General features: G+C 39.3%; 47 protein-coding genes, 1 pseudogene and 1 riboswitch (2 of these 49 only partly in view). Of the genes and pseudogenes, 26 read left to right on the top strand and 22 right to left on the bottom strand.

Going from position 1 to position 57,671, the window contains the following annotated elements; all coding sequences use genetic code 11:
• A protein-coding gene (locus tag BS333_RS06835) for an ABC-F family ATPase (protein ID WP_021708412.1) crosses the window boundary here: on the bottom strand, window positions 1-1,231 show its 5' portion. Its footprint begins 356 nt before the window's first position; the window shows 1,231 of its 1,587 coding nt (coding positions 1-1,231); its start codon is at window positions 1,229-1,231; its stop codon lies beyond the left edge, outside the window.
• Between the two features lie 273 nt (window positions 1,232-1,504).
• Between BS333_RS06835 and BS333_RS06830 the strand changes: the two genes are divergently transcribed.
• The 5 genes and pseudogenes from BS333_RS06830 (at window position 1,505) to BS333_RS06810 (ending at window position 6,454) form a co-directional block, all read left to right on the top strand.
• The gene (locus BS333_RS06830) at window positions 1,505-3,850 is read left to right on the top strand and encodes an ATP-binding protein (protein WP_021708413.1); all 2,346 of its coding nucleotides are present in this window, start codon (window positions 1,505-1,507) and stop codon (window positions 3,848-3,850) included.
• A gap of 2 nt (window positions 3,851-3,852) precedes the next feature.
• The gene (locus BS333_RS06825) at window positions 3,853-4,731 is read left to right on the top strand and encodes a mechanosensitive ion channel family protein (RefSeq protein WP_021708414.1); all 879 of its coding nucleotides are present in this window, start codon (window positions 3,853-3,855) and stop codon (window positions 4,729-4,731) included.
• Window positions 4,732-4,901: 170 nt separating this feature from the next.
• Window positions 4,902-5,501, top strand: a complete 600-nt coding sequence (mobA, locus tag BS333_RS06820) for a molybdenum cofactor guanylyltransferase MobA (protein WP_050567977.1) — start codon at window positions 4,902-4,904, stop codon at window positions 5,499-5,501.
• Window positions 5,482-6,009 (top strand): annotated as a pseudogene (mobB, locus tag BS333_RS06815) (molybdopterin-guanine dinucleotide biosynthesis protein B); the annotation flags it as partial. The gene mobA and the pseudogene mobB, both read left to right, overlap by 20 nt.
• A 178-nt stretch (window positions 6,010-6,187) precedes the next feature.
• Window positions 6,188-6,454, top strand: coding sequence for a DUF2960 domain-containing protein (locus BS333_RS06810; RefSeq protein ID WP_021708417.1), 267 nt, complete (start codon window positions 6,188-6,190; stop codon window positions 6,452-6,454).
• Between the two features lie 178 nt (window positions 6,455-6,632).
• Here the strand turns inward: BS333_RS06810 and BS333_RS06805 are convergent, their stop codons facing one another.
• From BS333_RS06805 to BS333_RS06795, 3 genes are all read right to left on the bottom strand, one after another.
• Complete coding sequence (locus tag BS333_RS06805) at window positions 6,633-6,962, bottom strand: zinc ribbon domain-containing protein YjdM (RefSeq protein ID WP_021708418.1); 330 nt, start codon at window positions 6,960-6,962, stop codon at window positions 6,633-6,635.
• Window positions 6,963-7,271: 309 nt separating this feature from the next.
• On the bottom strand, window positions 7,272-8,186 hold the full coding sequence (gene nagK, locus BS333_RS06800; protein ID WP_021708419.1) for an N-acetylglucosamine kinase: 915 nt from the start codon (window positions 8,184-8,186) through the stop codon (window positions 7,272-7,274).
• 161 nt (window positions 8,187-8,347) lie between these two features.
• Entirely contained in the window at window positions 8,348-9,103 is a 756-nt protein-coding gene (locus tag BS333_RS06795) for a tRNA-uridine aminocarboxypropyltransferase (RefSeq protein ID WP_021708420.1), read from the bottom strand.
• 187 nt (window positions 9,104-9,290) lie between these two features.
• Here BS333_RS06795 and BS333_RS06790 point away from each other — a divergent pair, with 187 nt between their 5' ends.
• On the top strand, window positions 9,291-10,094 hold the full coding sequence (locus tag BS333_RS06790; protein WP_021708421.1) for a sterol desaturase family protein: 804 nt from the start codon (window positions 9,291-9,293) through the stop codon (window positions 10,092-10,094).
• A 214-nt stretch (window positions 10,095-10,308) separates the two neighbouring features.
• Window positions 10,309-10,806 carry a C40 family peptidase gene (locus tag BS333_RS06785; RefSeq protein WP_021708422.1) on the top strand — a complete coding sequence of 166 codons (498 nt, stop codon included), beginning with the start codon at window positions 10,309-10,311 and terminating at the stop codon, window positions 10,804-10,806.
• 121 nt (window positions 10,807-10,927) lie between these two features.
• Here the strand turns inward: BS333_RS06785 and BS333_RS06780 are convergent, their stop codons facing one another.
• The 3 genes from BS333_RS06780 to BS333_RS06770 form a co-directional block, all read right to left on the bottom strand.
• Entirely contained in the window at window positions 10,928-11,272 is a 345-nt protein-coding gene (locus tag BS333_RS06780) for a DUF3802 family protein (protein ID WP_021708423.1), read from the bottom strand.
• A 240-nt stretch (window positions 11,273-11,512) separates the two neighbouring features.
• Entirely contained in the window at window positions 11,513-12,475 is a 963-nt protein-coding gene (locus BS333_RS06775) for a diguanylate cyclase (RefSeq protein ID WP_021708424.1), read from the bottom strand.
• The gene (locus tag BS333_RS06770) at window positions 12,475-13,443 is read right to left on the bottom strand and encodes a response regulator (RefSeq protein WP_021708425.1); all 969 of its coding nucleotides are present in this window, start codon (window positions 13,441-13,443) and stop codon (window positions 12,475-12,477) included. The genes BS333_RS06775 and BS333_RS06770 overlap by 1 nt, the downstream gene beginning before the upstream one ends.
• 268 nt (window positions 13,444-13,711) lie before the next feature.
• Here BS333_RS06770 and BS333_RS06765 point away from each other — a divergent pair, with 268 nt between their 5' ends.
• The 3 genes from BS333_RS06765 to BS333_RS06755 all read left to right on the top strand — a co-directional run bounded on the left by BS333_RS06765 (window position 13,712) and on the right by BS333_RS06755 (window position 16,891).
• Entirely contained in the window at window positions 13,712-14,578 is an 867-nt protein-coding gene (locus BS333_RS06765) for a fructosamine kinase family protein (RefSeq protein WP_021708426.1), read from the top strand.
• Window positions 14,579-14,600: 22 nt separating this feature from the next.
• Window positions 14,601-14,795, top strand: coding sequence for a CPXCG motif-containing cysteine-rich protein (locus BS333_RS06760; RefSeq protein ID WP_021708427.1), 195 nt, complete (start codon window positions 14,601-14,603; stop codon window positions 14,793-14,795).
• Window positions 14,796-15,139: 344 nt separating this feature from the next.
• The gene (locus tag BS333_RS06755; RefSeq protein WP_021708428.1) at window positions 15,140-16,891 is read left to right on the top strand and encodes a DUF5011 domain-containing protein; all 1,752 of its coding nucleotides are present in this window, start codon (window positions 15,140-15,142) and stop codon (window positions 16,889-16,891) included.
• Between the two features lie 103 nt (window positions 16,892-16,994).
• On the opposite strand, the gene gnd is transcribed toward BS333_RS06755, so the two are convergent.
• The 3 genes from gnd to zwf are packed head-to-tail and all read right to left on the bottom strand — an operon-like array spanning window position 16,995 to window position 20,698.
• Window positions 16,995-18,443: a decarboxylating NADP(+)-dependent phosphogluconate dehydrogenase gene (gnd, locus tag BS333_RS06750; protein WP_021708429.1), complete on the bottom strand. Its 1,449-nt coding sequence runs from the start codon at window positions 18,441-18,443 to the stop codon at window positions 16,995-16,997.
• Between the two features lie 39 nt (window positions 18,444-18,482).
• On the bottom strand, window positions 18,483-19,199 hold the full coding sequence (gene pgl, locus BS333_RS06745; protein ID WP_021708430.1) for a 6-phosphogluconolactonase: 717 nt from the start codon (window positions 19,197-19,199) through the stop codon (window positions 18,483-18,485).
• Window positions 19,196-20,698 (bottom strand): glucose-6-phosphate dehydrogenase, encoded by a 1,503-nt coding sequence (zwf, locus tag BS333_RS06740; RefSeq protein ID WP_021708431.1) that lies wholly within the window; start codon window positions 20,696-20,698, stop codon window positions 19,196-19,198. The genes pgl and zwf overlap by 4 nt, the downstream gene beginning before the upstream one ends.
• Before the next feature lie 693 nt (window positions 20,699-21,391).
• On the opposite strand from zwf, the gene BS333_RS06735 reads away from it, so the two are divergent.
• The 5 genes from BS333_RS06735 to BS333_RS06715 all read left to right on the top strand — a co-directional run bounded on the left by BS333_RS06735 (window position 21,392) and on the right by BS333_RS06715 (window position 26,535).
• Entirely contained in the window at window positions 21,392-21,619 is a 228-nt protein-coding gene (locus BS333_RS06735; protein ID WP_021708432.1) for a hypothetical protein, read from the top strand.
• 161 nt (window positions 21,620-21,780) lie between these two features.
• A complete protein-coding gene (locus BS333_RS06730) occupies window positions 21,781-23,190 on the top strand; it encodes a TolC family protein (RefSeq protein ID WP_033003296.1) in 1,410 nt (469 codons plus the stop codon).
• A 4-nt stretch (window positions 23,191-23,194) separates the two neighbouring features.
• Window positions 23,195-24,175, top strand: a complete 981-nt coding sequence (locus tag BS333_RS06725; protein WP_021708434.1) for an HlyD family secretion protein — start codon at window positions 23,195-23,197, stop codon at window positions 24,173-24,175.
• 18 nt (window positions 24,176-24,193) lie between these two features.
• Window positions 24,194-25,381, top strand: coding sequence for an ABC transporter permease (locus BS333_RS06720; RefSeq protein ID WP_021708435.1), 1,188 nt, complete (start codon window positions 24,194-24,196; stop codon window positions 25,379-25,381).
• On the top strand, window positions 25,378-26,535 hold the full coding sequence (locus BS333_RS06715) for an ABC transporter permease (RefSeq protein ID WP_021708436.1): 1,158 nt from the start codon (window positions 25,378-25,380) through the stop codon (window positions 26,533-26,535). The genes BS333_RS06720 and BS333_RS06715 overlap by 4 nt, the downstream gene beginning before the upstream one ends.
• A 138-nt stretch (window positions 26,536-26,673) precedes the next feature.
• Here BS333_RS06715 and BS333_RS06710 read toward each other — a convergent pair whose 3' ends face one another.
• Both BS333_RS06710 and BS333_RS06705 read right to left on the bottom strand, forming a co-directional pair.
• A complete protein-coding gene (locus BS333_RS06710; protein WP_021708437.1) occupies window positions 26,674-28,137 on the bottom strand; it encodes a serine protease in 1,464 nt (487 codons plus the stop codon).
• A 75-nt stretch (window positions 28,138-28,212) separates the two neighbouring features.
• Entirely contained in the window at window positions 28,213-29,823 is a 1,611-nt protein-coding gene (locus tag BS333_RS06705) for a S8 family peptidase (protein ID WP_021708438.1), read from the bottom strand.
• A 770-nt stretch (window positions 29,824-30,593) separates the two neighbouring features.
• Here BS333_RS06705 and BS333_RS06700 point away from each other — a divergent pair.
• The 4 genes from BS333_RS06700 (at window position 30,594) to adiA (ending at window position 38,696) form a co-directional block, all read left to right on the top strand.
• Window positions 30,594-32,483, top strand: a complete 1,890-nt coding sequence (locus BS333_RS06700; RefSeq protein WP_101903866.1) for a methyl-accepting chemotaxis protein — start codon at window positions 30,594-30,596, stop codon at window positions 32,481-32,483.
• 325 nt (window positions 32,484-32,808) lie between these two features.
• The gene (locus BS333_RS06695) at window positions 32,809-34,746 is read left to right on the top strand and encodes an LTA synthase family protein (protein WP_021708440.1); all 1,938 of its coding nucleotides are present in this window, start codon (window positions 32,809-32,811) and stop codon (window positions 34,744-34,746) included.
• 250 nt (window positions 34,747-34,996) lie between these two features.
• On the top strand, window positions 34,997-36,382 hold the full coding sequence (gene potE, locus BS333_RS06690; protein ID WP_021708441.1) for a putrescine-ornithine antiporter: 1,386 nt from the start codon (window positions 34,997-34,999) through the stop codon (window positions 36,380-36,382).
• Window positions 36,375-38,696 carry an arginine decarboxylase gene (gene adiA, locus BS333_RS06685; protein WP_021708442.1) on the top strand — a complete coding sequence of 774 codons (2,322 nt, stop codon included), beginning with the start codon at window positions 36,375-36,377 and terminating at the stop codon, window positions 38,694-38,696. Before potE ends, adiA begins: the two co-directional genes overlap by 8 nt.
• Window positions 38,697-38,877: 181 nt before the next feature.
• Here adiA and BS333_RS06680 read toward each other — a convergent pair whose 3' ends face one another.
• Together BS333_RS06680 and BS333_RS06675 are read right to left on the bottom strand one after the other, a co-directional pair.
• Window positions 38,878-39,615: a hypothetical protein gene (locus BS333_RS06680; protein ID WP_021708443.1), complete on the bottom strand. Its 738-nt coding sequence runs from the start codon at window positions 39,613-39,615 to the stop codon at window positions 38,878-38,880.
• A 22-nt stretch (window positions 39,616-39,637) separates the two neighbouring features.
• Window positions 39,638-39,796 carry a hypothetical protein gene (locus BS333_RS06675; protein WP_021708444.1) on the bottom strand — a complete coding sequence of 53 codons (159 nt, stop codon included), beginning with the start codon at window positions 39,794-39,796 and terminating at the stop codon, window positions 39,638-39,640.
• A gap of 347 nt (window positions 39,797-40,143) precedes the next feature.
• Window positions 40,144-40,244: riboswitch (glycine riboswitch) on the top strand.
• 124 nt (window positions 40,245-40,368) lie between these two features.
• On the opposite strand from BS333_RS06675, the gene BS333_RS06670 reads away from it, so the two are divergent.
• The 3 genes from BS333_RS06670 (at window position 40,369) to BS333_RS06660 (ending at window position 43,255) form a co-directional block, all read left to right on the top strand.
• The gene (locus BS333_RS06670) at window positions 40,369-41,745 is read left to right on the top strand and encodes an alanine/glycine:cation symporter family protein (RefSeq protein WP_021708446.1); all 1,377 of its coding nucleotides are present in this window, start codon (window positions 40,369-40,371) and stop codon (window positions 41,743-41,745) included.
• A gap of 287 nt (window positions 41,746-42,032) precedes the next feature.
• Complete coding sequence (locus BS333_RS06665) at window positions 42,033-42,797, top strand: winged helix-turn-helix domain-containing protein (protein WP_021708447.1); 765 nt, start codon at window positions 42,033-42,035, stop codon at window positions 42,795-42,797.
• A complete protein-coding gene (locus BS333_RS06660; RefSeq protein WP_021708448.1) occupies window positions 42,794-43,255 on the top strand; it encodes a hypothetical protein in 462 nt (153 codons plus the stop codon). The genes BS333_RS06665 and BS333_RS06660 overlap by 4 nt, the downstream gene beginning before the upstream one ends.
• 17 nt (window positions 43,256-43,272) lie before the next feature.
• Here BS333_RS06660 and BS333_RS06655 read toward each other — a convergent pair whose 3' ends face one another.
• Complete coding sequence (locus BS333_RS06655; RefSeq protein ID WP_021708449.1) at window positions 43,273-43,839, bottom strand: hypothetical protein; 567 nt, start codon at window positions 43,837-43,839, stop codon at window positions 43,273-43,275.
• Window positions 43,840-44,104: 265 nt separating this feature from the next.
• On the opposite strand from BS333_RS06655, the gene BS333_RS06650 reads away from it, so the two are divergent.
• Both BS333_RS06650 and metA read left to right on the top strand, forming a co-directional pair.
• Window positions 44,105-45,586, top strand: a complete 1,482-nt coding sequence (locus BS333_RS06650; RefSeq protein WP_021708450.1) for a carboxypeptidase M32 — start codon at window positions 44,105-44,107, stop codon at window positions 45,584-45,586.
• Between the two features lie 239 nt (window positions 45,587-45,825).
• Window positions 45,826-46,764 carry a homoserine O-acetyltransferase MetA gene (metA, locus tag BS333_RS06645; protein ID WP_021708451.1) on the top strand — a complete coding sequence of 313 codons (939 nt, stop codon included), beginning with the start codon at window positions 45,826-45,828 and terminating at the stop codon, window positions 46,762-46,764.
• Window positions 46,765-46,894: 130 nt separating this feature from the next.
• Here the strand turns inward: metA and BS333_RS06640 are convergent, their stop codons facing one another.
• From BS333_RS06640 to BS333_RS06610, 7 genes are read right to left on the bottom strand one after another with little or no spacing between them, the layout of a single operon-like run.
• On the bottom strand, window positions 46,895-47,425 hold the full coding sequence (locus tag BS333_RS06640; RefSeq protein WP_021708452.1) for a hypothetical protein: 531 nt from the start codon (window positions 47,423-47,425) through the stop codon (window positions 46,895-46,897).
• Between the two features lie 10 nt (window positions 47,426-47,435).
• Window positions 47,436-47,981, bottom strand: coding sequence for a hypothetical protein (locus BS333_RS06635; protein WP_021708453.1), 546 nt, complete (start codon window positions 47,979-47,981; stop codon window positions 47,436-47,438).
• A gap of 32 nt (window positions 47,982-48,013) precedes the next feature.
• Entirely contained in the window at window positions 48,014-50,404 is a 2,391-nt protein-coding gene (locus BS333_RS06630) for a hypothetical protein (protein ID WP_021708454.1), read from the bottom strand.
• A 17-nt stretch (window positions 50,405-50,421) separates the two neighbouring features.
• The gene (locus BS333_RS06625; RefSeq protein ID WP_021708455.1) at window positions 50,422-51,003 is read right to left on the bottom strand and encodes a hypothetical protein; all 582 of its coding nucleotides are present in this window, start codon (window positions 51,001-51,003) and stop codon (window positions 50,422-50,424) included.
• Between the two features lie 56 nt (window positions 51,004-51,059).
• Window positions 51,060-53,090 carry a hypothetical protein gene (locus BS333_RS06620; protein ID WP_021708456.1) on the bottom strand — a complete coding sequence of 677 codons (2,031 nt, stop codon included), beginning with the start codon at window positions 53,088-53,090 and terminating at the stop codon, window positions 51,060-51,062.
• A 24-nt stretch (window positions 53,091-53,114) separates the two neighbouring features.
• Window positions 53,115-54,017, bottom strand: coding sequence for a hypothetical protein (locus BS333_RS06615; protein WP_021708457.1), 903 nt, complete (start codon window positions 54,015-54,017; stop codon window positions 53,115-53,117).
• Window positions 54,014-55,825: a hypothetical protein gene (locus BS333_RS06610; protein WP_021708458.1), complete on the bottom strand. Its 1,812-nt coding sequence runs from the start codon at window positions 55,823-55,825 to the stop codon at window positions 54,014-54,016. Before BS333_RS06610 ends, BS333_RS06615 begins: the two co-directional genes overlap by 4 nt.
• A 483-nt stretch (window positions 55,826-56,308) precedes the next feature.
• Between BS333_RS06610 and pilW the strand changes: the two genes are divergently transcribed.
• Both pilW and BS333_RS06600 read left to right on the top strand, forming a co-directional pair.
• Complete coding sequence (pilW, locus tag BS333_RS06605) at window positions 56,309-57,058, top strand: type IV pilus biogenesis/stability protein PilW (RefSeq protein WP_021708459.1); 750 nt, start codon at window positions 56,309-56,311, stop codon at window positions 57,056-57,058.
• Between the two features lie 255 nt (window positions 57,059-57,313).
• Window positions 57,314-57,671, top strand: partial view of a S41 family peptidase gene (locus BS333_RS06600; protein ID WP_158297032.1) — the 5' end (the start) only. It continues 1,079 nt past the right edge of the window; the window shows 358 of its 1,437 coding nt (coding positions 1-358); the start codon lies at window positions 57,314-57,316; the stop codon falls past the right edge of the window.

Here is a 57,671-nt window from a genome sequence, read left to right as displayed (position 1 = left end):
CTTCTTGTCTCCATTGCCCCATCCATTCTGTAAGGTTAAGGTCTTGTGAAAAGTCATGCGCATGATCTTGAGCATAGTAGCCGATGTTAGCATTTTCCGACCACTTAAATTCACCGTTACGAGGCTCTAGTTCACCAGCCAAAGTATTTAAGAATGTTGTTTTACCGACACCGTTTTCACCGATGATGGCAACACGTTCACCAACTTCAAAAATCGCACTAAAATCACTGAATAAATCGTCCTCAAAGCCTTGAGTCAGATTTTCAACCACCAATGCATTACGGAAAAGCTCTTTCGATTGCTCGAAGCGAATAAATGGGCTTTGACGGCTTGAGGCTTTGACTTCATCCAGTTTGATCTTATCAATTTGTTTTGCACGCGAGGTAGCTTGTTTCGCTTTAGATGCGTTCGCTGAGAAACGAGCAACGAACGTTTGTAATTCAGCGATTTGTGCTTTCTTCTTCGCATTATCATTGAGTAAACGCTCACGAGCTTGAGATGCAGCGGTCATATACTCGTCGTAGTTACCTGGATACACACGTAACTCACCATAATCTAAGTCAGCCATATGAGTACATACTGAGTTTAAGAAGTGGCGATCGTGCGAAATAATGATCATTGTACAGTTACGCGCGTTAAGCGTTTCTTCCAACCAATGAATCGTATCCATGTCCAAGTTGTTGGTTGGTTCATCAAGTAGCATGATATCTGGGTCAGCAAATAGTACCTGTGCAAGAAGGACACGCAGTTTCCAGCCCGGTGCCACTTCACTCATCAAACCAAAGTGTTGCTCCAGCGGGATACCGACAGCAAGTAATAGTTCACCTGCTTTCGCTTCTGCCATGTAGCCATCCATTTCTGCGAATTGCACTTCAAGATCGGCAACCTTCATGCCATCTTCTTCGCTCATTTCAGCAAGAGAGTAAATACGGTCGCGTTCCTGCTTTACTTGCCAAAGCTCTTTATGACCCATGATAACCGTATCGATAACGGTATATTCTTCATAAGCGAATTGATCCTGATTAAGTTTGGCAACACGCTCGTTCGGGTCGTAGCTCACGTTACCACCGCTTGGATCAAGCTCACCACTGAGTATTTTCATAAAGGTGGATTTACCACAACCGTTCGCTCCAATTAAGCCGTAGCGATTGCCCTCTCCGAACTTGACTGAGATGTTTTCAAATAGCGGCTTTGCGCCAAATTGTTGAGTAATATTCGCTGTGGAAATCAAAACCTTTACCTTAGCAATGTTGAGTTTATTGAGAAAATTCGCGTCACGTTACTGCTTAAGGCTTCACACTTCAAGCTTTGTTTTTATGAATTTGTACCCAGCGACGAGTATCGTACAGAATTAGAACACTTTTATTCTGAAAAATGAGCGTATTAGTAAAACTTTGAGTTCTTAGCTTAGTCCAAAGTTCATTTCAAGGTGACATGACGAAATTAGCATATCATCATAAAGCAACTACACTCTCGATAAGCGTTTAAGTTTAAAGAGGATTTTATGCCGTTCGCAACACACGCTTTGTTTTGGGTGCTATTAATGTTTATCCCTCCCACTCAAGCTATGGAGGACTATGAGTTTCAATACAAACCACAGCCCCTTCCTATTGCTCAGGATATTGCACAAAAAGTCACTGACTTACCCGAACTTGCCTTTATATCACCGCAAGATCAACAAACGGTGAATCATTTACTTCGCATTGTTATCGAACAGCTGCAAAAACAAACTGAAGCATTTAGCAAACAGCTATCTCATTATCACAATGTCAATAATGAGCAAGACTGGCAAACCATACAGTTAAGATATTTGACCATAAACAGCTTAAGTAGAAGCAAAGAAAAGCTGCTTACTTTCGCAACTGCACAAACAAGAGAACGATTAACAGGGTTTGGGCCATTGGGAGTAACGCAATTTAAACAGGAGTGGTACCAGACTCGATTGAATTTCGAATATCTGATTTTATTTCAAATTCGCTCTTTTAAGCTTCTTGGTCAACAGATGGTCATTTCCCCTATTCCAGTCATCTGGTCAAGCGTGAAAGTATTGTTCATCTTTGCGATTTTATTTTGGTGGCTAAGCAACAGTAAGCGCATGACGGATTTATTTCGTCAAAGGCATCTTAACGAAGTCATTAGCCCTCCAGTTTGGGTTCGACTAGTTTGGTATATCTGTCGAGCGAATAAGGCCATAGCTTGGCTAATCGCATTAATATTGAGCATACGAGTTTTGTCTCAATTACCTAGCTTACAACATTTATCTATTTTCGAGATTTTTACCTGGTGGATACTAGGTGGGGCCATAATCATTAATATCATCCTTGAGTTTACGGCGAGAAACGTTCGTGGCGCTGGCCCTAAAACGTTAAAATTATGCCTTATCACTATACGTCGATATATATGGAGTATCATTATTGCGGGTGTGATACTACAGATATCAATGCAAACACTTGGAAAAGGCACTATTTATTCATGGATTTCCAGTGTGGTGTTTGTCTGGTTTGTGCTCATCACTCTGGCCGTATTGCGCCTTTGGCGTGAGACGGTGTTTCAAGCTGCAGATAAAGTTGTAGAGCAACCTGCTCTTGTTTCTTGGGCACAAGCGCATAAAAAGCGGTTTTTCATCAGTTTATTTTGTACTGCAATCACTGCAGTTTGGCTTTTATTTACTCAACTCAAATATCGTCTAATTACCCTACTCTCTAAATACACTTTATTCAGTCAAGCCCTCGCTTACTTATTCAGAATAGAAGTTTCAAAGCAAACCAATACCAAAGGAAATGATGCAACACTTGTTCGTATTCGTGGAGAGAGAACTTTTGATTATATCCAACCGGGTCATCCGAACAGCACTTTGGTTAGCTATGCTGCAGATGAGATAAAACAAATCTCTAAGTACGTTTTAACCGATGGACCCGCGGTTTGTGTCGTAACTGGCGAACGTGGTATCGGTACCACCACTTTCCTGCACACACTGTTAGGTAAAGTAAAGAATGCAGAACCGATATATTTAAATTGCACTCATGGTGGTTACAACGATTTTATTACCGACCTTGCAGCTGCACTCGGCCTTGCGGAAAATGTGACTGAACAACAAATCTTATCTTTTTTACGCGAAAGCGACACCGTCTACTTAATCGCCGTTGATAATGCTCAGCGGCTGGTTAAACCCACAGTAGGTGGTCTAGAAAGTTTGATAAAACTGACAAATCTTTTACGACGTTCAAAACTAAATCATCGGGTGATTATTGCGATTGAAAAATCCAGTTGGCGTTTTGTTGATAGAGCTCGTGGGGAGCGTTTATTGTTCGATTGGATCTCCGTGATGCCTAAGTGGAATGAAAAGCAGCTTGCTGACCTATTCGACTCCCGCATTAATCAAGAGCAAACGCATCAACTGAGTTTTGTTGGTTTAGTGGTCCCCAAACAATGGGCTCAGGAAGACATCACCGAAGAAGAACGTGCCAAGCAAGGCTTTTATCGAATTTTATGGCATTACTCAGATGGTAACCCCACTGTTGCCCTGCGTTTCTTTCGACTGTCTTTACGGCAAGACAAAGAGACCCAAGAGGTGGTCGTTCGCCTTTTTCATGCGCCAGAATCTCAAGAACTGGAAAAAATGCCCAAGCCGATGTTGGCAGTTTTACGCTCAATTGTGCAATTGGAAGTAGCTTCTCCTGAAGAGTTATCAGAATGCACTCAATTAAGTGTTGCTGAAGTCATTGGCACACTTCGCTATTTTCAAAGTCGAGGCTTTATTGAATGGAATAAAGACAAAGCCAGAGTGTCCGACCATTGGTTCCGTCACATAACCAATGTCCTCGACCGTCAACATTTATTGGTGAAATAACGATGAAAACGCTGCTTTATCTTATATTTATGTTGCTAGCTTATAGCCCTGCTTTCGCGGCTGAAGACTCCACCAACGTTGATAATATTCAACAATTTGCCAGCATGATTCGCTGGAGTGGTGTCTTTTTTTCTATGATTGTTGTGCTCTGTACTTGGTTGTTACTCAAGTTTATCCATTCTCTTGTTGAACGAGTAGGAAGCCAATTTGTTCAGTATCGGATGATTTTGCAAAAGCTGCAGTCTTTTCTCCAGTTTTTTATCTATCTCACTGCGGGATCGATTGTCTTTATGATGAGTTTTCGAATTAATGACCAAATACTTGCGTTAATCGGTGGCACTCTTGCCGTTTCTGTCGGCTTCGCGCTCAAAGATCTCGCGGCATCGTTTATTGCAGGGATGACCGTGATGGTCGATAGGCCCTTCCAAGTCGGTGACCGTGTCACTTTTGATGGTCATTATGGTGATATTATTACGATTGGGCTCCGCTCTGTCCGAATGAGAACCCTAACCGATGATATCATTACAATTCCAAACAATAAGTTTCTCAGTGAAGTCGTTATCAGTGGTAACTATGGTGAGCTCGATATGCAGGTCGTCATCCCTTTTTATGTCAGCATTAATGAGGATATTCCGCTAGCGCGTGATCTTATCCAAGAAGCAGCTTCATCCAGTCGTTATGTCCACCTTCCCAAACCTGTAACTGTCCTTGTTAAACAGACTATCACTGATAATTACTTGGCGATTCAACTCACTTGTAAAGCTTACGTCGTTGATACTGTGTATGAAAAGTTGTTTGAAACGGATATTACGCTCAGAGTGATGAAAGAATTTAAAAAACATGGCATTCATCCTCCTAAAATTGCCCTACATTCAGAGTAATTCTGTATATACCCAGTAAAAAGTTAATCAAGCTCAAATTATCATGGTTAAGTCTGTGCTAGGGTGAAATGTAAAGATTGTAATATGCAAGTAACGACAAGTGCTTGATTTAAAGTGATGTGAAACACTCACAATCACCTTTCTAGTTAAAATAAACTCCAACGAGAATGATGATTATACCAAATGAAACAAGCTGGGTTATATTAGCTGGCGGACAGGCCAGTAGAATGGGAGGAAGAGATAAAGGATTAATCGAATTCTTTGATAAGCCTTTAATCGAACACGTAGTCAAACGCTTGTCTAATCAGACTTCTAATTTATTTATTAATGCTAACCGAAACCTAGAGTCATACCAAAAGTTTGCTGTTGTGTTCAGTGATAAAACAGAAGGCTTTCTGGGACCTGTCAGTGGTTTCCAGTCAGGGTTGAACTATGCGACAACCGATTGGGTTGGCTTTGTACCCTGTGATTGCCCTTTTATTTCACCTTACCTTGTTACTCGATTTTGTCAGGCCGCTAACGAAAACGTCGATATCGTTGTGGCGCACGATGGCCAATACCCACAACCGGTATTTACGCTTATGCACAAGCGTATCCTTCCCCAGATCAATGCCTTCTTGCTACGCGGGGAAAGAAAAATCACTCGCCTTTATACGGAGTGTAATACCCATTATGTTGACTTTAGCGATTCACCACGAAACTTTATCAATTTAAATACACCAGAAGAGCTCGCGATATTGGATAACTCTTATGAACTCAAAACACATTAAAATACCAATCTTGGGGTTTGCCGCCTATTCTGGCACCGGAAAAACCACCTTACTTGAGGCACTCTTACCCAAATTAACACAGTCAGGGTTACGTATTGGGATGTTAAAACATGCTCACCATGACTTTGATGTTGATCAACCAGGAAAAGATAGCTATCGCTTGAGAAAAGCGGGGGCCTCTCAAATGTTAATTGCTTCCCGTTATCGTCATGTGTTAATGACGGAAACCCCCAATGCTGAGACAAGCTTTTATCATCTATTAGAGTCTTTCGATCAAAGCTCTCTCGATGCGATTTTGGTTGAAGGCTGTAAGAATCTTGCTTTTCCCAAAATAGAACTTCATCGCGAACAAGTAGGTAAACCATGGTTGTATCTTTTCGATGACAACATCATCGCCATTGCTTCCGATAGCAACCGACTTGATACCCCCCTCCCTCACATGAATATCAATGATATTGACGCAATTGCGCGATTTGTTATGCAGTTTATTGAAAAATTCAACCAACAACACAGCACTTGTAAAGCGTGACAATTCTCTCTCTTCAAGGCAAAATCTAACGTTATACCAAAGTGACCTCAAGACGTTCGCCCTTTTTGAGTGTCTTGATATCACTTGGGTATCGTATTTTGAAGTCAGTTCCATCTGGCTTTCATAGATTTATCAAACTTTATCCAGAGAGACTGCTATGGCTCGTACCATTCTTTACACGTATAAAAATGAAGACAAAGAACTGACGTTTTCTTATCAGCAACATCGTAATATTCATGAAGCGGTAGCTGAAGCAGAAGGGATTGATATTTCTGCCTATTTAAAGATGGAGCAACAAATTGAAGCGGTATCGGATACAAAAGCAGTGAGGAATTACCGTGATAACCACTTCAGAAAGCTCGGTTTTACTAAGATCACTCTCGCTCAAAAAGAAAACTTAGGTGTTGGAAAAAAAGACAAATAACGACAGTCAAAACTTTCCAGTTCTTTGTCTTACCCAAGTAAAGTACTAACCCAAGCCAATCTAAACGGCTTGGGTTTTATTTTCGTAGAATCTATATCTAAGTAACCTCAAAATGCTTTGTTCAGCGCAATAATCTTGGGAACTTGTCACTTAGGAATATTTATGCTGTATTGGGTGCTTAAGATTTTTTAACAAACTGAGCAGTAACTAACATCTCACCCGCACCGTCGACACGACAATCCAATTGATGATCCTTCCCGTCCTTTATACGCTTTATGAGAGCTTTGGTGCCAATCTTCAGCACAATAGAACTGCCTTTTACTTTTAAATCTTTGGCTAGTGTGACTTTATCGCCCTCATTCAGCAAGGTCCCATTGGCATCTTTAACTTGTATGTTTTCTTCAATTTCAGAAGGGTCCCACTCATAAGCACACTCAGGACAAACTAATACATTTTGGTCTTGATAAACAAATTCTGATTGACAGTTAGGGCAAGGAGGAAAAGACATAGATTAATAGCTATACAATGGAAATTTCACACATAATAGTCTTTTTTGCGAAGGTGATCGAGCGCCCTTACTTAGATATATCTCTTGGATAAACATCAGTCCAAAAGTAAATATAAAACTTCACGGTAACCAATTGGAGTTAATATCAATTAGTTCAGTTAAAAATGAATTTCTACCAGAGAGGCAAGCCAGATAGGAAAGAGGAAGGCATTGATGGGTTTGTGCTTTAGCTAATTTACTTATGCACTATCCCGCGTATTAACTATTTGCTAATACGCTGGGATAGCCGGACATGATATGAGTATGAAATTACGATGGTTTAATATTCAAGAAAGCGGCGCCACGGACACCACCAGAATCACCATGCTTTGCTTTGATGATCGTTGGGCATTTTGCGACAGATAGGAGGTGTTTAGGAATACGCTTGGGCATCTCATCATAAATCAGATCAAAGTTTGATAAACCACCACCCAGAACGACAACATGTGGGTCCATGGCAGTAAAAACATTAGCCAAGCAAATCGCTAACAATTCCATGAAGCGATCGACATGTTCGACAGCATTTGCTTCACCTACTTTATACGCGGTGATGATATCGACTGCTTTTTTCTCTTCGCTGTAATAATGCGTGTATAAGTCTTCAAAACCTCGACCAGACAAATAACTGTCTAAACAGCCTTTTTTCCCACACCCACATGGTAAGAGTGGCGCGTCTTCTCCCAAATGGAACCAAGCATCAAGAGGGAGTCGTGTGTGCCCTTCTTCACCAGCCACATGATTTCGACCTGAAAATACCTTACCATCAACGATAATCCCACCACCGAAGCCGGTCCCAAGTATCAACCCTAAAACAGAAGGCTCATGCTGTAATTCTTCATCCCACGCTTCTGATAAAGCAAAACAATTAGCGTCGTTTTCAATTTTGACATCACGCCCTACTTTTGCTTCAAGATCGGCACGAAGAGGCTTACCCTTTGCAGCAGGTACGTTAACCGTCAGAACTGTCTCTGAGTCAGCATCTTCCATTCCCGGCAGACCAAGTCCAATACTGCCCTCACAACCAAACTCTGTATCGTACTTATCGACTAGATCGGAAATGGTATTGACCAACAATTTATAGTCATTCGTCGGTGTCGGAACTCGTTCAGTGGCTACACGTTCCAATTCATCGTTAAATGCACCAAATTCTATTTTCGTGCCGCCAACATCGAAACCGTAATACATGCAATTATCTCCTATACTGCGCTTTTGACTCTCACCAAGCATCCTCGAGTCGAATTAATGATATTATCCATACCTGATCATCGATATACCGTGACCCGTTTCTGATTTATCTCTTTGTCATGGTGAATAAGCCTCGCAGTTTGAGCACTTATGTTTATTACTTAGAGTGACTTCTCGGTTTTTAGCCATTGCTCAAATTTCTTTAAGCAAGGACGAGAAGGATCGGTTTTCACCCTTGTTTTAGTTAACATATACGTTTCACGGAAGGTTTCAAACCACAGTTGTAAGCATTGCGATGCCTTTTCTTCTCCTGCTTGCTCCAACACCAGCGAAGCAACTTCTGCTGTTGAAAGGTGCTGCTCATTATCGGAACGTCGCATTATATATTCAGAGACAAATTCGGGAGCGATAGAGAGTACGGGTAAGGACTGCAAAAAGTCAGAGCGTCGAAAGATTTTGCGCGCCTCTCGCCAACTGCCATCAATGAAAATAAACAGCCATTTTTTTCTGCCCATCACTTCATGCTTTGTGTGCTCAGTTGTTAAGCTAGATAACAAACGTTCTGGGTCATCAACATAATCAGCAGGAAAAATAATTACGGGCTGATAACGCGGATTATTAATTAGATCTAACATTTCCTTATCAGGGTTGGTTCGATTCCACTGATACACATAGGATTCACTAATTACATCTGCAATTAAGCGTCCTGTATTACTAGGCTTAAACACTTCGTTTTCCGATACCAGTAGTAAGCATGCGACATCCGTCGTTAGATCAGGCTGTAGCGCACATAAGCAGTATTGCTGTGATACTTGGCAATACGGGCATCTCACAACTTTACAACCACGAGCTTTAAAAGACTTAGTTGAGATGGATTGACGGTGCTGGTATAAACGGTGAAAAGCGTGGATTCTCATTAGAAATCGGTCAACAATAGCAAAATAGAGCGAGATTCTACTTGTATAGCCAAATAAGCTCAAGACCACTTGACGGTAAAGAGCACTTCATGGAAAGGACCACTTAAAAGCTTTAAGGCTATCTCAAAGTGAACCGTTGTAAGTTGCTAAAGGTATTACTTAAAAGAAAAAGGAAAGGAAAAAGACATTGTTAGATTATATGGTCGATAACGCTTCTGAGGTACGGTTTATTTGTTTTATTACCGTATTCATGCTGTGTGCAATATGGGAACAGAAAATCCCAAGAAGAACACTGACATTAACTCGCAGGTTTCGTTGGTTTCATAATCTCTCCTTACTTACCACCAATAGTGCGTTAATTGCGCTCTTAGTACCATTAGCCACTATACAAGCTGCGACGATTGCTGATGATAACCAATGGGGTGCGTTGCATTATTTGTCCGTTCCCTGGTGGGCTAACCTAATGGTAAGCTTGCTGTTACTTGATCTGCTTATTTATGCTCAGCACCGTTTGTTTCACATGGTGCCTTACTTATGGAAGCTTCATCGCGTTCATCACAGTGACCTTGATGTCGACGTTACCACCGCCATTCGTTTTCACCCAATTGAAATGATTCTTTCCTTATTTTTAAAAATCATGGCCATTTTTATTTTGGGTGTTTCCCCGATTGCGATCATTATTTTTGAGATACTGCTTAATGTAAGTGCGATGTTTAATCACAGTAACGGTCGCATAGCACGCTTAGTCGATAAAAAACTTCGCTGGTTTATCGTTACCCCTGACATGCATCGTATTCACCACTCAATCAACATAAACGAAAGCCACTCAAACTTTGGCTTTTTTCTTTCTATCTGGGATCATTGGTTTAAGACTTCCAAAGCGAGACCAGAAAAAGGTCATAAGCAGATGTTAATCGGAGTCAAAGGCATCCTTTCCCCTCAAGAGCAAACCGTATTTAAGTTGATTACCCAGCCTTTCCATATTAAGTAATCCCACAGGGTGATGGATAAACACAGGAATGGGTCAATAACCACCCCCACGCTGTTACAGCGTCACCTTTTTGATGAATTTATAGCGGTTTCGCCTATAAAAACACCTTTGAACCACGTAACACTCAATATTATTTTGAAAGTTGCCCACTTAGTAGCTATAACATTAATAAATCAGCATATTATAACTCACCCCAAAGTATGGAGCGCTTAAAGTGAACAAAATACGCTTAGCTTTTATTCCTTTATTCATCTCAATCTTGCTGAGCGCTTGCAGTTCAAATCACAATGTCTCCTCAAATAGCGACAAGCATGCTGCAAACTCTGTCAATCAAAAACAAACCATAAAAAATAGTGAACTGATGAAGTTCTATGAAGAATGGCAAGGGACCCCCTATCGGTTAGGAGGAACCCAAAAATCTGGAATAGATTGTTCAGCATTTGTACAAAAGGCTTTGATTACGGCATATCAATTCCCATTACCGAGAACCACACGTCAACAAGTCAAACTTGGTAAAGAAGTCAGTTGGGAAGAAACACAACAAGGTGATCTCGTCTTTTTCAAAACTCGAAGGTCAACTTACCATGTCGGTGTTTACCTAGGTGATAAGCAATTCATGCATGCATCAACATCAAAAGGTGTCATCATTTCAAGAATGGACAATCCCTATTGGGCTTCTAAGTTTTGGCAAGTGAGAAGAGTGATGCTTTAGTTATATCTGCCTTGTACTTACTTCTACCTAGGTTCTATATCTTCTTTGGATCGGTCAATATATGTTTTTACATGCCCATAAAGCTCCATCACAATAAAAGATCTATCACAATAAACCGATGTTAGTCATACGTTGCGATGGCAGTATCAAAAAGATTTTTGACCAGTGCAATGTACTCATCTAAAAACTCAATCTGTTGATTGGTTGCTTTCATAACCCAGATGCCGGCTAAAACTTCACTCAAATCTTCTACGACAGCATCAGCTTCTTTTAAAAGTTTAAAACGTACACTAGAGTGCAAATCTGGGTTTTGTTCAAAAATAGACATGATGTTTGAAGCGACCATATCGGTAACGACATCTTCAATACTTTCCATACCAGTGTCACCCACTTCCGAGGTAAACAGGTTAAGGTGCAGCGATAAATACTCAATAAGAGCAAGATATCCATCGGTTTCTATAACCACGATTATTCTCCGTTACAAAACGTTCTTCTAATAAGAAAGATGATGGCTTTCATACTAAGCGATTGAGCGAAAATTTCACTCTTTTCTTGCATATTGGAGTGCAAATGCTCATTTTGTAGGAAGAATATTTGAGTCACTTATACCTAGGTAGCCTCAAGATAGTCGTATCCATGAACACTGCACCAGAGGTTACTTGGGTATAAATATATAGCGGATGAACAATGTTAAACATTAAACATTTTAAGCATCGCGATAATAGCAAGTTTGATTTCTGCCAGATTCCTTTGCACGATATAAAGCCATATCTGCACATTTGAGCCATTGCATATAGTTGTCAAACTGTGGTCTGTATTGACTGACGCCGATACTGATCGTAAAACGGATCGCTAGCTCTTCAACATGAACCACCTCTCTTTCTATCTGTTTTCTTAGCCGCTCTGCGAATACTCTTGCTTGGGTTTGAGAGGTTTGAGGCAGGAGAACAGTAAACTCCTCTCCTCCAAACCTACCACAAACATCTGAACTGCGTGCTGCCTTTTGAAGCAGATCAGACGTTCGTCGAATCACCTCATCACCGACATGATGTCCATAGGTATCGTTGACTTTTTTGAAATGGTCGATGTCGCATATTACCAAAGAACTTGGGCTATCAATAATTTTCAAAAGTTCAAATTCTTCACTTAGCACCTGCTCCCAATGGTTTCGATTAAACAACCCCGTTAAGCCATCTTTACGGCTAAGTTCTGACAAATGTTTATTGGTTTCTCGCAAATAAGTGCGATTGCGTGCGGCTTCAGATACATCATTAATCTGAATCACGATGTGATTGATTTCACCGGTTAGACCTCGTAACGGTGTAATAACAACATCTTGATACATCACGTTGCTTTTGTTGGAAACAGGAGAGAAGTTGTTAAACTTGAACAAATACGGGCGATTTTCCCAACTAGAAAAAGAACGCGTCTCTAAGCTAACAGACATATTGAGCTTCGTTTCTAACCAAGATTTAGGTAAGTCCTCGAAGTAATCAAATAAATATTTACCATGAATATCATGAGATAAAATACCACTATAAGATTGCATGAAACTGTTCCAGACACAAACGTGGTAATGGCGGTCCAAAACAATGATACCAGAGTCCATGGTATCTAAGATTTGAGTTATCCAATGAGTTTCTGTTATGTCCATCGTCATCTTAGACATTAGATGACCTCCATGATGTCATAAATTGTCTTTACCGAAGATTTATCCATTAGAAACAAGACTTCACATTCAAAATCCAGTAACTCAGCTCGGTAGGTGTATTCAATGGTAAACAGCTCTCCAGACTCTGTGAAGTCATCGCTGTATGGTATGAAGTTATCAATAATGGTTGGCTGACGGAGGGAAAACGATTTGTTCAACTGATAGCCAAGAGAACTAAGAAAAGACGAAACAAGTAAATTGGCAACATTTAGGATGATCTCATTATGAGGCGTTAACTCAAATGGATAACCCAGACGTTCACCTACCTGTTTAATTTCTTTACCACGTAGACAGACTAAAGCTTCACCATGAATACCACCACCGACAAAGCGCTGTGCGACCGCAACCGCACCTTCTCTTTCAACCACATCCACTAACATCATGTGCAACTCACCAAATGAAAGCGGACCCACATGAGGAACAGGCAATTGAATAAATTCACATAAGTGATCAGCAATGATAGCCGCACCTTTACCTAAAGCGATATTCGCGACTTCACGAAACTTTACAGAAGGAGGGATGTGAGTCGTGATGTAAAGCGATACATCTTTATTCATCCGATCGATATAGTGGATACCCAGCTGTTGATACATGGAACAAAGCTGCTCTTTCTCCAAGGGCTTAGTAATGAAGCCTGAAACACCTTGTGCTAAGCATCTCTTTTTACTCTCCTTTTGAACATCACCCGACATAACGACTACTCTGGTTTTATAGTTATTCACAGGCATGGATTCGAGCACTTCAAAGCCACTCATGATTGGCATTGTCAAATCAAGAAATAAGATGTCAATATCATGCTCCTTCAAAACTCGAAGAGCTTCAAATCCATCTTGTGCCTCTAGCAATTGCAGGCCATTTATCGGGAGAATCGTTCGAGCAATTGACTTTCTTGCGACTGCCGAATCATCACAAATTAGTATCTTCATACTACCTATGGAACTAACATCTAAAAAATTATCATAACCCCTATATTCAACTACCACCATATGTTAGAGCAAAAAACAACACATAAGGCGATTTGATTCACAGTTAGCCGTATTGATTATTGTAACTGATTGCTTGTTGTAACCGATTACTTGTCGTGGCGATGGCACGCTTTCACTATAAAATGTCGATAAGTTGTCTCAATACACATCATTAGTTCAAAGCATGCTCTAGACTAATAAGGGTCAAAACATTCTGAGGGAGTGACTTATGTGGCAAGCAATATCACAACAACTTTCAGCAACATTGATGTTTGAATATTGTATCACCGAGAAATCCAAGATCTCCGGTGGTGATATTAGCCAAAGTTACATGATCAATGATGGCTTTCAGAGGTATTTTGTAAAAATTAACGATCGAAGCTTCTTAACGAAATTTGAAACAGAAGCAGAGAGTCTTCACCTTCTGCGAGAAAGCTCATCTCTCTTTGTTCCAGAAGTGGTATTAGTGAGTAACACTAAAACACATGCTTTTATTATCCTCAATTACTTACCAACAAGGCCTCTGGATGACAGCAGGCACAGTTTTCAGTTTGGTCAAAAACTTGCCAGATTGCATCTATGGGGAGAACAAAAAGAATTTGGCTTTGATTGTGATAACTACCTTGGTTCAACGCTTCAACCCAATCAATGGCACAAAAAGTGGAGCGTTTTTTTCGCGGAGCAACGAATCGGCTGGCAATTGCAATTGCTCAAAGAAAAGGGGGTTATTTTGGTCGATGTTGGTGACTTTGTCTCTTTTGCTAGACAGTCTTTGGTCAATCACTTCCCTACTCCATCATTGCTGCATGGTAATCTTTGGAGTGGTAATACGACCCTAAGTCCTGCTGGTCCATTATGCTTTGATCCCGCTTGCTATTGGGGAGACCGTGAATGTGACATCGCTATGACTGAACTTTTTGGTGGATTTCAATCAGATTTCTATACAGGCTACCAGTCTGTCGCCCCTCTAGCTGAAGGATATAAGCAACGCAGAGATCTCTACAACCTCTATCACATTCTCAACCACTGTAATTTATTTGGTGGACATTATTTTGAACAAGCTGAGTCGTTGATAAAGAAAATACTTTCCCAATAGTAAAATGGTAATAGGATTTGATATGGAAAAGTACACAGAAAGGCATATACATTGTCCTCACTGCGGTCAGTCAATCAGAGTCTCCTTAGATGCAAGCAACGGTGATCAAGAACTTTACGACGACTGCCCAGCATGTTGCCATACCATTCATCTGAATCTTAAAGTCGATGAACTCCATGAGAAAATCGATCTTTTTATTGATGATGAAATCGACTGAATCGCATCAAATCTGTACTTAAAATCCATGAGAATATACTCAGAGATTTGTCTTTTTCGTTTCTATCAACTGGGTCATTCCATCTAATCACCCACCTCCACCTGCCCTAACCAAAAGAATTTTATTATTTATATCAATTAGATATACACATTTCTTTTTTATTAAAACATCGCTAAAAAATTGAGACACCCCACAAAAATTAACCAATTTTATAAAAAAAATTAATCTATATGATGAATGCCATTATAAATACCTTTAATTATTAGATGTTTACATACAATCAAACGCTTGTGTTTAGTAATAAAGGTTTAGATTTTTATGACAATGCCTAAGAGGTTCATGACGTGAAATACATCGCTCAAACTGCGAATAAGTTTAATCGATTACTGACAGCCATTGCTGTTTCATCCATCTTATCTGGCTGTGGTGGATCTGATAGCTCATCAACTACCCAACCAGCAGTTAAACCTACTAGCCCTGTAGTGAAGCCTGCTGTTCCAGTGGTAGAACCTAACTCTACAGTAGAGCCTAGTAAACCAGTAGTAGAACCTAGTAAACCAGCAGTAGAGCCTAGTAAACCAGTAGTAGAGCCTAGTAAACCAGCAGTAGAGCCTAGTAAACCAGCAGTAGAGCCTAGTAAACCAGCAGTAGAACCTAGTAAACCAGTAGTAGAACCTAGTAAACCAGTAGGAAAACCAACAGTAAATAACGATACTATCCCCCCTAAAATTGAATTGCTTGGTTCGAAATCTATATCCATTGCATTGGGAGACACATTTGTTGATCCAGGCTTTTTAGCAACCGATAATGTCGACGATAATATTATCAATCAAGTAAAAATTTCCGGTGATATTGATACAGATAGAGTTGGTCAATATGTCTTAGTATACTCGGTGAACGACAGCGCGGGTAATAAAGCAGAAGTTACGAGAATAGTTAAAGTTATTGAGGGCCTTGTATTCAGAGATTCGAAGGTAACCCTTTATGAAAATGAGTACCAGCATCGTATATGGTTCGACTTACAACTAGATTCAATGGATAGCTCAGATATTACCTTTGAGCTAGCAAATCAAAACAGTGCAGAACATGGTAAAGACTTCGATCTAAGTTACAAACCAAACAACTCGTTCGAAAAATCTGGATACTTTACTTTAGCTATCCATGATGATGACGAATTTGAAGGCAAAGAACAAATCATCGTGAAAGTATTAAATAAAGGTAAATTCATAAAAGAATTAGAAATAACTTTAGATGATACTGATTCTGGTGATTTTGTTGAGCATGGTAAACTTCTGGTAAACAAAGAATTTTTACATCAGCCAGCTATAACCGTTTTAAACGATAAACTTTATTTCTTTAATGATCAGTATTCTATTGAGTATGACATGATTAACAATAAAGTCGAAAAACTTACTGAGATAGGATTAGAGGTTAACAAGGCCGATGGTTTACAAATAGGAACATACAAGAACAATTTATTTTTATTTGCATCTAATAAATTATATAGGTTCAAAGAAAATGACTTATCATGGGAAATCTATTCTGAGTCACCTGAAATAATACATAGAGATCACCTTAATACACTGTCACACCACATTATTGGAGATAAGCTCTACCTATTTGGTGATGTCAAATCAGGTTATGCTGGGGCAAAACCAAATGATTATCGATATGATTTTACTAATGACAGTTGGGATAAATTGATTAGTAGGCCACCAAATCAACCGAATCACCCTTCATCATACGCATATGATTTCAATCAAACAGCAGAGATGGAAGGAAATATTTTCATGTTTTGGTCTGAGAATGCGGCTGTGTACAATACATTCGAAGACACATGGTCCAAGCCTTTTAAATCACCTCCTATTTCCCGTTTCCCCGTTGTTACTGGAAAATATGTATATTCTTTAAAGTCTGATTTAAAGTCTAACTATACCATCTCACGTGTTAAACTTAGTTTAACTAAGCCTACAAATGAAGACAGGAAAGTTTCTAGAGGAGCCTTTTTACCATTTATGTACAAAGGAAGGATTTATATATTGGAAAGAGATAATCATCTTCTCTCATTCTATTGGGGAGATAACTATCAGAATTAAATCGTATAATAAGTCAATAATATTGTAATGAATGAATAACTAATCAATAAAAGGTGCCGGGTTGGCACCTTTTATTTACATGCATTAATAGAGCATTAACAGATTATACGTCGTATGTTGTCGAAGCCGTATCGCCGCCTGTGCCCGTCCAGTTTGTGTGGAAGAACTCACCACGTGGACGATCAGTACGCTCGTATGTGTGTGCACCAAAGTAATCACGTTGAGCCTGCAACAAGTTCGCTGGTAGGCGTGCTGTTGTGTAACCGTCCAAGAACGTAAGAGCAGAAGTCATACATGGCATTGGAATACCCACTTCCATAGACTTAGCTGCAACTTTACGCCATGCACTCATACAGTTATCCAAGATACCTTTAAAGTAGGCATCTGAACCTAGGAATGCGATCTCTGGGTTCGCTTCAAACGCATCACGAATGTTGCCTAGGAATGCAGAACGAATGATACAACCACCACGCCACATGAGCGCGACATTACCGTAGTTTAAATCCCAGACGTTTTCATTTGATGCTTCACGCATTAACATAAAGCCTTGAGCGTAGGAAATAATTTTAGAGGCAAGCAGTGCCTGACGAAGTGCATCAACCCACTCTTGCTTATCGCCTTCAACAGGTGTGATTGTTTTACCGAAGAGTTTCTCTGCCTCGACACGCTGCTCTTTAAGGGCAGATAGACAACGAGAAAATACCGATTCAGTGATCAACGTAAGTGGAATACCCATGTCTAATGCATTGATACCTGTCCACTTACCTGTCCCTTTTTGGCCAGCTGTATCTAGGATTTTTTCGACTAGAGCTTCACCGTCTTCATCTTTGTAGCCAAGGATATCAGCCGTGATTTCAACCAAGTAGCTGTCTAGCTCCGTCTTATTCCAATCAGCGAATACAGTTTGCATCTCGTCTGCAGACATCCCTAGACCATCTTTCATGAACTGGTAGGCTTCTGTGATAAGCTGCATGTCACCGTATTCGATACCATTGTGTACCATTTTAACAAAGTGGCCAGCACCATCGTTACCTACCCAATCACAGCAAGGCTCACCTGCATCGGTTTTAGCTGAAATGCCTTGGAAGATAGGCTTCACGGCTTCCCATGCTTCTGGAGCGCCACCAGGCATGATTGATGGGCCAAAACGTGCACCTTCTTCGCCACCAGATACACCCGTGCCAATAAAATGAATGCCTTTTTCACGCAATGCAGCAACACGGCGGTTAGTGTCTGGGAAGTTCGTATTACCACCGTCGATGATGATGTCACCTTTGTCTAATAAAGGAACAAGTGCATCAATAAATTTATCAACTACGTCACCTGCACGTACCATCAACATAATTTTACGCGGTGTTTCGAGTTTCTCTACTAAATCTTCTAGAGAGTAGGCACCGATGATGTTTGTGCCTTTCGCTGGCCCTTCCAAGAATTCATCCACTTTAGCCGCAGTACGGTTGTGAGCCACAACTTTAAAACCGTGGTCATTCATGTTTAGGATAAGGTTTTGACCCATTACCGCTAGGCCAATTACACCGATATCACCTTTCATTATTTCTCTCCAATTATCTTTAACTCGACCAAAAACGGCTTATATTACTTTTGCCGCTGCGTCTAAATCTAAATACCACTCAGTTAACCCTGTCTTTGCTTGAATTTTCGCCGCAGGATATGGCAGCATTTCTGCTGGTTGGTGGTTAATCTCTTCTATGATGTCGGCTTTACCCGCACCAAGAACTAAATAGCTAATACGTTTCGCTGCTTCTAAAACTCGCGCTGTTTTCGACACGCGAATTTGTCCAGATTCAGGGTGAGTGGCTAAAACCGATAAGTTCTCATCATCATAATTCGTCTGGCCCGGAAACAAAGAAGCAGTGTGCCCGTCAGCACCAACCCCAAGTAAAATCCAATCGAATACCGGAGTACCGTTTGTCATAGGGATGGTGGCTTCCATCTCTTTCGCAAAACGAATCGCCTCTAATTCAGGATCATTTTCACCTAAAATACGGTGAATGTTCTCGGCTGGAATGTCAACTTTGCTAAAGAGCAAAGAATTAGCTTCACCGTAGTTACTTTCCGCATCCTCTGGAGAAACACAACGTTCATCCCCCCACCAAAAATGTAAATTCTTCCAATTGATTGACGAAGCATAGTCCTCACGCGCAAGTCGTTCGAATAACATCTTTGGTGTACTTCCACCAGATAGCGAAATGTGGATTGGTCTTTCCATTTCACTAAATGCTTTCATATCGTTGGCAAGGCTATCTACAACCTGCTCAGCTGTTGGGAAGATCTTGTGGTTGATCATAATTCGCAGTAGTCCGTGTCTGTTAGGTTTTTACAAGGGAAACGCCATGCACGTTGGTCACGTGAGAGCAAGTCATCCGCTGCTTTAGGTCCCCATGTTCCACAAGCGTAACCAAACAGTGCTTGCGGATCTTGCTTGAAGTCTAGGATCGGTTGCACGTATTTCCAGCAAGCCTCAACCGCGTCGCTACGAGCAAACAAAGTCGCATCACCGTTCAAAGCGTCTAACAAAAGGCGTTCATATGCTGTCAACATTTGTGTTTCTTGTAAGTCAGCATAGTGGAAATTCATTTTTACTTCTTTCGCTTCAAAACCTGCCCCTGGTTCTTTCAAACCAAAACTCATCTGAATGCCTTCGTCAGGCTGAATACGAATGATCAGTTTGTTTTCAGGTGCATTTTGCCCAAATACAGGGTGAGGCGTCTGTTTGAAATGGATAACAACCTCTGTAACGCGAGTTGGAAGGCGTTTACCCGTTCGAACATAAAATGGCACACCATTCCAGCGCCAGTTGTTAATGTATGCTTTTAGACCAATGTAGGTTTCCGTTCTAGAATCGTCAGCAACACCCTGTTCTTCACGATAACCTAATAGGTGCTTGCCACGTACTTCCGATGCCGTATATTGTCCCAAGACCAGATCATTACGAAGAGCTTCTGCATCTAATGGTTTTAAACACTGCAGTACTTTTACGACTTCATCGCGCATTGCATCCGCATTGATTTGTGCTGGTGGTTCCATCCCAACCATGGCAAGAACTTGCAAAAGGTGGTTTTGGAACATATCACGAACAGCACCAGAGCCATCATAATAGCCCCCTCGCTCTTCTACACCCAAGAATTCAGATCCGGTGATTTCCACATAATCGATAAAGTTACGGTTCCACAACGGCTCAAACATCGCATTTGAAAAACGGAAGACCAACAGATTTTGCACCGTTTCTTTACCTAAATAGTGATCAATTCGGTAAATTTGATGCTCTTGGAAGTGCACATGAATCTCTTTATCAAGGGTTCTAGCTGATTCAAGATCATAGCCAAATGGCTTCTCGATAATTAAGCGCTTCCACCCGTCGTGCTCTTGATTTAAGCCGTGTGCTGCAAGGCTAGCCGGGATAACACTGTAAAGACTTGGCGGTGTTGCAAGATAGAAAAGCGTATTACGTTGCTCGAATTGATAATCATCAGCAAGTTGATCTAAGCGAGCGACTAACTTGGCGTAGTCTGCTGTGTCGGAAGTATTGATTGCTTGATAGTGCAGATGGTTGACAAATGCTTTCAGCGTCTCTGGCTCCGTTTTCTCCATTTCTTGGAGTGACTTCATCAGCTTTTCTCTATAAGAGCTATCGCTGTACTCAGTGCGACTGACGCCTAAAATCGCAAAATTTTTAGGAAGCTGTTTACTCGCATAGAGGTGGTAGAGAGCGGGAATAAGCTTACGATAAGTAAGGTCCCCTGAAGCGCCAAAAATAACGATGCTACTGTTTTCTGGTATTACCATCATCTTTCCCTTAAAAAATAGGTACTTATTGTATGCCTGGATACGGCCAAAGAATTGAGCCAACCCTATCAATGGCACCCAAAAATAGAAAGTGGGTCTTACCTATTACGTTGATAGGCAAAACCAATAAACTCAAACCCTTTGGTATTGATACCCTGAGACGATAGATTGGATTCCATCACCCTAAAGTGGTTTAAGTATACCCAAATACCTTAAAGTCACTTGGATATATGAAAAACTCTAGAGTAAAAAATTACACCCTAAAGAGTGCTGTTCACGACACCACTGGTATTGTCTACGACATTTTGATTTACATCAATACCCAGCAGCGCAAACGTTTAAATAATGACTGCTTTTCGATACATCTGTTTTAAACAAGCCCAACAATATTTATACCCAAGTAACCTCAAGATGCTGCGTTCAGCGAGATGACCTTAGCTCTTAATCAAGCATCTTGAGGTCACTTGGGTTTATCTATCGCTTTTTTAAGCTGGTTGGACAAGATTCACGATTGGGATCACAAACCCGCATGCTAATTACTCAGAATTGCGTTTTACTTTCCTGTATAATTTTCCACCAACAGTAAAGGTTCGGTTTGAACACTGATAATTTGACTAAGCTTGAGCACATGCAGTTTTCTATCAAGTACCAAAAATACCACACATAAAAAGCTTAGTCGCAAAGGAGTTGAGTATGAAACGCGACAGATTTGGAATCTGCTTAAACAAAATTGTGCTTGCCAACAATATGAAGACAACATTTACCCATGTTAGGGCTTATGAGAAAGACAGTGCGAATCCTTCTGCTTTCAATGTCTTGCTTTCAATTCCTCAAATGAGTGGTGAAGATCTGCTTAATACCATGAAAAATTCACGTAAACTTGTATGGCGTGCTGAATTCCATTGCCCACCCTCAACGTAATTGCCACTTTGTGAGTTGTGATACGACTTTTCTTCACACGAGGTGCCTAAATAACATACACTTATCCTTATTCACCTGGGTATACAATTTCCTTTATCTCTTAACAAGCTCTTAATTATCACCTATATTAGAGCTATTACTCTAAAAATAAAGTAGCGGCCATGACGAAAACTGGAAAACTCTTGATATTGGGCTTTTTATCCAGCTCAATCTCTCTTGCTTGTCATTCAACACCGATAACATTTAACAATGCTTGGAGCTTATTGAAAGAGAACAACTATTCTTTAAAAGCACAACAAGCAAACGTGTCGACTTATGAATATCGACAAAAAGCAACTGACAACCTTGACCTTCCCAATATTACTATTGGCGCTAACTATACTTACCTAGATAATGATGTCACCGTTTCAGGGCAACAGCTTCTAGATAGCACCGACTTACCGCGCTTACCTAAATTAGATGATTTATTAGCTGGACTTTTAAATTCCAAGAGTACAATTACCGAACGAGATGTGTTTACTTCTTCCATTCGTGCTATCTGGCCGATTTTTACTGGCGGACGAATTGATGCAGCACAAGCTGCAGCACAAGGAAAAACCGAAGAGGCCAAGAGTCAATTAGCCATGGAGCAACAAGCACGATATGAAGACCTCGCGAAGTATTACTTTTCTGTAATCCTTGCCAAAGAAGTGCTAAATACGCGCCAAGAAGTCGTTAAAGGGCTTGAAAAACATCGGCTTTTTGCACAAAAAATGGAACAACAAGGCCAAATTGCTCATGTTGAAACACTTCAAGCGGAAGCCTCACTATCGACCGCTAAAGTGGCCGCCAACAAAGCCGCAAGTAGCCTAAACATCGCTCAAGCAGCTCTCAATAAACTTCTGGTTCAAACTGATCCGCTTCAACCTACTGAGTCACTATTCATTAATAATAACTTACCGCCCTTAAGTGCCTTTATTGATCAGACCCTTTTGACCTACCCCGGTTTAGATCTTTTAGATGCGAAGAACAAACAAGCAGAAAGCTTATTGCAAGCTGAGAAAGGCAAATATTACCCTGAGGTCTATTTATATGGTGACTACACGTTGTATGAGGGTGATTCTTTGGCCAGTCAAATGGCGCCAGATTGGCTAGTTGGAGTTGGAGTCAGCATTCCATTGATCGAATCAAATGGTCGCAGCGAGCAAGTTAAAGCCGCACAAAGCATGCTTGTCCAAATTGATGCGCTAAAATCCCAAGCTAAACAAGACCTTTCACTTTTGGTACAGAAAACCTATCAAGAGGCTCAACAAGCGATTGACGAAGTAAAAGGCCTAGATACAAGCTTAACCTTAGCTAATGAAAATCTCCGTTTACGTCAAAACGCTTTCAAACAAGGTTTATCCTCTTCGCTTGATGTGGTCGATGCACAGCTTTATCTTGCCAATATTGAAACTCAACAATCTGTTGCGCGCTTTCATTATTTAATCGCTCTTGTAAAACTCTTAGCCGTCAGTAATGAAATGGACAGTTTTGCACAATATCAACAAACCGCTTACACCCAAACACTCAACACAAAAGAGGTGAAATAAATCCATGTCATCGAAACCATTAAATACTGCTTTGCTTTCACTTTGTGCTCTGGGTGCCGTGACTTGGGTCGGCTATCAATTTTACCTCGCCTATCAGCCTACACCGGTGCGTTTACAAGGTTTAATTGAAGCTCAACAATACAGCATTTCATCCAAAGTGCCCGGTCGAATTGATCAAGTAATGGTTCGTAAGGGTGATACCGTCAGTAAAGGTCAATTAACGTTTACACTTCATAGCCCTGAAATAGAGGCCAAGTTAGAGCAAGCAAAAGCAGGAGAAAAAGCAGCCAGTGCCTTGGCGCTTGAAGCTGAAATCGGTGCTCGTAAACAACAAATACAAGCGGCTAAAGATCAATGGTTAAAAGCCAAAGCCGCCGAACAGCTGATGAGTAAAACTTACCAACGTATCAATAACCTCTACCGAGATGGTGTAGTCGCTGAACAGAAAAGAGATGAAGCTTATACGCAGTGGCAAGCAGCTCAATATACCGAAAGTGCAGCCCAACAGATGTTCCAAATGGCACAAGAAGGAACTCGACAAGAAACCAAAGTTGCTGCAGTAGAAAAAGTACGTATGGCCGCCGGTGCTGTCGCTGAAGTCGAAGCTTATGCAAAAGATACCGAAGTTTTCAGTTGGTTTGATGGTGAAGTTTCACAAGTTTTATTACACAGCGGCGAATTAGCTCCTCAAGGCTTCCCTGTTGTTACCGTTATCGACACTAAAGACGCTTGGGCAACGCTCAATGTTAGAGAAGACTTGCTTCCACACTTTACGAAAGGCACGACTTTTAACGCATTCCTACCTGCACTAAATAAAGAACTGGAGTTTGAGGTGACTCATATCGCTGTCATGGGAGATTTTGCAACATGGCGCGCCACCGATGCCTCGTCAGGTTTTGATCTTAGAACCTTTGCTGTAGAAGCCCGCCCTACCCAACCGGAATCTGAGCTCCGAATGGGCATGAGTGTTGTGGTCAAACTATAAATTCATTGAGACCAGTTTATGACGGTGCACATCTCACAACGACAGATTCTTCGTAAAGATGCTTGGTTAGTTTCAAGCTTAACTTGGTTACCCATATTTATCGCGCTGATTGTATGGGGGGTATTCTCTGCAGGAACCGCAAGAAATTTGCCTATTGGCATTGTTGATTTACAACACTCAACTTTGTCATACAAACTCCATCAAACACTTGATGCTTCGCCGACTTTATCGGTTGAGTATCAGTTGCCGAGTGCATTAGAGGCAAAGAACGCCATGATTGAAGGCGATATTTATGCTTATGTGATTATTCCTGCTACATTTGAAGAGGATATTCGACAGCATCGCCAACCTCAACTCTCTATTTTTGTAAACAGTCAGTATATTCTAGTGACTAAGCTGATCAATTCCGCCGTCACGCAATCCCTTGGCTATTTTGACGCTCAAATCGAGACTATGGGCTTTTTGGCTAAAGGCAACACGACCTCTTTATCAGCACAAAGCAGTGCCTTACCAATAAGAAACCAAGTCACTGCACTGTTTAATCGGAATACTAATTACGCACAGTTTTTAGTCTCAGCTATTGTCCCCGCAATTTGGCAAATAGGCATCGTTGTCAGTACCATTTTAATTCTTGCTGCCCACTTTCGTATATATGGCCACAACACCAAGTCCCCCTTTCTCTTCCTTGGAGCACAGCCATTTAAAAAAGCATGTCAAATTTTAACGTATTATATCCCTGTATTTATGCTGCAAGGGGCGTTGTTTTTACTTTGGTTTTACGTCTTACTCGAATGGCCAATGACAGGCAGTTATCTTGCTCTCATCTTGGCACAATTTGTTACTGTGTTAGCCTGTATGATCATGGGAGCTTTGTTTTTCTTTTTAACTATGGATCCCGCCAGAGCGATGAGTTTTGCTGGTGCCTTCACTGCGCCTAGTTTTGCCTTTATGGGCATTACTTTTCCCGTCCAAGATATGAATACGCCAGCACTTGCTTGGCGAAGTCTTCTCCCTATTACCCACTATATTGAAGTACAAATTGAACAAGCAAATTATGGTGTGGATGCGGTACGCTCAATCCAAATGTTATGGCCCATGCTTGGATATTCGATACCTCTTGTGATAGTGGCACTATTAATCGCAAAACATGCTAAGAAACCGACTGAAAAAAGCGAGCTGAATAATACTAATAAGGAGGCCGTATGACCTTTTGGCACGTTTTAAAAACAGAATTAAGCGCGATTCTGACCAACCCCGTCGTTGTGCTAACCGTGTTTGGGGGTGTGATTTTTTACTCTTTTTTGTACCCACTGCCTTACATGCAGGAAACACCCAGAGAGCAGCCAATTGCCGTCATTAACCTTGATAATAGCCAGATAAGTTTAACGCTTGAACGTATGGTTGATGCCACTCCTCAAGTGAATGTTGTTATGAGATTACCTTCGATCGCTGATGCTAAAAAAGCACTCACAGATAAACAGATCGCGGGCTTTTTAGTGATTCCTGAACACTTTCATAAAGACTTATTGCTCGGCCAAAGCCCAACGCTTGCATTCGCCGCCGATGCTTCTTACTTCTTAGTCTACGGGACCATCGTAGAAGGTATTTCACGAGTGAGTGCAACATTGGGTGCTCAGGTCAAAGTGAATAAGATGCTGATAGATGGTACCCCTCTTGATATGGCAAGCCAAAATTACTCTGCCTTTAAACTCAATATCAAGCCGACGTTCAATCCGACCATGGGTTACATTGAATACGTGGTCCCTGCAGTCTTCATACTTATTTTGCAACAAACTTTGGTCATGGCAATTGGTCTGCAAACGGGAACCTATCGAACTCTATCTGATCAGGAACAACCAACATCAACGACTTTGAGAGCGCGTCTTTGTGCTCGAGTCATCATTTTTACTGCCTTTTATTATGTTCTCAGTGCCTATTACTTCGGTTTCAGTTTTGAGTTTCTTAATGTCAATCACCTAGCCCATATGTCGACGCTACTCACATTATTGTTGCCATTTCTCCTCAGTTGTTGTTTTTTAGGTTTGTGGCTTGGTTACCTTGTACCGCGTAGAGAATTAGTTTCTATTGTTGTTCTGGTAAGCTCGATGCCTTTAGTATTTTTAGCCGGCTTTGTCTGGCCAGTAGAAACTATTCCAACTCCCCTATTATGGGTTGCTGACTTGAGTCCAAGCACATGGGCCATCAAAGGATTTTTAGCGCTTAATCAAATGGGGGCAACATGGCAACAAATTGCACAATATTGGAGTGCTTTATGGGGGCTAACCCTCTTCTGGGGCGTATTCGCTTACTTAATCACGAAACGTAAAGATCGCTGTCAATTCACAACAAAAACACCATGATTATACCGAAGGAACATCAAGAAGCCGTGTTCAGCATCAAGTAGAAGCTATTAAGAACGTGAATAGAAAGACAAAAGGTAAGTCTCCTTTTGTCTTTCTATATCCAAGTAACCTCTCACTTATAGCTTGGTATATGCACTACTCATCAGGTTCAATGGATAACGTAAGGTCAGAAACCGGAGAGTAACCTCTGATCATAATGTACAAGTCTTGGTCTCCAATCGCTATTTTACATTGTTCATTACTGTCAGAACGATAAGGCCGACAATGGTACGACGCTTTACTTGGCACACTGCCTGATTTTGTATAAAGGTCACCATCACCAGAGTCGGCAGAGATTTGCACTACCAAAGCTTGGCTTCGGCTAGAAGCCGGCAACTTAAATATTCGTTGCTGATTCTTTTCAAGAGTTATATTTTCAACCTTCTCACCGACTTGTACAATCGGATATTCACTCACTGGGTCTTGCTTACCCATTTTCCCAGCAGGTAAAGTGTGATCAAAAAACTCGGCAATTTCAGGCCATATTTTATTTATTTGAACACCTTGGTTTTCACACCCTCCAAAGTGATGTAAAGCAATAACCTTATGAGAATCAGCCAGGAGCACCGGAGAACCAGAAGAGCCGCCAATAGTATCGCAAAAATACCCGGTGTCTGTATTCGTTCCTCTACCATCCGCATCAGCCTGATCAATTTGGCACAGACCTGTGCTGTTTTTATCGCTCTCAATCGCCATTTCCTTTGGTTTACCCGCACCATGTTGAGGAATATAAATTTCAGAGCCATAAATAGGTGGTGAGTCATCCAAGCCCAGATAACCAAAATCAGCGATTTGTTCGAAATCTTTAATACTGAACAAAGTATAATCAAGTTCGTAGTTAGTTTTGATGATTTGATCCGCCATGATTTTAATTGTGTCTCCCAACTCACCCTCACAGGTTGTTCGCTGGTAATTGAACCAAACCTCGGTATTTTTAAGCCTTGAGGCTGTCGATACACAATGATTATTCGTCATCATATGGTTGTCTGGCCCAACACGCCAAGCGGTACACAAACTACGACCATCGATCAACAAACGCGCAACTGAATGGCTCCATCCGAAATTATCTGGATGACTTTCTTGCCAACAAACAGCATCAACGCGCTCATTAATACCACAAGTCGATAATCCCCCAACCGCTTCTAAGTCTTTTATTTTTTCGTCACTATAACCAGCCGTGTAATAATCGATACTTAATGCTCTTGAATCTGCTCGGCCTTTAGTCCATTCGATAGTCAAGCTGTCGCCATCGATGGAACGTGCAAAGAATGGACTCTCGCTGGTATGCTGATATCGAATAATATCTTGACTGTTATTTCCTTTTATCGTGACAACGTCACTAGGCCCAAGTTTGAACTTATCAAAATGCACTTTAATGAACGTTGCTCCAGGGTGACTAATAGTATGTTTGACTGTCGTATCAGATTGATCTTGTGTTTCAAACAAGTAAGCATGCTCCACTTTATCTGCTATTGAAATTAAGGTTTCAGTAGAAAAAGCAAAGGATGATACGAGGCTACTTGCAATAAAAATAGGTACACAACTTTTCAATGTTGCCATTGTATTGCTCCAATAAAATAGCTTAATTCAAAAAGAAGCCCACCTTCTCAGGTGGGCCCAATCTATTGATGAATACTAATAATTTGCTTGAATGGTCATGCCTAAATACCAAGATTTTGCATTGAGCATGACGTGATAACGGCCGCTTTGTGTTACTTCAATCGTACAAGTTTCGTTATTACCATTTTTTAATGGTCGACAATCCCAAGAACTCAAAGTCGGTTGTTCACCAAACTTTAGGTACATATCCGCATTACCGAAGCCACCAATTGTGACGACTGTAAGTTGTTTACCCGCTTCTAGATCCATATGGAAATATGTATTATCTCCACTAGAAGCACTTAACCAATTGACCGGTAGACCCGAAATTAATTCTTCACTTGGATTAGGTGTTGGCACTGGTGGATTTGGCGGGTTAGGCCCTCCACAATCTGGTTCACAGCCATTACCTGTTAAACTATAGAGCAGCTTATTTGCAGTCCCTTTTGTATCACTGATTTTGCTATCCGTGGCTCTCGATACCAATAAATCAGAGACTTGTTGAGGCGACAGGCTGTTGTTTTCCTGTAAATAAAGAGCTGCAACGCCGGCAACATGCGGTGTTGCCATTGAAGTACCACTGATGGTTTTATAACCGCCATCATACCAAGCAGATTTGATATCCGAACCTGGGGCAAATAAATCAACACAACTCCCCCAGTTGGAAAAACTGGAACGTGAATCCGATTTGGTGGTTGATCCTACCGTCACACCTGATTCAACACGAGCGGGAGATGTACTACAGGCATCAGCATTTGAATTACCCGCTGCAAGCATAAAGGTAACGCCAGATTGAATGGCACTTTCAACAGCACTATCGATTGCAACCGATTTTCCGCCACCTAAGCTCATATTGGCTACCGAAGGGCCACTGGCATTTTCTGCAACCCACTCAATACCTGATATCACTCCTGATAAGGAACCCGAACCACGGCAACTTAATACCCTAACTCCAACAATATTGACGTTTTTAGCAACACCATATTCTTTACCACCAATCGTACCGGCAACGTGGGTTCCATGGCCATTACAGTCACTTGCATCATCGTCATTATCAACAAAGTCGTAACCTGATCTTGCTCGGCTACCAAACTCCTCATGTTCATTATTAACACCTGTATCAATCACATATGCCGTTACACCAGTACCATCATATTCTGAGTTATAGACGCTATCTAGAGGCAAATTTCTCTGGTCAATTCGGTCTAATCCCCATGTTGCGTTGCCTTGAGCTTCATCTTCACTAATTGAAGGATCAATGGAAATAATTCTGTCTTGCTCGATAAAGCTCACTCGGCGATCTTTGCGTAGTAGTTCAATTTGCGATTGAGTTAAGTTAGCGACAAAGCCTGATATTGAATGCTCGAATATCTTCTCTGGAAAAATAGCCAATGAATTACTGATGTCGTTTATAGTTGCTTTCATATGTACCTTTTGAGCAGCTTGGTCATGCGAAAGTGCCTTCGAAGACTTTAAAACAATAATATATTTTCCCGTTATCGCTTCTTCTCCCATTGGTGCAAGAAGCAAGGGAACTGAAGCTTGATCATCATAATTCCCATAAGATGCTAACTCTTGTTGTGCTAATGCAGATGAGCACATAAATACTGCCGAAGATATATAACAACTCAATACTTTCTTTAACATAAAAAATTCCCTGTAATTATCTAATTATTAAGATTGACCTATTACCAAAAATGCAAACATATATTTAATAAATATCCATTAATAAATACTTAATCTGCACAGACGTTACCCTTCAAAGCTAGTTAATATACAACTCAGTGCATAATGTTATTTTATTCGACACCATACAATTACGACACACAACAAAGTTTAATGAAATTCACCTGTAACAATAATGTTAACAAAAGATCCAGATCGATAGATTAGAGTATTTATCCCAATACAATGGATAAATCTATCTAACTGAACTATCAAAGCTTTACTGTAGGGGGATGTTGTTGATTTAGTGCATCTCAATCACAATAAAATGTTAACGAAACGTTACAACTCATCTCATAAGTCATTCAATTGCTTATGATGAACCATTGTAATTATCTGTTTGAAAAGATAATATTGATACTATTATTAATTTAGCTAGGTAAAGATATAGCCAATGAAAATTAAATACTTTTCAATTCCAGTATCAATCTGATAGCTGCTGTCGACTGAGCAATATATATGAACCAATGCTCACTATGATTTATTAATTAACCAAATAAATAGAGGAAATTTAAATTAAATAAAAGTATGTTTTTGGTCGATTTAAAAAAAACAGAAAAAAATCACTTTATTGAACAGAAATTAGTCAAATTTAATGGTATGATGCAGCCCCTTTGGGAGAAGATATAACTATATTCGCTTCACTCAATCATTAAATAGCATATATCAATCAGAACTTTAGGAAGTCAAATATGAGTGCTAAACTCAAGATCATTTTTTCGATTATGGCAATGACACTTGTCCTAATCATGACAACCAGTTTTCTAAGTTGGAAAAACTTTGAAGGCTCATCGACTACAAGTTTTAAAAAGCAGTTAGACTATAAGTCACAATTAATAGCAGATGCCATTGAGCAGAAAATTTCTCGCTATTTTGATGTGCTTTCTTTAACAAGCACTGAGTTAGTATTTGATGAATATGGTAATGTTGATATTCCATCCGCAGTAGATATTCTTCATAGTGCTAAAAACATCGCTAATGTGAACAATGTTTATTTTTCTACAGCGGATGGTACTTCATATTCATCGAAAACTAACGGTATTATTCCAAATTTCAATGCCCTTTCTAAACAACGAGAGTGGTTCATCGATGGGATGAATGGCAAAGACACGATCATTACTCGACCTTACCAAGCATCAACGGGTGATACCGTAATGGCTCTTGCTAAACCAATCTACAGAGAAGGTAAAGTAGTTGGTGTTATCGCCCTTAACTTATTACTTGATGACCTCACTAAATTTACACAACAACTCACCACTAGTAATAAAATTTTTGTTTCCCGTGGTGATGGCTTCATTTTAGCAGCGCAAGACAGTGGTTTAGTCGGTAAAAACATCTTTAGCCAAATTCCCCTCTTTAAGTCCGTTGATACTTCAAAGGAAGAAAGCTTTGAATATACATATAATGGAGTTGAATATTTAGGCTCTGCAGCAGAACTGTCTTCATTAAACTGGAGCGTTTGGGCATGGATGACTGAGGAAGAAGTCAACGCCGATTCTAATGACAACTTAACATCGACTTTGTTGACCTCTAGCCTGTTTTTGATTGCTAGTATACTTTGCGTTTATTTCATTGTTGACCTGCTGATTTACAAACCTATTGGTGGTGAGCCAAAAGAAATTGAGAACATTGTTTCTCAAATCGCAAAAGGTGACCTGACTCAGACGAGCACTGAATCTGGCAAAAATACAGGTGTGAATGGTGCAATTAGTGAGATGTCGCAAGACCTGAAAGCGACGATCAATACTATCCGCCATTCTTCTGATGAACTCATGTCATTTGCTCAAGGTATTAGTCAAGTTGCTGACAACGTTAACGACAGCTCGTCCTCTCAAATGGAACAGCTAGAACAAACATCAACGGCAATGAACGAAATGGCAGTTGCTGTTAATGAAGTTGCTCAAAATGCTCAGCGAGCTTCTGACGCTGCAATTCAAGCCTCTCAAGAAGCCGCATCAGGTAACCAAGTCTTTGAGGAAGTGAATAACAGTATCGTTGGCCTATCTGATGCTATTGCAGATGTTTCTTTGGTTATCAACAATCTAGGCGATAAAACCGTTAGCATTGGTGCTGTTTTAGATGTCATTAGAGATATTGCAGAACAAACCAACCTACTCGCACTAAATGCTGCTATCGAAGCGGCTCGTGCCGGCGAACAAGGCCGTGGTTTTGCTGTTGTTGCAGACGAAGTACGTAACCTTGCGAATCGTACTCAAGAAAGTACCAACGAAATTCAACAAGTCATCACAGCCCTTCAACAAGAAGCCAATAATTCGATTGAGATGATGCAAGCAAACCGCACTGCTGCTGAGTTAACATTAAACAACTCAAGTAAAGCTCAACGCTCTCTTGCTGAGATTTCGAATTCTATTGCGGTTATTGAAGATATGAACACGCAAATTGCAACAGCAACAGAAGAGCAAACACTGGTCACTGGTGAAATCAATCAAAGTATTGTCAACATCAATGATAAAGCACGTGAGACTCTAGAACTCTCTTCTTCTAACCAAGAGAAATCTACGCAATTAATTGACTTATCAAACAAGTTAACCCAAACAGTGAGCACATTTAAATTAAGCTAACCTCTTTAATTTAATCAAACTCATTTTCTGAATAAATAAAGGCTACTCGTTACTAATGAGTAGCTTTTTTTATGGCTTCCTAGATGGGCATAAAACATTTCTCTTGCGTTTAGGAATCATTGCCCCATTAGCTTACAAACATAAACAAACTCTAATATATTGTTTTAATAGACTTTATCATCACTCACCCTATCAACTCCTGTACTTCTCACCTATAATCAAATAGGGACTTATCTCACCTTCTTGTTACCATTAACTTCGTCACAAAGAGTTATGCCTTGTCCCCACTTTCCAAAGTCAATATCATTTGTCACTCGGGATTAATATGCAAAAAATCACTTTTGGCCCATTAAGGCCTATTGTTTTATTCAGTACTTTTGCCCTTCTGTTTTTATCAGTATCAAGGGTCCTTTTATCCATTTGGTTATCTGAACGAATTGAAAATATTGAAGATTTTATCTATATTTTCATTCAGGGTATTCGAGTTGATATCGCAACCATTTGTTGGTTATTCATACTCCCAGGATTACTTTCCGCCCTTCTTCCTGTTTCTGGAAAAATTGGTCAATTCTGGAAGGTAATTTTACGCTGCTGGATGGTCTTCGGCCTTTGGATTCTTGTCTACATGGAACTTGCTACTGCCCCATTTATAATGGAGTACGACCTGAGACCAAATCGCCTATTTGTTGAATACCTCATTTACCCTAAAGAAGTATTTGGTATGCTTTGGACAGGGTACAAACTCGAGTTATTTATTGGTCTACTTGGAACCGTTTTAACACTTGTTTTTGGTTGGAAATGGAGTAAAAAACTGACAGACAACACACAACAAATTAGTTGGAAATGGAGGCCACTATTAGCTGTTTTAGTGATTATTATCGGAGTCGCTGGCGCTCGTTCTTCTTTAGGTCATCGACCACTTAACCCAGCCATGGTTGCCTTCTGTAATGATCCCTTATTGAATGATTTAACTTTAAATTCATCTTATTCCTTGTTGTTTGCCGTCAACAATATGAAGTCCGAAAAAAATGCCGAACAATTTTACGGCAAAATGGATAACGAGCAATTACTTGAGATTGTTCGTCGTTCTTCAACTAAGTCTGATTTTGACACCACTTTGTTGCCTACAATGAATACCAATGAAGCAACATATAAAGGTAAACGCAAAAATCTCGTCATCCTTCTTCAAGAAAGCCTCGGAGCTCAATTTGTGGATTCATTGGGTGGTTTGCCTTTAACGCCTAACTTAGAGCAATTGATGAAGGAAGGTTGGAACTTCACCCAAATGTATGCAACGGGGACCCGTTCTGTACGTGGTATTGAAGCCATGACAACCGGCTTTCTTCCATCACCTTCTCGTGCTGTTGTAAAGCTAAGTAAAAGTCAAACGGGCTTTTTTACCATTGCAGACCTATTAAAGGATCAAGGCTATCACACCCAATTTATCTATGGCGGAGAAGCTAATTTCGATAATATGAAATCCTTCTTTTTTGGCAATGGTTTTGACCAAATCATTGAAGAAGACGATTATACAAACCCCTCTTTTATCGGCTCTTGGGGGGTCAGTGATGAAGATCTTTATACCAAAGCTGACCAAGAATTCGAACGACTCTCAAAAGATGATACACCTTTTTTCAGTTTAGTCTTCACTTCGAGTAACCACAGTCCGTATGAATACCCTGAAAATAAAATCGAGCCGTATGATAAAGACGCATACAGAACACGTAACAACGCTGTCAAATACTCTGACTACGCTTTAGGCACTTTCTTTGAAAAAGCGAAAGCATCCACATACTGGGACGATACCATTTTTATTGTAATTGCTGACCATGATGCTCGTTCCTCCAGTGATAGTCTGGTCCCTGTGAAGCATTTTCACATTCCTGCTTTGATCCTAGGTAAAGATATACCAGCAAAAGAAGATGACCGAATTGCAAATAACCTAGATATGCCTCCAACGTTATTATCACTTATTGGCGTAGATGCAACGACCCCGATGCTTGGTCGCGATTTAACTCGTCCATTAGCTCGCGAAGATGAACGTGCAATGATGCAATACGATAAAAACTTCGGTTATTTAACTCGTGATAACTTTGTTGTGTTCTCCCCGGGAGAAAAAGTCACAACCATGAAATATGATTTTGAGACGCAAACAATGTCTCCTCTTGAGGTAGATAAGAATATTATTGAACGTGCGAAAGCCAATGCTTTGTTTGGATCCAAGGCTTATCAAAACAACTGGTATCAATCTACTACTAAGTAAACTTCAAAAATAGTTCACTGAAATAACCTGATTCAAGTGGTCACTGTTGTCCACTTGAATCTAATTCTCTTTTCTTCATTAGTTTCAAACGCCCCTACTACTCTCCTTTAAAAATCCTCCCCCCAGTGATTTAAGTACATAACTTTTTCATCAAACATTGTACAGAACCATAATCATATACTACAAATTGCATACCATAGTGCACGTATTATCGTGCTTTTTAATTTTAATATCTCAAACGAGGTGAAAAATGGACAACAATAAGATGGGCCTGATGGGGCTCACTACGATTGTTACGGTCAACATGATGGGATCTGGTATTATTCTTCTCCCATCAAGCTTGGCACAGACTGGAGGTATAGCACTGCTTGCTTGGGGAATAACGGCTATTGGTGCATTGTGTATTGCTTATACATTTGCCAAATGTGGCATGTATTGTACCGATGACGGCGGAATGTCAGCGTATGCCCAAAAAGCACATGGCAAATCGAGTTTCTTTGTCGCTTCTTACACCTACTATGTTTGTTTAGTCATCAGTGCAGTCGCCATTGCCGTTACATCCGTCGGGTATTTAGAAACGTTTATTCCTTGGCTTAAAGCTGCCCCTATCAACAACTTCTTCGGAGTTGTGCTGATCCTCGTCATCACTCTCGTTGCGAATATGCGTGGCCCCAAAATCACTGGGCAGATTTCGTCAGTGACCGTTTGGGGGGTGATTATTCCAGTTCTTGGGGTTTCTATCATTGGCTGGTTTTGGTTTGACGCTGCAACATTCGAAGCGGCTTGGAACCCTCATGATAAGTCCATCATGAGTGCTATGTCTTCTGGGATCGCTCTTACATTATGGGCTTTCCTAGGCATTGAATCTGCAGGGGTTAACTCGGGTGCGGTAGAAAATCCCAAAAGAAATGTTCCTCTCGCTTGTATGTTGGCTACCGTTTTCTCTGCGATTACCTACATTGCTTCGACAACGGTCATCCAAGGTATTGTGCCAAACGAATTATTGTCAAAGTCAGATGCTCCTTTTGGTTTAGTTTTCGCCCAAATGTTTAACCCTGCTGTAGGGCATTTCATCACTGCTCTCGCCATTATTGCTTGTATAGGGTCTTTATTAGGTTGGCAATTTACCAATGCTCAGGTGTCTAAAGCCGCGGCGGAAATGAATCTGTTCCCTAAAATATTCAGTGACACCAACCGCTTCAACGCTCCGGTAAAAGGCATGTTAATTATGTTGATACTGGAACTTTTACTCGCGGTATTGACCATTTCGCCAACGCTCTTAGAGCAATTTAATGTCCTTGTTGATCTCGCTGTCTTCATCAATATGGTCCCTTATATACTTTCTTTATCCGCTTTAGGAGCCATCCTCCATTCCGCCAAAATTACTGGCTCCGAATACAATGTTTCCATCTTTGTCGGTTCTATTGCTGTCCTGTACAGCATTTATGGTGCGTATGCCACCGGAGAAGAATCCGTCTTCTATGGAACCATCATTACGCTTCTTGGATATTTTTTCTACGGCTTTATCGCCAGTCGAGATGCCAACCCTTCCTCTGCACCAGCAGGCAATAATTCATCAAACAACACCAACGACCTTAATTCAAACATAGAAAAAGGAATACCAGTTTATGAATAACTATGACAAACATAATCATGCTCTTATTTTCAATGATAATCTCGAAACGGGCTTTATTGAAAAAGCATTAGAGCGCTTGATTGCAGAGTTTTCTAAGGAAGGCGTGAAAGTCACGGTGGCAAATTCTTTTGATGACTGTTATTCAATATTCAACGCGAATATCGCCATAGACTGCTTCATGCTGACATCAAGAATGACGGGGCATGAAACACAAGAAAACGAAAAGTTTTTCCAGTTAATAGATAAACTGAACCAGCGTCAAGAAGGTGTCCCCGTCTTTCTGTTGGCAGAGCGTAAAAAAACCACTTTAGCGGTCAGTAACGACTTGATGTCTCGAGTTGACGAGTTTGCTTGGATTCTGGAAGACACACCGGACTTCATTGTTGGCCGCTCTATCGCAGCCATGCAGCGCTATAGACAGCAATTAATGCCACCTTTGATGGATGCAATCCTCAATTACGATGATGTCCACGAATATTCTTGGGCGGCACCGGGACACCAAGGTGGCATCGGTTTTACTAAAACACCAGCAGGACAACGTTTTTATCGTCATTTTGGTGAAGCATTATTCCGTTCGGATATGGGTATCGAGCGCGGTTCTTTAGGCTCATTACTCGATCACACAGGCTACTTTGGTGACAGTGAAGCATTCGCTGCAAAAGTATTTGGAGCGGATAAGTCCTACTCCCTTGTAACTGGTACTTCAGGCGCTAATAGAACCATCATGCAAGTATGTATGAGAGAAGATAGCCTAGCGATTTGTGACAGAAACTGTCATAAATCCATTGAACAAGGACTGATGCTAACCGGTGCACGTCCTATTTATATGGTTCCAACCCGCAACCGCTACGGCATCATTGGCCCGATTTACCCAGAGCAAATGGAAAAGCTTGCCCTTCAACGTCGTGCTGCGGAAGGGCCTCTGACTGAAGCTTTTTCTCAACAAAAACCTGTTTATGCCGTGGTGACAAACTGTACTTATGATGGCTTATGTTATAACGCTAAACGAGCTCAAGAACTGTTAGGAGAAAGCAGCAACCGTATCCACTTCGATGAAGCTTGGTACGGTTACGCAAGGTTCAATCCTATTTACAAAGACCATTTTGCAATGCGTGATGAGCCAGAGAAAGAATCAAGTGGCCCAACTGTTTTCGCTACCCACTCCACACATAAGCTTTTAAACGCCTTATCTCAAGCATCATATATTCATGTTCGTCACGGTAAAGATGCGATTGATTTCCAGCGTTTTAATCAAGCCTACATGATGCATGCAACCACTTCGCCTCTCTACGCTATCAGTGCTTCAAATGATATTGCGGTCTCCCAGATGTCTGGTAATAATGGTTATTCCCTGACACAAGAGGTCATTCAGGAAGCCGTCGACTATCGTCAAGCGATGGGGCGTTTATACCGTGAGTTTGATAATAAAGGAGATTGGTTCTTTAAACCTTGGAATGCAGAGTCTTTTACCGACCCAAATACTGGTCAAACGATGCCCTTTGAGCAGGCCGATCCAAAACTTCTAGCTTCTTGCCAAGATTTTTGGGTACTTAAGCCAACCGATTCATGGCACGGCTTCAAAGATATGCCAGAGGACTGGTGTATGCTTGACCCAATCAAAGTCAGTATCTTAGCACCGGGGATGAGTGAAAATGGTGATTTACTCGACTCTGGGGTGCCTGCGGCATTAGTCACCCAATACTTAACACGCTTTGGTATTGTTCCAACAAGAACCACCGATTTTCAAATCATGTTTCTCTTCTCAATGGGTATCACCAAAGGTAAATGGGCCACTCTTGTCAATACTCTGTTGCATTTCAAAAAACACTACGACCAAAACAGTCCTTTGAGATCTGTGCTGCCAGAGCTCGTTGAATCTCACCCAGATGTTTATGCTGAAATGGGGCTTAAAGATCTAGGCATAAAAATGTTTGCTTACCTCAAACAGCATACCCCATCAGATAAACTTAATTTGGCATACTCAACTCTTCCACAAGCGATGATGACACCAAGGGATGCCTTTGAGTCGATTGTAGATAATAATGTCGAAATGGTGCCATCCGATCAACTTGCACACCGTATTGCAGCCAATGCGATTATTCCTTATCCACCAGGAATACCAATGCTAATGTCTGGTGAAAACTTCGGTAACGATGACAGTCCACAGATTACTTACCTTCACTGCTTAGAAGTATGGGATAAAGAATTCCCGGGATTTGAGCACGAAACAGAAGGAACGGAAGTTATTGATGGAATGTATCATGTAATGTGCATCAAGCAACCTGAAGAAGAGTTGCCACAACTGCTCAGATAAGTATTCCATTTCCCAAAGAAAAATAAGGAGCTCGCTTTGAGCTCCTTTAAACGTCACATTGAGTTCGCCTTTAGTGGCTAGGGTGCAAATGACTCGAGTTTGGAGAATGCGTTCAGCATAGAGTACTTTTAAGCACTTTGTGCATTTGATTTGCCGATCTAGAACTATGAGCCCATCTCAGCTATAACCCCATATCATCAGTGATCGCTTTGATATGCTCTAAATCTAATTTGTTGACTTCAATCAGTTGATCTAATTGGCTCAAACGGGAATTTGCTTCGTCATGTTTATCACAAACGTCAGCCTTAATGTCCCAAGATGTCCCCTCTAAAAAAACATCACACTCTTTACGTAATTTTTCTATTTTAAGTAGCAAGGTTTCACGCTCTTTCTCGAAGGCTTCAAGTTCCTGAGACACTTTCAGTTCCTTCCGAAAAACCTCTCGCGAGCGTTCAAAAATGGTTGCTTGCCTATCTGCTTGGCGATTTAACTTTAGATTCTCATTTTTGGACAGATTCAGCTTTTCATTTTGCTGTTCGATTTGAGCTTTTAGAGAGTCATTAACCTTACCAAGCTCTGTCATTTTCAACTCGAGCGCCTGAAGATTGGATTCAAACTCTTGTTGCTTTTTGTTAAGCACAACCATGACTTTGCTGTCGACTTCTTTATCTAAGCCTGCTTCTCGTTCTTTAACTTGAGACAACAACGCCACTTTAGTGCTTTCTAATGCTTGATATTTTTCATCCAAAGATTGATAGGTTGACTCCCATTGGTTTGAAGTCAGTGTCGCCCCAAGAACGCCGCCAAGTGCAACACCTAATATGACGCCAATAGCGATGTATATCGGAGTACGCTTATCACGTTCCTCTATTACAACAACGTCATCATCCTGATCATCAATATTCTGCTGAGAAGTCACTTTTGTCTCCAAAATGTTTAAGTTAACGTGAGAGCTCTGCAATCACAAGAGATGCAGTATATATGATGAATAGACCAATCAAAGAGATAACTGTCCATTTTTGTACTTTCTCGTTAGTACGATAACGAAAAAGCACGAAAGCGAACCCAATCAATAATACTATCGCAAATAATCTGGTCATATTTCCCTCCATTGACAACACCGAACACGCTCGGCAAAAGAGTGATTGTATCTCATTTTACGAAGACCACTTGGGTATAACACCACCTAAAGTTTATTTTATATCCAAATTGACTCAGGCGCTTGAGTATAAATATCATTTATTTATTGAAATAAAAACAAAACATGATACATTTCACGAGTTGATGATGACCAGCATCATCAACTTACCTTTACTCTTTTTTTGAGTAAATGTTCCGATGAAGACTGCAGGAGAGTGGTTATCAACTAAATAATAACATCTATTTAGTTTAACCCGCCGAAGAATTAACTATTTCAGGTGCTACCCCGGTAGCAGGGACTGTCGTTGGAGGAACCTCTGGAGAGAACCGTTAAATCGGTCGCCGAAGGAGCAAGCTCGATCCTCTTGGACGAGTGAAACTCTCAGGCAAAAGGACAGAGGAGTGGAAAGTAACAACCTAACTATTACCGATATTTGGTCACTCACCAACTTAGATAGCTTAGCTATGCTTGAGAGTTTTAATCTCTGCCTTTCACTCTTCTCCTTATTAGTTGTTTTATTAAGGGGAAATCATGCAAGACTTACAATTTTTACTTCAAATCATTGACGATTTCGTTTGGGGACCTCCACTACTCTTATTACTTGTGGGCACCGGAATCTATTTTACGTTTCGACTTGGTCTGATTCAGTTTAGACATTTACCGACCGCTTTAGCGATGGTATTTAAAAAAGACACATCGTCAAGTAAACAAGGGGATGTCTCAAGCTTTGCCGCTTTATGCACGGCTTTATCTGCAACAATAGGCACAGGTAATATCGTTGGAGTCGCTACCGCAATACAACTCGGTGGGCCTGGTGCGTTATTTTGGATGTGGTTGGCTGCGTTATTTGGCATGGCAACCAAGTATGCGGAGTGTTTGCTCGCCGTTAAATATCGCCGTACCGATGAAAATGGCCAAATGACAGGTGGCCCTATGTATTATCTAGAATACGGTATGGGCTCTAAATGGCTTGCTGTTATGTTTGCAATTTTTGCTCTAGGTGTCGCTTGCTTTGGTATAGGTACTTTTCCGCAAGTCAATGCGATTTTAGATGCTAGCGAGATCTCTCTCGGTGCAAATCGTAATTTGGCAGCATTTATTCTTACTATTCTCGTTGCTGTAGTTACGCTTGGAGGCATTCAATCTATCGCTAATGTGGCGGGTAAAGTCGTACCAACAATGGCGCTCTTTTACGTTCTTTCATGTATCTGTGTTCTCTTTATGAATGCAGAACAATTGCTCAATGCCGTTAAATTAGTCTTTGTTTCTGCCTTTACTCAAACGGCTGCCACTGGCGGTTTTTTAGGAGCAAGTATCATGCTTGCCATACAATCGGGAATTTCTCGAGGGATGTTTTCAAATGAATCTGGTTTGGGAAGTGCACCAATGGCTGCCGCCGCTGCCAAGACGGACTCATGTGTAAAACAAGGTCTCATATCCATGACGGGAACCTTCTTTGATACGATCATTATCTGTACCATGACTGGACTGACTCTCATTCTGACCGGGGCTTGGCAAACTGATCTCTCTGGTGCCGCCATGACTACTCATGCATTTTCTGTTGGGCTTAATGCACCAACATTTGGCCCAATGCTTGTCTCTATTGGACTGATGTTCTTCGCATTTACCACTATTCTAGGCTGGAATTATTATGGTGAAAGATGTGTTGTCTATCTTTTTGGCACTAAGGCAGTGCTTCCTTATAAACTCTTATTTATAAGTTTGGTTGCTTCTGGTGCTTTCCTCCACTTAGATATCATTTGGATACTGGCCGACATCGTCAATGGATTAATGGCAATTCCTAATTTAATTGGCTTAATTGCACTAAGGCACATCGTACTACAAGAAACAAAGCTCTTTTTCGCATCAAACTTCAGCTCTGTTCCGACGAGACAGCTTAATGCATAAAAACAACTTTAACCCGTTTTGAATGAATAGGACTTAAGCCCAAAGAAATTTCTTTGGGCTTTTTCATTAGGGCTTAAAATCACCGTATTGTGAAGCAGTATTGATAAATAACTATTCAATCAAGGCAAAAGTTGCATCTAAACAGCTTATATGGTTTTATTTTATATAATGAATCAATATTTAATATTTATTATAAAATGAGAATCTTCTAATGCACGAAAACCTAATGCAATTTGAAGGTTTCCAAATGAGTAATAATTTCAGTGATTGGATATAAACAGTAATTTATGATCTTATATGACCCTATTAAAAACACATTATCCAATTCAATAAGAACAATTAAAGTAGGATACCGAGAGTCTCAAATTCTTTCCGTCTTACTTGAACACTCACCTGATGTGGTAAAAAAACAGTTCATAATTCAACATGCTTGGGAAAGCGAATACATTGGAGAAACCTCACTCGCTAAGAGTATCAGCGTCCTGAGACAGACATTTATTAAATTGGGTATAAAAGAGTCACCCATTATCACTGTTCCGAAAATTGGTTACCGATTAGCAAGCAATGTCGTCATTGATAAAAAAGAGTCTTCTGCCGTCTCAAAGACAGTGCCTGAAGCTCAAACTATTCACGATATTGTCAAACCTCAACCTAAAGCCTTTCTACCTACTGCAAACCAATTAAAGCCCCATAAAAACACGGCATTATATTCAATTTCAGTCTCTTTGCTGATACTAGCAAGTTACATTGGATTTAATAAATTTCAAACTGAACTGAGTTACCATGATGGTAAGCAATACATTAAAAACTATCAGGTAGGGAAGTTGGAGGTTTTCCAAGATATTGATCAACAACCAGATAAAAATATGCTGACCTTTCTTTCTGAAAACCAATGTGATTGTGCCGTTTTCATTGATAGAAGTGAAAACTACTCTACCCTTGCGTGGTTAAGCAAAAAGTCTAAAAAATCGATCAATATCTATTTCAAAGAGAGCCAACTTGATCAAGTTTCAAACGAAATCAAAGAATTTATCAAGGAAACGGAACTGTGAAGCCATATTTTGCAATCTTTATCTCATCTATTCTTTTAGTCGTAGTCTGGCAGCTGCCCTATCAGCATAACATTGAAGAAGCAGAGTTTTACCAACGCTCCGTCGAGCTTTTTTCGACGAGCAAGCCTGTCCGCATGGAGGGGGTTACAAAAATCCGTAATGGTAAGGTCATTCATATCGCTTCTTTAAGCAATGCCTCACTTTCCAAACCCATTGTTATGCGCTTTAAAGGTGAACTAGAAACGTTTGCAAACTCAAATTTTTCAATCTTGGGAAAAATAAATCTACTTTCCCTTGAAGAAGTGCGTGCGCTTTTGAATCATTCGGTATTATCACCCTACTTACTGCTAGAAGATGAAACCGTTAATATTGAGTATACTCTTTTGTTCAGAAATAAAGACTTCTCACTTGTCTATAATAATAGGACAAAACGTACAACCTTACTTGCAAGGCGTTAGTTTTCTGATTTTGAAAATCAATCCCTTAACCAGCGCTCATCGTTGTGACCTTCTTGGTTCCTAAAAAACGTTGAGTGCTGCTGCCTAAATTGATCAGCTTTTAGTTCATGGGCTGGCCAATTATTAAAGTCTTCTCGAATATAGAACTCGTTGATACCAATCTCTATGCTGCTGATGTTCGACGCAATATATCGGTATAAATAACTCTCTCCTGAGGTTTCACACTCCATTGGGCGGTGAGATCTTTTCTTGTGGTTCACTGATAATGCAATCCATTTAATATCCCCTTTAGTACAATGATCTTCAGCCAAGATGTCTATTTCTAATTTATTATCCAGAGTGGTGCCTAAAAAAACAGCAACAGATTCTTCAAGGTAGACGCGTCTTAACAATAGCTGCCTTGTATCTTTTGTACGCGTCACTTGAATCCCATTACTAAAAGGTATGAAATATTCCCAATGCCATTTCCATTGCATACCTCGACTTAAAAACTCTTGCTGAGGCGTCATCTTCCAAGCCATAGTACCTAATAAGATTGCTATAAAAGCAATTAAAATGATCGTAAAACGAAACAATAAACGCATCTAAAGATACTCTCTTCTTACTTCTTTTATGAGTGGCTTGCCGAGTTATTTAAATTGAGTCACTATACTCATGTCAACCCAAATGACCTAAAAATACCTGTTCCAGAACAAGCGTTCTTGTTCAAACATTTTTGCACTTCAAATAAGCAATAGACATAGTAACAGAAAGTTATACTCAAGTGACTCAAAGTCACTTGACTCAAAGCATCTTGATGCAATATCAATGATAATGTCATCGAAAATCGCAAAGCATAGGGATTGTTATATGAGCGCATTTCAAAAGCTAATTCGACACTCGCAAAAGGTGTCCCACTTTAATCATCTCTCAGCTATGGTCGGTTGGGACCAAGCTGCGGTCATGCCCAGTGGAGGCAGTCAAGCTCGCTCTGAAGCCATGGCTGAACTTTCAGTACATATTCATAGCCTGCAAACTCAACCTCAGCTACAAGACTGGTTTGCAGAAGCAGAACTCGAGCCACTCAATATTGAAGAACAAGCAACACTTCGCGAGTTAAAACGTCAATGGCAGCAAGCAAATGTCTTACCAGAAAGCTTGGTACAAGCCAAATCTCTTGCAGGCTCAAAATGTGAGCATGCTTGGCGAACTCAAAGAACCAACAATGATTGGCAAGGCTTTGAAAAAAACTGGGCCGAAGTAGTGACATTGTCGCAAGAGGAGGCACAAATTAGGGCTGAAGCAAATGGACTTTCTCCCTACGATGCCATGCTAGAACTGTACGAACCTAGAACCACTTCGGCTGGATTAGATAGGCTCTTCAGTGATGTTAAAACTTGGCTTCCAGATCTCATTAACCAAGTCATCGATAAACAAGCCGCTGAACACTTTCTCGAGCCCAAAGGCATTTTTGAAGCAAGCAAACAAAAAGCACTAGGCCTTGATGTCATGAAGTTACTTCAATTTGACTTTAATCACGGCCGTTTGGATGAAAGTGTGCACCCTTTTTGTGGCGGTGTGCCAAGTGATGTACGGATTACCACTCGATATGATGAGAAAGAGTTTGTTCAATCATTAATGGGAATTGTGCATGAAACGGGTCACGCTCGCTATGAACAAGGGCTACCAAAAGCATTATCTGGTTTACCGTCTGGCCAAGCGCGCTCGATGGGTATTCATGAATCTCAATCGCTCTTCTTTGAAATGCAAGTCGGTCGAAGTGATGCTTTCATCGAGCACTTAGCTCATCTTGCAAGCCAGCATTTTACTGGTCATGATGCAGCGCTTTTCTCAAATACTAACTTTCAAAAGCTCTACACTAGAGTTAAAAAAGACTTCATCCGTGTCGATGCAGATGAGCTGACTTACCCTGCCCACGTTATTTTACGTTACGAAATCGAGCGTGATCTGATCAATGGTAAAGTCAAACATTCTGATGTACCTGAGCTTTGGGACTTAAAAATGCAACAGTATCTGGGGATTTCTTCCAAAGGCAACGACAAAAACGGGTGTATGCAAGACATCCATTGGACAGATGGTGCTTTTGGGTACTTCCCTTCATACACGCTGGGAGCCATGTACGCTGCTCAATTTATGGCTTCAATGAAGAAAACAGTGGATGTGGATGCAATCATCAGAACTGGCGATCTCACTCCGATTTTCAATTGGTTAGAAAGCCATATTTGGAGTAAAGGAAGCTTATTAGAAACCCATGATCTGGTTAAGCAGGCTACAGGTGAAGCGCTTAATCCACTTTACTTTAAAGATCATTTACGTTCACGTTATCTTTAATGCGGTAAATGTGAAACCACAAAAACAAGCTGCTTAAACCGAGTGGCTTGTTTTATACCCAGCTTTTTTATACCCAAGTTACCTCATGGAGCTAAAAGTCAATTGGGTGTAAAGTTAACGATATTCACCGAAGTCATGCATGGCAACGGTACACACTTTTAACATTCTTATCGACATCTCACGGTATTTAAGTTAGGTTTAGACATATGGACGTCTAAATTTTAACAAGGAGAGATAACGTGCCCATCAGAATTCCCGATCAGCTTCCTGCTAGTGACGTATTGAAGACCGAAAATATCTTCGTCATGAGTGAAAGTCGTGCTGCAAGCCAAGAAATCCGACCTTTGCGTGTATTAATCCTGAACTTAATGCCTAAGAAAATAGAGACTGAAACACAATTTCTTCGCTTACTCTCTAACAGCCCACTCCAAGTGAACGTCGAGTTACTTCGAATTGATGACCGACCGAGTAAAAATACGCCAACAGAGCACCTTGATACTTTTTATCGTCAATTCGAAACCATTAAAAATAGGAACTTTGATGGATTAATTATTACCGGTGCGCCACTGGGGTTAGTTCAGTTTGAAGATGTTATCTATTGGGATCACCTTAAAACCATCATGGAGTGGGCAAAGCAACATGTAACGTCGACACTTTACGTATGTTGGGCAGCACAAGCAGGGCTTAAATTGTTGTATGATCTACCAAAGAAAACTCGTAAAGAAAAGCTCTCTGGTGTTTATCATCATCAAATTCATCACCCCTATCACCCTATTTTACGTGGTTTTGATGATTCTTTCTTAGCACCGCATTCGAGATACGCGGACTTCTCCCCTGCTTTTCTAGAACAACATACTGATCTTGATATACTTGCAACGTCTGATGTGGCTGGTGTCTACTTAGCAGCAACTAAAGATAAACGTAATGTTTTTGTCACAGGTCACCCTGAATACGACGCCCAAACCTTACATGGTGAATATATGCGTGATCTAGGTGAAGGAATGGAACCAGCTATACCCGTTAACTATTATCCAAATAATAATCCAGATAATTCACCGGTCGCTAGCTGGCGAAGTCATGGTCACTTATTATTTTCAAACTGGTTGAACTACTGTGTTTACCAACAAACACCATACGATCTGGAACACTTCAGCGAAGCAGCATTTACGCATGATTAACCAATGGCATAACCCGCCAAAAGATGCATCTTTCTAAAAATTAAGAATGGTCCCCCAAGTAACCTAAAGATAGCCTAAATTAAGTATCTTAAGGTTACTTGGGAATAAGCTTGGTATGCAAGAAACTTAATCAAAAAGATTCTAAGAACCTCACTCGTATCGGACCTGTCTCATAGTAACGTACTCCCCGGGAAGGCCTAATCATCACTCTAAAATCTGTACAGTTTTTTATATACACATCTTCAAAAGAATAATTAAGAGAACGCTCTCCATCATAAAGGTTGTCGATTTTTTTTGTTTTAATAAGTACATTTTGATTATTAATACTATCGATGCATTCAAAAACAATATTTATGCTTGGTTCGTAACGCCAGTCCACTTCAATGTTTATAGGTGTATCAATTTCCATATTCACAACTTCCGGTGGGTCTCCCGGTAGTTGTCCAGTTCGATATGGCCAACGTAAGCCTCTATTCCAATCTTCGATGAGTATTTCTTGTTCACTGTTAATTCCGTCAAACAAGAACTCTACTCCAGCAATATAACTCACTTCATAGTTTTCATCCATGTATGACGATTTAAGTGGATATGGATTAGAAAATGCAAGATCAGTTATAAGTAGACAAAGTAAAAATACTTTCAACCGACTGAATTTAATCATTATAAATTCCTTAAAAACTTTCTAATATTTTCACATTGGTTTGCGATAATATTCCGAAGAAGTCAGCCGATGATTCTATATGAAGCTTCAATAAATCACATTGTTCAAAGTTGTTTATATCAGTGACCCAATAGAGAGGAAATCGTCCTTGATGACCCCTGTAAGTTTCTGAGTCACTGTAAATTATTTCTCCGTTATTATCATGACAATCAAGTATGACTGATACACTGTCTGGTCCCTTCATACAAGGTATCGATTTATCTCTATCCACAGGCGGAGCACCACACACCTCTCTGCCAGCGGCAAAAATTGGCGAGTACACTGTAATTTGAGCCTCTTTTGGTGGAGAATCAATGACATCTATCGTGAAAAGTGTGCTTTTTTCACTTGTTAAGCGAGGCAAAAAATCATACTCCATCCCAGAAACAAAATTACCGCTCACTTTAGTGGCATAAATTTCATCAGGAGATGCGACACTGTCGTTCATAATAGTTATTGCTGGAGTCATTAAAAAAATTAGCTTTAATATATATCTATTCATGTTTAACCATTTCATTGAGTTACTTTTTTGACTGTGACCTGCACCATCTAATGAAGGTCTTTAATAGAACCATCTATTTTACTAACTTCAAAATATTTCATTACATTATCGTCAAACGATACTTCAACATAAAGATTATGCTCGCCAAGCATGAAACCCCTTAAGATAGGTTCAAAGCTCAGTACAATAGGTTGACTGCATCCATCTAAAGATACGAGATCTTCTCGATCACAAATAACTTGCCGATTATAACTGTCTCTTAAAAACATGGTTGTGTTGATCTTATCTGCTTGTCTTAGCTTATCAATAAATCCACTTTCAAAGTCATAACCTAAATCTAGGTAACTCTTTTTCTGAAAAAAGTATTGAGCGTTATTATCCCTAATATAACGACCAACCGTTACACTTGAGTTAACAAAATTTCTATTTGATGCAATACGCAAGCTAATGTTTGAAGCATTTTTATACCAATCATTTTCGATAACAGTACTAATAGAACTTGGAATAGGAAGATTATTGATATCGATCTCTTCTCCTTGTTTAAACTGCCAATGAAATGCTAACTCAGCCATATTATAAATATAGCCTGATACCTCTCTTGGAAAAGATAACCAAATCCCTCCTTTGGCATACTCACCAAATCCAAGGCCATCATAACCATATAAAGTTTTCCATACTTCACTCGGTTCGTTATCGTAGTGATGTTGGTTATTAATTGCCTCTGATGACGACCAGCTAATCATGCTTTGTGGAATGTCGACTCTTACATTCGGATTGAAAAGACGAACTTGGTCAGGCAGGCTACAAAAACCAGATATAGGATAAGAATAGATATCTCCCGATATGTTTTGATGAGCATTCCAATATTCCTTTAGAACAGGAATAACTCTGTATTCGTAGTTTTTACCGTAAACAATGTTCGCCTTAATACTTTTTCCATCTACATTAATGTACCCATCAGAGTCATTTAAGGCACTAGAAAATGTGAGTTTTTCAATATCGAGGCCTTCCATGCCAAGTTGATGTCGCACATTCATTGAATTGACTCTTTCCATTAGGTCATGACAGGCCAATGCTCCTTCGTGTGGTTGAACTACCGATTCAGAAACATGCAATATATTGATGTATTCTGTGGAATTCTCATCTCTTGTTCCTGTATCTGACGTATTGGTTTCGTTATCAACATCAGTGGAGCTATCTGTCTCAGTGGAGCTATCTGTCTCAGTGGAACTCTGATTTTCAATCACATACCCTTTACTCTCAATATCTTTCAACTCTCGAAATGATTCAAGTTCAGTAATGCTATTATTTGATGAGGATATTAAGTATTTCTTAGTAATGAAGTCATCAAATTTTATCTTAATATACAGATCTTGCCTGCCTGAAAAGAAATCCCGAAAGCTATTTTTAAAAGAGTTAAAAACTTCTCTGGAGCAACTAAAATTAGAAAACTTATTTCTTTCATCGCATCTTATTGGTTTACCATATTGATCGATTGGGGTAAAAGATTCATTGAGTGTTTCTGATTCACTAAGTAACCTTAATAAAACTTGATTTTCAATATGGTAATTATTTTTTATAGATTTAATAAAGTGATCATTACTAAAACAAGAGTCATCTTTGGAGACAATGGAACGATCAGCATTACTGAAATCGGAATATAGTGAAAATGTAATTTCAATGGGCTTGCATGAATCAGACCACCCCTGATAAACCCGCTTTTCAACGGAGTCTGGAATTATTGTAAGCATTGAATTATTTATCTGTATCTCTTCAAAGTCCCAAAGAAGTGCAATGGAGTCATTAATTCTAGATTCTTCCATGGGTAAGCTATATGGGTAATGTAGCCATATCCCTGATTTTATATGGTCACCAAAGCCTATTCCATCAAAACCATATGAATTTTTTAAGAAATCGTAGGGTATATTATCATATTTCTCCTGATTTTCTACCGCTTGATTCGATTTCCATTCGGTTACTTTAGGATCAACTTTGACATTTAAATGACTATTTGAGATTAGCACGGAGTCTATAATTTCGCATTGCCCTACAAGGCTTATTTTTGATGGTTCTATATCAGACTCTATACTCCCATCACCTATACTGTAAAACCCATAATTTATATAATGTGTTTTTATCGAGTCCAAATCAAATTGATCATTACCAAAATAAATTTTTGACTGCATATCCTCAAGAACAGATTTACTAAACTCAATATCTTTTTTATTTATAAATGATTTATCATAAATACTTTCTCCACTTGAAGAAGACATTAAATCTAATAAGTTACCACATGATGAGTCCATTAATTTCTGTTCACCCTTCATTATAACAAGAATGCTGTCATCACTGTATTCTGAGTCTTCATATTCCAATGCCTTCAGAAAACCTGAATACATAATAAATAAAAAATAAATAGCTTTCTTAGTTCTAGTCATAAATGGTATTAACCTGTCTACCTATTATTAATAAAATCACGTGCTGCACTTCTGATCTGCTCATTGATAGACATCGCTTCTTTTCCTAGTAATTCAGCCTGAGCTAAAGCGGCTTCTCGCTTTCTTTCAATCTGCTCATCTAACCATTCAACATTATCTCCACTTTTAAAAGAATCATTTCTTTTCACCATGATTTCCTTTATTTCATCTATTTGGTTTTTTTGTTCTCTTACTTTTTCCAAATACTGGTTAATTGGCTCTTCTAGATGTGGGAAGTGCGTTATAATTTCTGACATTGCTTCTGTTTTAGAAATGTTATCTAAACCTTCATCTTCTAAGTTGATTTTAAAGGTTTGTTCAGACGTATCGTTATCTATTTTATTTTCATCATTTTTTCTAAAGTTATCCCTAACCTCTATGCTATTATTTATTTTGTAAGATTCATTTATTTCATCACCTATTTCTATTTCAACTACCTCATCTGAACTTGAATCAATTAGATTAATATCGTTGATGATTTTTTCACTTTTCTCATAAAAGAAAGCATAGTAAGCACAACCACATAGAAGTGATGCAAAAAAAATTATTTTTATTTTCATTTATTATCCCTAAATTTAATAAATTGCTGGAGAAATATCTCCAGCAATTTTATCGCTTAATCACATCTATTTTTGTCAATGCAAACTTTTACATTAATTAAGGCACTGCCCTCATTAATAACATACGAATCTTTGTTAAAGCTCTTACGAATTGTTCCATACTGGGTACTTGTACTAGAAGTCGTTCCTTGAGCTTTTCCACCTCCAAGGCTATCAAGTGTTTTAAGAACAACGCCACCTATTTGACAGAATAAGTTTTGAGGACAGATACCCATAACACCTTTAGCAATGTCATTACCAACTGAGCTGGTTTCTAGTTCTGGATTGTCTTTATCAACGACCTCAACTTTATATTCTTCCGCGTATACAGCAAGGAACATTTGCCACATATCGTTATACATCTGAAGCTCAAAGCTATCAGCCATTTCACGAGATTCACTTGGATTTGCTCCTTGAGGTTTCACTTTTAGACTACAGTGCATTCCCATATTGTCTCGAGCAGTGGTTTTAACTTCATCCCAAGACTTCGTTTTAGTTCTAAACCAACTCCATCTTCGGCTGCTCCCCGCATTTCTCCAATAGCTATTCATACGATCAACATTGATTGTACAGAAACCACTCACTTTTCCTGGATAAGCATAATAGCTGTAAGATAAGCCAACCGGCTGTGTAAATACGACCTGATTATCCAAAGGCTGGTAATAGCTCTCTTCTACAGTCCAAGAAACAGGTTTAGAACTTCCTGAGCTTGACGAGTAGCTTGTTTCCATACTGTGTTTATATTCACCACAGCGTGCCCCTTTTGTTACATAGAAAACGAAGCCACCAGAACCAAAGGCTTTTTCATCCATTGCTTTAAAACTCAATTGTTTTGGACGTTCGTCACTTTCTAAGCGCTCAAAAGGCATCTCCCATACATCTAGCGCATCCTTTTTGACCAAAGTGTCAGCTGGATAAGTAATCACATTCTGATGGTAAAGTGGTACTCCGCTTGATTTAACCTTAAAGTTATCAACAGTCACGCCAGAATTTAACCGAATATTGAACACTTCAAGCTGTTTTACATCGAAGTAAGATTTTCCAGACTTTGCAAGTATATTTTTCAAGTCTTTTGCTTCATTGTGATAAAGATTATATCCCGCTGTTGCACGTCCAACAATTTTACTTTCTTCTTCTTTGAGTGTTTCTTTTTCTATATTGAATGAGAATTTCACAACATCTTGCTGAGCCTTTACAATAGCTGAAGCAAACTTTATATCATCCTGAATTAACTCTAACTCTTGTGCATTTGCTTCCTGATAAGCCTTCTCAGCATAATACTCGCCTCTAATAGAATCTTTATTTCTCTTCACTTCAGATAAATTCGATGAAAGCGAATTAATACGATTATCGTACTTTGCATTTAATGCTGATAACTTTGATGAGTATTCACTATTAGCATCCTGAATACAGGAAAGCATTTTAGTTGTATCACTCGTGTTTGCCGATACACAATTTGTTATCTTGTTGGATTTTTCACTCGTTAAACTAAGAAACTCACCGTTCCTTTTTGTTTCTATATCCTTGAGATCATTTTCAATTTCGCTTTTTTCTTGAGTGTACTCAAACCATAAGCTTTCAAGGCTTTTAAATTTTGCAATTCTATCTCTATTTTCTAAACCAGCGGCCCTTACTTTGGCTCTATTTTCTTTAATAATATTCAACATGTCAGTATTTTGATTAGCGATTGAATAAGTTATTTGAAAATAGTTACTGATGTATTCACCATTATCACTAGCCCTTTGCTTTTCTTCAGCAGTTAGCGGCATCGTATATGTCTGGCGTCTCATATTTAAATAATCTGAACACATAGCACCACTGCTATCTAGCTCCGTATAATCCCCTTTGATTTCTTTAACATTTGCAGGGCCAACATGAAGCGTGTTCCGATTCTCATGATCTGGTACGACATTACCGATACTTGATGGGAGCTCAATACCCAATTTACTAAGTGGATCGCCTTTCGTGGTATCAGGCATTGAGTTAGCACTACTGTGGCATAGGCCAAGTGCGGTAACAATCGCTACCTTCAAAATATTTTGTTTCACAAATTATTCCTTATTTTAAATCTATTAGAGCTTATTGTGTATATCTTTTAACTCTTTCAAATCTTCATCTAATATATTTCCATTATTTTCCAACCACCTTATTTGTTTTTCTATAAATAATTTCACCTCCTGTTTTGATCTTTTCACCTTAGAATCTTCCAATCTAAATATAACAAGTACTCTCTGTATCTCTTGACTGCAGTAATTAAGTTCACCACTTTCACAACTTACGTATAGTTCCTCTTGTGCTTGTTCTAATTTACTTACTAATCCTTCAGCTTCAATTCTATCCAGAAAATCATCACTATTTTGAGCAAATCTTTTCAAGAAATTAATTGTCATCTCTAAAGTATGCCTTACCGTTATATAGTTTGATGATGGAGCTGTACTACTTAACAAAAAAGCGATCCAATTATCACGTGTATTTAGACCATCTATATATGTATTAATTGAATAAGGGTCTGGATATGATGTAATACTATCAACTACCATTAAACATCCAGGTTTCATAACTTGAAAACCTGAAAGCCCATCCATTCGATTGAATTTCACTTTTAATTGCTCATATTTATGGTTTACCGTTGCAAATTGATTCTTCTCTATACGATCAGCAGATACACTGATATTTAACTTTTCTCTTTTACTATCATACATTGAAAAGTTTAGATTAAGGGGCCTAAGTGACTCACATGTAAAGTTATACTCTAACTTTGTCTTGTAACTAAGATCTTTAAACTTAGTGTTTTCTTTAAGGTAATTAGGTGTAATGGTTTTTTCTGGATCAAATTTACATTTTGGTGTGAATCGAGTTCCATTCGACATTTCAACCCTTTTACAGTCCCTCTCCGCACTAAAGATGACTTCCCCTGAAAAAGATTTACTGGCTGATATAATTAGAGAGAATAAAAATAGCATTTTAAATTTCATTGAAAGTTCCTATTATTTATATTTGCTGTTAAAGTATATTGATTTACTTTACCTTGATTATTAGTTACGGAAATGATCATCTTTATTTCATTATCATCGTTTGTACAAGCTCGATAGGCAGACTTTTCAAGTTTCATTTTTATTGTATTCATGGTAGAAATTTCACCACTCCCACTTGGTAAGAAACTTCCTCTCATCGTTCCTAGTTCTTTAACACCTGTTAACGCCTGTATCTCATTATAAAAGCTAGGTATCCAATGTACTCCGTTCATGGACAAATATAAAATATCAACATTTTTAATTTCTTCACTAAACTTTGTTGTATCATTATTTAAACGCCAAAATACATTTATCTCTCTGTCTTTTTTGAAATTATTTATTGCTTTTAATGATTCTAATCTTTTTAATAGCTTATTTTTTTCATTCACCAATTGAAAAATTCGTAACTTCAGATCTTGGTTATGTCCTTGTAGTCTAATCTCTTGCATTACTCTCTTTAAATCTTTAATTACTTCTACACTTTTTATACTCAGAGATTTTATTTCAGGTTCTGTTTTTAAATAATCATCGCATAACCATAGAGGTTCATTTTCAATAGGATGTGTGTAAACTCGACCAATAAATTCAGCTTCCGAATTATTGTTTAATTCATCAAAAATAGTATTTCCATCACGATTGATAGATAAAAATGCTACATTAATCGCCGCTTCTAAGTAACTTAAGTTATTATTTGTAGAATTATTCATGTAATTAGACAGCTTTTCCTCCAAAAAACCAGAGATATTTATTTTTGGATCTTCATCATTCTGGCTAGATTCTCCATCATAATTTGCACTCAATTCATAGGTGTTTAATTCTCCCTCAATCATAAAAAGCTTATCTTCAAAATATGTTAATTGTTGGTCAACGCCATTGTAGAATAAAGGTGGATCTACCTGATTTAACGGCTGAATGCATACTTCTTTAGAGACTTCACCACACCAAAACATTGAAATATTTGCTTCTAAAAAGTCAATATTTACTTTTTGGAAAAATTTCTGCCTCTTATCTACTCTCAGTTTATTTATCCGATTGGTAAGTCTATTAAGCCTCTTATTTAATTTTTTATACTTACTTTCTATAACAAGTTTTTTATCTATATTTTTCAGTAAGTTCCAGAACATCAAATTGTTATTCTTTATTAACTCTAGTTCTGAAAGGATATTCTCAACTTCATTTGAGTTATAAAATGGATAGCTAGACACTTTGGAAATTACATTATTATACTCATCGTTTACTTCTTTCTCTAAATGTAAAGCTAATGAATATCGGTTGAATAAAGCAGTTTGATTTAAACCATCAGTTAGATTCTCTACTTTTCTAATTCTTCTCAACCTAAACATCATTTTTTTAAATTCAAGACTTGCTTTGCTATTTTTTTCTGTTTTTCTTTGAATAGTGTGAAAGTTATAAAGTTTTTCATACATATCCTGATGAATAACTGTTCCTTGAGGAAACAGTTGATCAATTATATTTTTACTTTTTAATATCTGAGTTATGTGGACCCACTTTACTCCCAAATTTTCTTCATATGCGTCGACACTATCTAAAATAATATCTTTCACACTACATGGCACATCAATGGTCTTAAAACATTGTAAGTCATGATCTAATTCGGATGCTTCACACACATCATTACAACTTTCTTCATTATATTGATAATAACAACTTTTGGGCTCAAAGTTTGTGAGTTGTATTGTAATCGGACATTCATCTGCGAATAAAACCGTACTGTTAATGAATAAGGAAATTAATATAAATCTATTCACTCAGACCTCTATGTTCAATTTACATAATTATTTTTAAATACTAAAAAAGCAATAAATCCCCTTTTTTATATCAACTTTCAAAGTAAAAATAAATATTTTAAAATTAATTTATAGAAATTCAAAAAAACAATATAATTATTGGATTATATTTTTCATCAAAGAAACAAAAAAATTATTATATTTATTTGCATCATTATAAATGATCATAAGTGTGACATTTAACAAAAAAATAATTTTATTTAATATTAAATTTAACTTTTAATTAATGCTTGTTGTCATGATGCTAATAATCAACATCAATATAAATTCAATTAAATTTGAAAAATACATTATTTTTCAAAGGCTTTTTTGTTAACTTTGCAAACTGACTCGCAGTTTTTCTATTTTAAAAATGCATTTTTCACTTAGAATCATTAGGTTACTTATTGATAGGCCACCTTTATAAAAATAGAAACTTACATATGAACATAGACAGAATTGGTCATGACCCCCAATAAAAAAATAATTTATCTATTCAATAGTTTACGCACGATCTTTACCTATACAACCTCGTTGTTCATCACTGGTTGCGTTACCGTAACAAATGGGCAAACACAAAAGGTCGCCGACCCAATTCAATTATCTGAATCAAGAGTTAATCTTGGTGTTGGTTACCTTCAACAAGGTAATATGATTCGTGCTTATCAAAATTTTCAGCAAGCGCTTATCTACGCACCTAACTATTATCGAGCACAGCTATCTATGGCGCATTATTATGAACGTGTCGGTGATGAACATAAAGCTAACAAGATGTACCAGTCTGCGCTGAACACAAATTACAAAAATGGTCATGTATTACATAACTATGCCACTTTTTTGTGTAAGAAAAACCAATATGATGCAGCGGATAGTATGTTTAACAAAGCAATTACTCAACCTGACTACTCGCTTGTACCGAACAGCTATGAAAACGCAGGCCTATGCGCTTTAAAGGCAGGTAAGACTGAGAAAGCGAAATACAATTTTCGCCGCGCAATTGATCATGATCCATATCGTCCAGTGTCTTTACTTCAGTTAGCGAAGCTTCAGTTGGAAAATGAAGAATACCCCTCTGCTGAGAAAAACTTGTCACACTTTTATCAAGCATTTGGTACCACCAAGGCTTACCTCGAATTAATGGTAGTGCTCGAAACCGCGTTGGGTAATATGGTAAGCGCTGAAGAGTATCAAGATCACCTTGATAACCTAGTTTAAGGTTAAGTTTGAACATTACTGACAACTGGAATTGTTGGCTTTTTTTTGTCTTACCACCCACAATTATAATTATGTTCCTTTTGCTTGGATCTGCCATTGTCGTTCAAACCTAATTCACTTAAACTACTCTCAATTGTATTACCCTTCGCATTCATTTGGGGATGTAAAGAGAGCACTTCCCCAGATCTGTCTTGGTCGATGGATGATTTCTCCACCCCTTCTTACCAGCTCAAACATCAATGTAACGAACCCAGAATGGGTACAGACCCTTTCAATGGCAAGTTTTACCCTGATCGTTATGGTTCCACTTTCTCGGAAAAGATGTATCTCAGAGCATTTAACCACGAAACCTATCTTTGGTACGACGAAGTCATCGATACAGATCCTCAGACTTATGACACCGTCGCTCATTATTTTGCTTCTTTGATCACTTCAGCCAAAACACCTCAAGGCCGTTTCAAAGATCGCTTTCATTATATAGCTTCTTACGACGACTACATGAAGGCTCAAATAAAAGGGCTAAAAGCTGGGTTTGGGTTCCACTTTAAGACCTTACATAATCAACCTCCAAGAGACATTAGAATTGCTTACACAGATAATCATTCCCCAGCTT

Origin of the sequence: Vibrio azureus (assembly GCF_002849855.1) — a bacterium.
In the GTDB taxonomy this organism is placed as follows: domain Bacteria; phylum Pseudomonadota; class Gammaproteobacteria; order Enterobacterales; family Vibrionaceae; genus Vibrio; species Vibrio azureus.
This window is presented reverse-complemented; position numbering and strand designations above follow the sequence as displayed.

Excerpts from the sequence above, each read along its gene's own strand:
- BS333_RS06830 (WP_021708413.1), top strand. The coding sequence starts at position 1,505 with ATGCCGTTCGCAACACACGCTTTGTTTTGGGTGCTATTAATGTTTATC.
- BS333_RS06825 (WP_021708414.1), top strand. The coding sequence starts at position 3,853 with ATGAAAACGCTGCTTTATCTTATATTTATGTTGCTAGCTTATAGCCCT.
- mobA (WP_050567977.1), top strand. The coding sequence starts at position 4,902 with ATGATTATACCAAATGAAACAAGCTGGGTTATATTAGCTGGCGGACAG.
- BS333_RS06810 (WP_021708417.1), top strand. The coding sequence starts at position 6,188 with ATGGCTCGTACCATTCTTTACACGTATAAAAATGAAGACAAAGAACTG.
- BS333_RS06805 (WP_021708418.1), bottom strand. The coding sequence starts at position 6,962 with ATGTCTTTTCCTCCTTGCCCTAACTGTCAATCAGAATTTGTTTATCAA.
- nagK (WP_021708419.1), bottom strand. The coding sequence starts at position 8,186 with ATGTATTACGGTTTCGATGTTGGCGGCACGAAAATAGAATTTGGTGCA.
- BS333_RS06795 (WP_021708420.1), bottom strand. The coding sequence starts at position 9,103 with ATGAGAATCCACGCTTTTCACCGTTTATACCAGCACCGTCAATCCATC.
- BS333_RS06775 (WP_021708424.1), bottom strand. The coding sequence starts at position 12,475 with ATGTCTAAGATGACGATGGACATAACAGAAACTCATTGGATAACTCAA.
- BS333_RS06770 (WP_021708425.1), bottom strand. The coding sequence starts at position 13,443 with ATGAAGATACTAATTTGTGATGATTCGGCAGTCGCAAGAAAGTCAATT.
- BS333_RS06765 (WP_021708426.1), top strand. The coding sequence starts at position 13,712 with ATGTGGCAAGCAATATCACAACAACTTTCAGCAACATTGATGTTTGAA.
- BS333_RS06760 (WP_021708427.1), top strand. The coding sequence starts at position 14,601 with ATGGAAAAGTACACAGAAAGGCATATACATTGTCCTCACTGCGGTCAG.
- gnd (WP_021708429.1), bottom strand. The coding sequence starts at position 18,443 with ATGAAAGGTGATATCGGTGTAATTGGCCTAGCGGTAATGGGTCAAAAC.
- pgl (WP_021708430.1), bottom strand. The coding sequence starts at position 19,199 with ATGATCAACCACAAGATCTTCCCAACAGCTGAGCAGGTTGTAGATAGC.
- zwf (WP_021708431.1), bottom strand. The coding sequence starts at position 20,698 with ATGGTAATACCAGAAAACAGTAGCATCGTTATTTTTGGCGCTTCAGGG.
- BS333_RS06735 (WP_021708432.1), top strand. The coding sequence starts at position 21,392 with ATGAAACGCGACAGATTTGGAATCTGCTTAAACAAAATTGTGCTTGCC.
- BS333_RS06730 (WP_033003296.1), top strand. The coding sequence starts at position 21,781 with ATGACGAAAACTGGAAAACTCTTGATATTGGGCTTTTTATCCAGCTCA.
- BS333_RS06725 (WP_021708434.1), top strand. The coding sequence starts at position 23,195 with ATGTCATCGAAACCATTAAATACTGCTTTGCTTTCACTTTGTGCTCTG.
- BS333_RS06720 (WP_021708435.1), top strand. The coding sequence starts at position 24,194 with ATGACGGTGCACATCTCACAACGACAGATTCTTCGTAAAGATGCTTGG.
- BS333_RS06715 (WP_021708436.1), top strand. The coding sequence starts at position 25,378 with ATGACCTTTTGGCACGTTTTAAAAACAGAATTAAGCGCGATTCTGACC.
- BS333_RS06710 (WP_021708437.1), bottom strand. The coding sequence starts at position 28,137 with ATGGCAACATTGAAAAGTTGTGTACCTATTTTTATTGCAAGTAGCCTC.
- BS333_RS06705 (WP_021708438.1), bottom strand. The coding sequence starts at position 29,823 with ATGTTAAAGAAAGTATTGAGTTGTTATATATCTTCGGCAGTATTTATG.
- BS333_RS06700 (WP_101903866.1), top strand. The coding sequence starts at position 30,594 with ATGAGTGCTAAACTCAAGATCATTTTTTCGATTATGGCAATGACACTT.
- BS333_RS06695 (WP_021708440.1), top strand. The coding sequence starts at position 32,809 with ATGCAAAAAATCACTTTTGGCCCATTAAGGCCTATTGTTTTATTCAGT.
- potE (WP_021708441.1), top strand. The coding sequence starts at position 34,997 with ATGGACAACAATAAGATGGGCCTGATGGGGCTCACTACGATTGTTACG.
- adiA (WP_021708442.1), top strand. The coding sequence starts at position 36,375 with ATGAATAACTATGACAAACATAATCATGCTCTTATTTTCAATGATAAT.
- BS333_RS06675 (WP_021708444.1), bottom strand. The coding sequence starts at position 39,796 with ATGACCAGATTATTTGCGATAGTATTATTGATTGGGTTCGCTTTCGTG.
- BS333_RS06670 (WP_021708446.1), top strand. The coding sequence starts at position 40,369 with ATGCAAGACTTACAATTTTTACTTCAAATCATTGACGATTTCGTTTGG.
- BS333_RS06665 (WP_021708447.1), top strand. The coding sequence starts at position 42,033 with ATGATCTTATATGACCCTATTAAAAACACATTATCCAATTCAATAAGA.
- BS333_RS06655 (WP_021708449.1), bottom strand. The coding sequence starts at position 43,839 with ATGCGTTTATTGTTTCGTTTTACGATCATTTTAATTGCTTTTATAGCA.
- BS333_RS06650 (WP_021708450.1), top strand. The coding sequence starts at position 44,105 with ATGAGCGCATTTCAAAAGCTAATTCGACACTCGCAAAAGGTGTCCCAC.
- BS333_RS06640 (WP_021708452.1), bottom strand. The coding sequence starts at position 47,425 with ATGATTAAATTCAGTCGGTTGAAAGTATTTTTACTTTGTCTACTTATA.
- BS333_RS06635 (WP_021708453.1), bottom strand. The coding sequence starts at position 47,981 with ATGAAATGGTTAAACATGAATAGATATATATTAAAGCTAATTTTTTTA.
- BS333_RS06630 (WP_021708454.1), bottom strand. The coding sequence starts at position 50,404 with ATGACTAGAACTAAGAAAGCTATTTATTTTTTATTTATTATGTATTCA.
- BS333_RS06625 (WP_021708455.1), bottom strand. The coding sequence starts at position 51,003 with ATGAAAATAAAAATAATTTTTTTTGCATCACTTCTATGTGGTTGTGCT.
- BS333_RS06615 (WP_021708457.1), bottom strand. The coding sequence starts at position 54,017 with ATGAAATTTAAAATGCTATTTTTATTCTCTCTAATTATATCAGCCAGT.
- pilW (WP_021708459.1), top strand. The coding sequence starts at position 56,309 with ATGACCCCCAATAAAAAAATAATTTATCTATTCAATAGTTTACGCACG.